This window comes from Eubacterium uniforme, assembly GCF_900167115.1.
Lineage (GTDB): Bacteria > Bacillota > Clostridia > Lachnospirales > Lachnospiraceae > Eubacterium_S > Eubacterium_S uniforme.
Genome location: NZ_FUXZ01000004.1, coordinates 115,344 through 173,014 on the forward strand (window position 1 = coordinate 115,344; position 57,671 = coordinate 173,014).

Sequence of the window (57,671 nt, forward strand, 5' to 3'; positions counted from 1 at the left end):
TCCTAGCGCCATTGTTCTTTTAAGCGCTTTTGTGAATTTTAACATTCTTAATTCCTCCTTATAAAATTAATTCACTCCTAATGCATAAAGCACCTTTTTGCATTATATTATAGACACTGTTAACCGTCAATAGCTAATTTGATTTGCCCTAATCTAATTATTGGTATATAATATAGAAAGTGTAATTTTTATTAAGGAGAAATACTATGAAAAATATAAAGAAAATCATTTCACTATGTCTAATAGCAGTTCTTTCAATGTGCTTATTAAGTTCATGCGGAAAGAAAAAAGATTATAAAAAAAATGCAGGAATTTATAAATTAAAATCAATCACTAACGGTTCTCAAAAACTTGATGAAGAAATGATAAATGCCCAGGAAGGATTTGGATTAGTATCATATATTGAACTAAAAAAAGATGGCAATGTAATTTACAGTGTTGATGGTTCTGAAACAAAAGGAACTTGGGATGACAAAGAAATCACCATAGGTGGTGAGGGGGCTAATTATAGTTTTAAAGGCAGTAATTTAAGCATTGACAAAAGCGGAATGAAAATGGAATTTAAGAAAAGTTCAAAAGCTGAAATTGATGAAATTTTAAGCCGAGCAAGTAAAGATAAATAAAATTAAACCCGTGCTAACTAAGGAGTCCACAAAACTCTTGTAGTTTACACGGGTTTTATTATGTCTTATTGTTGATTTGCATTACCTGCATAAAGATCACTTACAGCCTGTTACGATAACTGCTTTTCATATATCAACATATTCTATTGTTTTACTTCATAAATACAAAGCTTTCAAGTTCGAATAAATTTCTACCCTTGAAATAATCACCCATCCAATCTGTAGGATAATCCGTTTCAACAGTAAAGTAAACTGCATGCTTACCAGTAACTGCTTCAACAACTGTACTTACAACGGCATCATCATGACCAATTGTAACTGAGCCAATCTTCTTACCCTTTGTCTTACATGATTCAAGCTTGTTTTCATCATCAATACCATCGATGAAAATGTTAAGTCTGCAATCACAACCCATACCGATAACACTAGCTGAGAAATCCATAGTCTTACTGTAGAAGTCATCACCGAAATCAAAGTATCTATATCCGATAACTGTTTCTGCTGTGATATTTCTAATTACACGCTTAAATACATTCTTTTCAGTAATATATGCACCATCAGTAAGTACACATGCAATATCAGCTGGTGTAATCTGATATGGCTTTAAAGCATCTTCAAAACCAAGTGATGTAGGAAGAACTGTAGGGATTGTTCCATCTGGTAAAATCTCAATCTTCTCAACACACCCTCTTCTTGACATAATTGTTCCATTTGTCATTCTGTGATAGAAGATATACCACTGATCACCAACCTTCATAATTGAACCATGGTTATTTCCACCTGGATAATCAAGACCACTATCTACAATATAACCTCTATATTTAAATGGACCTGTAGGACTATCTGAAGTTGCATAAGCAAGCTTTGGACAATCATTAGGTGAATAAATCATATAATATGTATCGCCAACTTTTCTCATAGAAGCAGCCTCAAAGAAGCACTTCTTATCATCATCAAATCCATCCTCTGGACGTGGCTCACAAGGTATGAAATGTTCCTTTAATGTTCCATCTAAAATCTCATACATGTTATCGCCATTAACTTCTGCGAGGAAAGATCTTAAATATCCACAATAAATATATACTCTTCCATCATCATCAACAAGTACACCTGGATCAATAAAAATACCACCATTACATACTTCCTCAGGAATGTTGTACTTATACTGTGATACAAACTTAAATGGTCCCTCTGGCTTATCAGCAACAGCAACACAACCCTTAGTTTCAGCAATGTATGCATAAAGGTAATACTTACCATCTTTTTCAACTACATCTGGAGCAAAAAGTCTTGACTGTGGACCAGTCCAATCTGTATCAGCCTCGTGATCTCTAGTCTTATAAGTTCTAAAAATATCTCCATGACAAACCCACTCCTTTGGATTATCAACAGGTGCGCTCCAGCATTTTAATACCCAGTCACAGAACTCTCCTGAACCAGCCTTATCGTGAGAACCATAAATATAAACTCTATCGCCAAATACTCTAGGTTCTCCATCTGGGATGTACTCCCAATTTGGTAAATATGGATTAGCCATAATTACATCCTCCTTTTTATTTTTTTCTTTTTTGTTTTATAACGTCTTAAAACCCTTCATTACTTTTAATATGCACTTATATTTTAACTTAATTCATACATTGACACAAGCCGATAATTCTGATAATATTTAGTTAGAGGTGCTACCGGTAAATGGTTAGTTCCTTAATGTGGCTGTAAAAATAACCACCCTATGGAACAGTAGGGGTGGTTATTTTTTTACGTTTATATCTTTGAGCATATAGCCGAAACTAATACAAGTTATTGCAAAGCATAAAATGTTAATTAAGCTATCCGATGTTAGCATACGCTGTTCCTCCTTTCGTTATATATTTCCTATTAGATTTAATCCAATAAGATCTAAATAACTTTAAGGAATAATCCTCAAGTCAGGAAGAAACTAACCACCTACCATATAGGGTAACACCCCACACATACATTTTATCGAATGTATGTTCAGGTGTCAAGTGTCAATAATTTATTCTAGTAAATTATTTTTTATATCTATTTCACTTATATAGTCAAATTAGTCTTTACTTTCTTTATCAAATTTTTCTTATTTGTATTACTCTTATACAAACACAATCTTACTTTCTTACGTTTATATTTCTCAACTCTCAAACAATAAGTAGCTTTTTGATACTTATATCCCTTAGGGACATTTTTCTTTCGTTCCTTCATCCATAAAGACTTACTATACTTTCTGGTTTTAGATAACTCCTTACCGCCTATTGATGAAATATAAAAATTCTTCATCTTACCCTTCTTAAAGACCATATCAACCCTAATCTTTATAGTTCTAGTTGACTCACCCTTAGAATTTAGAGTCATAGGTAAGATAGTTTTATATTCAACCTTCTTGGTTTTCTTTGTAGTTTTAGTTTTCTTTGTAGTTTTAGTTTTCTTATTAGAGCTCTTGTTCTTCTTATTTTCCTTGTTCTTATCAGTCTTTTTACTCTTACTACTCTTTTTCTTCTTTGTAACTTTCTTACTACTCTTCTTACTCTTAGCATCTATATTCTGATCAACTACAATCGCCTCACCATCCAGCATACTATTAGCAGTCTTACTAACCTTTTTCTTTGATTCAGATTTCTTTTTACTACTAGCTTTTTTCTTACTCGAAGATTTCTTACTGCTTGATTTCTTTTTATTTGACTTCTTACTCGAACTCTTCTTACTAGATTTCTTTCCAGAATCCTTATTCTCTTTAACCTTCTTATAAACTATCTTCCCTTTTAATTTCTTTTTACTTCTACTAGCATAAAAATCATATGTATCACCCTTAAGTGAAACACCATTACTAAGTGGTCTATTAATCTTTATATTAAAAGTCTTAGTTATAATACCAGTCTTAGAATTAGATAAAGGAATTACATATAAATCATAGGTTCCTCTTGCTCCAGGAAATGCTGCCGACCATTCAAATCCTCTCCATATTGAATGTCTCATCATATGATTTCCCTTAGAATCTGTTCCCCAATAAAATCCTAGATGACAATCTCCGCCACGAACCGTAGGAGAAAAATAAATCATATAACCTTTCTTAATTCTTTTATCCTTATTAAGAACTTTATTTGTATCCTTAGAATTACTAACTCTACCAGCACAATACTTCTTAACCTTGTACTTATTAATAAAATTCCACCATACAAAACCATTGCAAATTTTACCAAGGCTTCCACCTTCTATAAGTCTATCGTAAAACTCAGGAATAGATTTTTCAGTCTTACTTGCATAATACATAACTGAAGTAACTACACCAGTACAATTATATCCATATCCCGCTTTATCTCTATATTTATACTGCGTATTTGTTGCAAAATTATAATTAATATTTGTTCCAACATTACCATAGTTTAATCCATGATAAATCGCTCCATTATAATGAAGTCCCTTATTCCAATTTGCATCAAAATACTTCTTTAATGTATCTAACGCATGATATCCCTTAAAACCAAGAGCCTCATCGATAAAGATTGTATCCTTATCTTTAACATTATCATTCTTATAAACAACTTTTTTCTTCTTAGAATTCTTCTTATCCTTGTTGTTTACTACAACATTTTTTGTATCACCATAAACAACACTGGTACCAACCACTCCAAATCCAACATCTGTAAAAACAACACTTAGTATCAAAATAACACTAACTAAAATTTCATAAAACTTCTTATTTATATTTTTCATAATTTTCTCCAAAACAACTATTTCTCACACTATAATTATTACTATTCAAATCACAATTATCTTATTTATAAATATCTTTAAGCGTTAATAAACATACTTTGTCTTGATCAGCATTCTCTTTGACCCACTTTGAAAATCCTTTCAATGCAAATAAGAAATACTGAACTTCTTCGTACTTTGAATTAATCAAACCTTTTCTATTCATTAATGCTTCATATACATCTCTATCGATACTTTCATTTTTAAATTTACATTCTCCTATAACGGCCTTTTTAGCACCTTCATCAACACCCACGACATCTATATCTGTAGGTGTATGAAAATTATCATTTCCCCACCATTTTCCTACATTCGTAACAAAACAGTTTAAATTTCCATTTAATCCTTCTCTTAAAATATAACGCCTACACATTTCCTCGAAAATACCCCCCATAAAAAAATGTAATTTATTTTTAACATTTTTTTTATAATATACGTCCCCTTTATTCATTTCTATAGCAGCTCTAGCTGATGGAATAAAAGTATACCAAAACCTATACAACCCATCAACAATTTCGTAACTAGTTTTTTTCCTATTGTTTTTCTCTGTCATAGGTTCAATCTTAGATATAATTCCTACAGTCATTAAATTTTTCAAAGTATATGTTAATGTAGCTGTAGAAATATGAGATTTTTCCGCTATTTCATTAACTTTATTTGCTCCTTTTGCGCAATTTTCAATAACCGAATTATAAGTATTAACTGTACGAAACTCTTGCATCAATAGATTCATAGGTTCTTCATAAAGATATCCTGAAGGGCTAAAGAAATTGTTTATCAAGTTTTCATCTAAACTAAACTTATCATCAAATAACTGTAAATATTTTGCGACACCACCTGTCACTCCATATACAATCGCCTTTTCCTCAAAACTATACTTTGGCGTAAATAGTGCAGATTCAATGTAATCAAATGGTTTAAGAAATATCTGATTTGTTCTTCTTCCAAACAAAGGACTCTTCTCACTCAAAATTTCCTTTTCCATAAAACTAATAGCCGATCCACATATAATCAAATATATATTTTTAGTAGAAAATACATTGTCAATAGCTGCTTGAAACTTAGACATAAACGACGAATCTGCCTCTGCAATATACGGTATTTCATCTAGTGCAATTATTATTTTTTCTTTTTTACAATTGTTTCCTATAAAATTAAAAAAACTATCTAAATCAGCAAATGATATACCTTCCATATCGGGCATCATATCTGTTACATACTGTTCTGACCATCTCTTAACATTATCTTCAAGACTACTCTGACTAGCCATATAATAAGATGATTTTTTGTCTTTAATAAATTCAGCAATAAGTCTAGATTTTCCTATTCTTCGTCTGCCATAAATAACTGTCATTTGAAATCCTGGCTTTTTGTATGTATCTTCTAATACTTTTAATTCATCTTTTCTACCAATAAACATAGACATCCTCCTTTATAAATTTTTAGTAAAATATAATTTACTAAAATATGTTTTACTAAATTATATTTTAGCAAAATCGTCACAAAAGTCAAGTCAAAAAAGACTATGGCCAATTACAGCCATAGTCCTTGTAACTTTGTAACTTTTCGTGGAAATCAAAATATTTCAAAAGGTCATAAAAACCTTAGAAATTCTCAGCTTTTATTTCAAAATAACTCTGTGGATGATTGCAAACTGGACACTCATCTGGTGCCTTCTTGCCAACTACAATATGTCCACAGTTAGAACACTGCCAGATTCTCTCATCATCCCTAGAGAATACAATACCATCTTCGATATTCTTAAGAAGCTTTCTATATCTTTCCTCATGCTCCTTCTCAATCGCTGCAACCTGCTCAAAGATTTCAGCAATGTCATCAAAGCCTTCCTCTCTTGCTTCCTTAGCGAATGTAGGATACATCTCCTGCCATTCATAAGCTTCGCCATCTGCAGCTGCATTAAGATTATCAACAGTACTACCAATACCTGTTAAAATCTTATACCAAAGTTTCGCATGCTCCTTTTCATTTGCTGCAGTTTCTTCAAAAATTTTACTAATCTGAACATAGCCATCCTTCTTAGCCTTCGAAGCAAAATAAGTATACTTATTTCTAGCCTCTGACTCGCCAGCAAATGCGGCCATTAAATTTTTCTCAGTCTTAGTACCCTTAAGTTTCTCACCCTTAGTTTCTAAATTAGCCATCAACTATACCTCCTATATCCTCGCAATTTAGCCACATGATTGCACTTACAAACGCCATCACGCTTATTGATTATTATACCATAAATAACATCTTATATCATCCAAATTAGAGCAATAAAAAAGTGCATTTCGGCCAATCTTTAATCAAAATGCAAATCAGCCGAAACACACTCCATCATAAAATCCTATCTAAAACATCTTCCCAGAGAATCTTTCCCTAGGCATGGCATCAAAATCATAACTCTCTAGTTCTTCAATGCTTGTAAGGTTAGTATGACAACCCTCGTGAATCATCAAGTTAGAATCCTCACCTAACTGTACAACTACAACCGGTTTATGACTAGCATGAGCATAACCTATCTCCCAGGCAGTTCCACTATCACTATAACCACCATAGTATAATGCAACAACCACATCGCAAGCATCAATACCACGCACATCATTAGTAAAAGTATCAAGACTCCACGCTAAAGAACCGACATTGCCCTCACGAACTTCATGCTCCCTTGGGCTAAAAACATAAAAGCCTCGACTTCTTAGTATATCTTCAACTCTTTCAATATTCTTTATCTCTCCATCATTAAATAACGGACTAGCTAGGTAAATATTTTTCATCAATTCTCCTTTTCTAGCAAATGCTTCGCATAAGAGCAAGTAGCCTCAACCCTATCGCCCTTTTTCTTGATTTCCTCAACAGCCATCATCACAAGCTCTCTTGCAATACCCTGACCTCTTAATGACTCATCAGTCCAAGTGTGAGTAATAGTTGAAACTCCATCAAATGTATGTGGAAAATTAATCTCACATATCACCTTATCCTCATCGTTCTTAGCATAAATTCTTTCATTTTCAATAATGTAATTCATATAGACCCCCATATCTTTTTTTATAAATAAACATTGCCCCCCCCGACGGAATTAATTATAAAGTACCCATAAAACTAACCGCCAAACGTTTAGGATATCACCCATGTGTCCATAATAACAAGACATTCACATTGTGTCAAGTGTCAGTAAAGCACAAATTAACCAATACTAATTACAAATTCCACTCCATTTTCATGTCTGTTGGCATTAATTTTAAATCCATGATAATTTATGATATCCTTTGCAAGTGCAAGCCCAATACCAGTGTTACCATTTTTACCAATATAAAATCTATCAAAAATATGACTTACATCTTCTTCTGAAATTTCCCTACAATCATTCCATATTCTTATCTTCTTATTATCGCATGAAATGTTTATTTTACTCTGCGCATATTTTAATGCATTGGTAAAAATATTATTAAACGCATGTTCAAATTGTGCAATATCAATATTAATACTTCCGTCTCCAAGATTTAAATTAACTTCAAGTTTTTTATCCCTTACTGCTCCTTCAAAAGGCATGATACAATCCTGTATGAAATCTGAAGAACTAATCTGTTCTTTATTAAGTTTAGTCATACCACTTTCAAGTTTTGCAACTGACACAATATCATCAATCAATTTCGATAATTTATCTATCTGTTTTGATATTATATCACTTGTCTTTCTCCCATCAACAATTACACCTTTTCTAAGACCTTCTGAATATCCTTTTATAGATGCTAAAGGAGTTTTAAGTTCATGTGATGTATTCTCAAAAAACTTTCTTTGCGCAATTGCATTTTTATCAATTCTTCTTCCTATAATCATTGCACTAATTAAAGCTATCAAACCTAAAATTATAGCAGTAAATATAATAATCTTATTTATCCCGTCAATAAATGCAAAATCCGATGTAAGATCTACATAGCAAAAACACATGCCTTTTTCTGCGTTACTTTCTTTTACCTCTTCAGGAGACAATCCAAATGACATTTCTTCTTTATAATAGGGTTTATATCCTTTTACAACATAATGATTTTTACCCACTCTAACGACTCTTGCTTCCAAACCTCCCATTTTTTCAGCAAATGCCTTATATTCATTATCATTTTTTGTGGATTTCATCTCATCTATTTCATCTTTATAATCATTTACAAATCCATTTAATGTTTTGTAATAATCATAATTCTGCCAATATTCTTGCCAATATTTATAATCTTCCTGAAGATACTTTATTGCTTTATTGTGCTTATCTATTTTTTTCTGATTTAGACTATCAAGATCTTTTAATATCTTATCGTCACTCTCTACTTTATATGCTATTACTTTTGACTGATATGATGTATCAAAGAATGGTACAGCATCTCTAATGCCCCCTACTACAAATCTCTCGTAATAATCTTCTATTACATCATTTGCTGTTTTTGTTAAATCTTTTATATTTATAGAATCATATATAAATATGAGTAACACCGTTGCCAATATAAGTATGATCTCTATAAAAATAGTTATTTTCAAACCTGTTTTCTTCATATTACCCTCTAAAATCTATAACAAATTTCATTCCATTTGCTGTTTTTTTTGCATCAATTTTATAAGCATGATAATTGATAATATCCTTAACAACTGAAAGAATAACACCTGTGCTTGAACCGTCCTTGGTGTAAAATCTGTCAAATATATGTTTAATATCATTATCTGAAATATTATCCATGTCAAAATCTATGTTAATGATTTTATCATTGTTTTCTATACTGATTTCACTCTTTGCCTTATCACAAGCATATTCATATATGTTATTAAGCGCTCTTTCAAATTGTTTGATATCCACTTGAACTATTGTTTCTTCAACATTAAGATCTATATCAAGTTCTTTCTTTCTAATAACATTTTCAAATGGCATCAAACAATCCTGGATTATTTCTGAAATATCAACATCTTCCTTATCAAGAGTAATAACGCCACTTTCAATTCTTGCGACACATAATACATCTTCAACAAGCTTTGTCATTTTATCTGTTTGTTTTGAAATATAAGCACCGCTTTCTTTTAATTTTTCCGCATCTCCATCTTTTAACACATCTGAATAACATCTAAGTTTAGCAAGTGGAGTCTTAAGTTCATGGGATGCGTTTTCAAAAAAGCTTCTTTGAGATTTATCCGTTTTTCCAATATACGAACCGACGAACATTCCAAAGAACAAACCAATTACTGCTACTATTATTGCAGCAAGTATAATCGCTCTTCGTGTTCTTTCAATAGAATTAACACGAGCTGTTACATTAATATAATTTATAAAATAACTATGTATATGCTTCTCTTCTAAATCATATTCCATATTATAAGGATCCATATATTTATCAATATAAAATGTTTTTCCATCGACTTCTATTTTTCTTGGATCCCTTTTGTTTACTTCCTCATAAAACTTCTTTATTTCCGATTTCTTTTTAAGGATTTTACCCTTTTTTATAATTGAATCATATTCTTTAATTGCAGCTCTAACCAACCTATATTCTGGATATGTTTTATTCCAGTAATCTCTAGGTTCAAATTCCTCATCTGGATGTTCTTCTATGTATTTTAAACGATCCTCTATTTCTTTCTCTGTCAAATCGGCTGCATTATCCTGTGTATCATCATAAGAATAACTGGTTTGTCCCACGTAAAATCTTAATTTTTCTATCTCGTCATAAGATATGCTACCTGGATTAATGCTATCTTCTCTATAATCCTCAAGATTACCAATAGCCTCTTCTTTAATATTTTTTGTACTTTTATTCGTATATGTATTTATAAAAAAAACTATAAAACATATCCATAACATTTCAAAAAGCAACACAACTCTGATGCTTATTTTATTCATTTTCATCAACCTCTAATTTATGATCTTACTGTATATTATATTATACTATACAATACTCTCAAAAATAAAATAATATATCCCTAATAAAGCGGAACTTTAACTTTGCCAAAGTCCCGCTTATATTTTTAATATTTAATTTTCTTCATACCAAGCATATAACTATGTTCTGTAACATCACTTAAGATATCATCTACAACTGCTAATTCCTCAATATTCTTTCCATCAACATCACATCTATAGAATACACCTTTTTCAAAAGAATCATTTGTATACTCAGCATAATATAACTTACCCTTAATTTCTCCGAAGAATAAACCTTTTTTAGCTAATCTCTTAACCTTCTTAATTTTATTCTTAGATACTTTATAAATATCATATCGACTTGTATGAACATCACTTCCAAAATCCTTATAAACAACCACATATTTTCCATCAGCATTTACAATTTCGCCCTTAAATAATTTCTTTACTTTTCCACTCTTCATATTATATGAAAACGTATCTTCTTTCCATGAGCCCCAGCTATTTCTTGTTACAAAAATCTGATTACCATATGCACTAGAAATATATGCGCAATCCGGAGTATTCTTATCATTTTTCTTTGTTCTCTTAATAGATGCAACATTCTTAATCTTCATTGTCCTAAGCGTAAGTTTCTTAAGTTTAAGTCCCTTTGTAAAATATACAACCTTACCATTCGTTACTGCAGTTGTATCTATATCTGTTTGTTCATATTCCTTAGCATCCTTACTCTTTAACATCACCTTAGTTCCATCTACTGCAAATGTATATTCACCAATGTTAACTACATCATCTTCTTTATATTCATCATCAAAAATTCTCACATATGAGCTACTCTTTTTTGTTGCTTTGTTAGCTCCATTTGTCTTTGCCTCAACACTTGTTGCTCCTCCAGCAAATACTGTTCCTGCAAGCATTAATGCTGCCATTCCTAATACAATACCTTTTCCTTCATTAACTGTTTTTTTCATTTTCAAATCCTCCATATCGTTTATATTTATATTTTATTTTTTTGTTTGTCGTTGTTTATCTCAACCACAACTATATGATATCAGATAAAAAATCAAAAGTTGTCAAAAAATTGTAATAAGAAAGTGTTGAAATTAACACATATTTTTTCACATAAAAAAAGCCAGCTCTATGCCGACTTCAATAACACTATACTAGCAATTCTCTAATGTCCCCATTACATTAATTAACTACATTCTTTCATATTTCCAATTTTAGCCCCCCGACGAAGCAGGCAAACTGCCTGCTCCATCAGCAAATAATACCCATTGACACATATATAATTGTTTGATATTATTTTTATAGAGGTGCTACCGATAGACGGTTAGTCCGAATTTTGGTTATAAAAAATAACCGCACCATTGGACGGGGGCGGTTATTTTTTTGCGTTCATATTAGCTAACATGATGCCAAATCCTATGCAAGTCAGCATAAAACTTAAGACACATATTAAAGTATCTATAGTCATACGCATTCCCCCTTTCGTTATTATATTTCCTATCAGCTTACGCTAATAAGATTTATATAACCTAAAGGAGAACATCCTCTAGTAAAGTGGGACTAACCGCCTACCGTTTAGGGTAACACCCGTATGTCTATAATATTACAACATCTACGCAGTGTCAAGTGTCAATAATTATATCAAAATAAAAAGCCGGCTCTACACCGACTTCATTCTCATCACATCCATATACTTCTAATTAATCACTTATTCTATTTTCTTACCCCCCGACGGAGCAAGCAATACTGCCTGCCCCATCAGCAAATAATACCCATTGACACATATATGATTGTCTGATATTATTTTCTTAGAGGTGCTACCGATAGACGGTTAGTTCTCTGGACGATTATAAAAAAATAACCGCTTTCTTCAGATTACAATAAGGGCGGTTATTTTTTTATGCTCATTTTAGCTATAACAAAACCAAAGCTAATACATGAGATTACTAGTCCCAATATACCAACAAAGGTATCTACTGTTAGCATCTGCACCATCTCCTTTCCCTTATCCTCATCATTCAAACAAAACAATAATTATAAAGTACTCAGAGAACAAGGATTCCAATTAAAATATCTCCTTAAAGCTACGTCTATAGCAAAATCGACTTATTATCTCGAAATTAATAAAAGGGATGTTATTGCAGAACGCAATCATAAACTATTAAAAGAGATAATAAATATCTTTGAGTCGAATAAACGAAGATATGGTGTATTATCTTTTTCTCTAAAGTATTCATTAAAATACTCATTCTTAAACTTTTCAACTACACTCATACACCTTCACCTCCAAAATTACCTTCTACACAATTCTACTTTCTTCTCTCCCCCTCACATCACCTACTCTATCCCATATCACTCTCCTATATGCCACAAAAGACTGCACAGTCCAAACCATGCAGTCTCCCATATCCATTCATATTTGCTTTATAACTCTTCAATTGAAAGATAATCAAAAGATAGTCAAAAGATAATCAAAAGATAAATTTATTTGAAAGTTGCCTTTTTCTTCATTCGATCCAACGCCACTTGCATTTGAGTAAGAAATTCCACTATTAATTGAAACCTGTCCGTAGTCCTCAGTATGCACAAGCTCAGCAAATGAACCACGATTATCAACATTCATCTTAAGCACATACTTAAACTTATCAGCCGGTAAATAACTCAAATATAAACTATATAATTTCTTAGCAAATGACCCTTCCGGCATCTTAGGCATCATCAATTTCCTGCTCTAAAATCAAACTCTTAATACGAACAACAATCATAAACTCATCGGCAAATTATATTATGATTATTAAATTCTATATTCAACATAATCAGCCTCTTTAAATTCACATAAAAATCTCCACAAATTATATCTTGTTCGTAAAAACTAATTTTCTTAATCCATTTTTTTCTTATACTCATCTAAATCATTATCCTGAATATATCTCTCATAACTATCCTTATTAAATTCTTTATGCTTTTGAGATGCTTCCTCCCAATGTTCTAATTCCCATATAAATTTATTTGCTCCTTCAATCTCACTAATTATCTTTTTATACTCATTCTCATTAAGTTTGCTCCATGAAATATTTTTGTATCCTTTTTCTTTTAATATATAAGAATCTATAGGCATATTATAATTTTCAACTGATATAGATAATAACTCAGTAAAATCTTTTAATCTCTCGTCATTCTTTCCTAAAACAACACTAAATACGTATAAATACTTGATTGACATATTAATCCATTTTTGGGCTTGACCTTCCGTTAGAGTTTTGTTATCAGTTAACAACTTTCCATTATACTCCATCTTTAATGCATTAACCATACTACTATGCCATTCCTTAAAATCTTTATTACAATTTTTCAAGCCATCTAGTAATACAACAGAAGCATTATATCTACACTTCCACCTTTCATCTTTAAATTCATCATTAAATTTTAATGTATGCGATGCCATATCTATATAAGCCCTATCAACTGCCACTCTACCCAAATTTTCTGATTGTCCAAAATAACAACAAATCAAAAAGTTTATCGCTAAATCTTTTATTTCTTTTTCTTTCATATTCACTACATAGCCTTTCATTTATAAATTTACTTTATAGCACGTTTTTCATTTTCAATTTTTTCCACGTTATTTATTAGATTATTTATAACATTAATAAAAGTTTCCGTATGAACAGCTGAAATATTTTTACCTTTTTCTTCATACTGACTCTTCAATTTTTTTAAACCATCCAATAAACTTAAAAACCCATTTTTTGTTATTTCAAAATCAATTTCCTCTCTATAAACTATTTTCTCCCACATTCCTTCAAAATCCCCAGGTAAATACACTTTTTCTGATTGAGTTGCCCTTTCAAACCCACTCAAAGTTGCTTCAGCCATATCACCATCAAATGCTCTAAATATACTATTTTGATATTTTTTAAATATATCCATTTTTTTACTCTGAATTTCTTCAATATAACATTTCTTATTATTTTCACAAATAACAACATTTTTCTTTCTAAAATCTGCTATCAAATCATGTGCTTTCAATGCATCTCCTTCATAATTCTTTCTAGAATCTCGAGTTATCTTTAGTAGTACATAATTTTCCGACTCATTCTCCTTAATATATTTTTCAAAACATATATTAATTCCATCAATAACTTTATTCCAATTAATTCTTTCTGGTAATTCTATATTATACCGACTAATCAAGCTAGAATTCTGAATAAAAAATACATACTCATTTAAATTCATATTCCCAGCATAACAATCTTTAAGCAATCCTGAAAATCCCGTTCTAATTATATCCTCCTCCAGCTCTATAAACCTATGACACTTAAGAATATCTTTGGATTCAGTAAAATGTGTTTGCTTAACTATTATCTTCAATTCTTCATTCAATAATTCTTCATTCCACTCTCCATATTCTATCCATTTTCTAATATTGTTTAACAAAAACGAAGTACTAAAACGTGGAAACATCTTTTTTATTTTCGTATCAGAAAACAAAAAACCATATTCTCCCTCCTCAGTAACCCCTGCTTTATACATCATCATATATATAATAAATGAATAAAAATATTTTTCCATATCTAAAACTTTATATGAAACAAGTTTCTTGTAAACTCTATAAAAATCTTGCAAAGCGCATTTTAAACTACGAATATTATAATTATTAAATTCCACCTCTTCTTCTTCACCATCATCTTTTTTTATAGTTATTCTTTCTATTTCAAACACTTCTAGAATCAATACTTTATTAGTTATAAGAAATTTCTTATAATCTTCATTCCCAAATTTATTTTCATCAAGAATTGAATCTATAATATCTTCAAATTTTGGCTTATGGTACACTGTTCGCTCTATGATTTTTTCTTTTATCTCAGCATAATTAATTGATTTATCGCTTTCTTCAACTGTGATACGTTTTTCATTTGCAACAATAATTACATTAAAGTGATAGTTTTCACAATATTCATTAATACATCCAAGCAAATCTATTGTATTCAATCCTGATCGTTCCAAATCATCAAAAACAAGCACAACTCTCTTATCATCCACACAAGGTTTTATATCAATATAATCCAAAAGATTTATAGATAGAATAGTATCTTTAGCACTCTTTAATTGCGGCACAGCTAAAGATAATCCACTGGCGAAACCACTTACTATACCTTTAGCCTTTTTTTCTTTGCCCTGTATTTTGTTTAAGAAAGTATTACATTGCGATAACCATTGCTTCTTAACAGTCATTTTAAGCCCATCTATATTATTAACTCCAAACAAAGAAATACGTACTATTATATGTGAATCTTTTAGTTTCTTCTTTAATTCCTGCTCGATTAAATATGTTTTACCGCATCCCCATTCTCCAGTAAACATCAAAGTTCCAACCGGATTATATTCCTTACAATAATATACTAGTTCATCTACAGTATTCATCTTTATTCTCCAATCTTACCACATATTCTATAATTCAATAATTCTATTACTATATCTACTCAAAATACTTTCCTCAAACACAAAAGGCCACACAGTCCTTCAACCATGCAGCCTCATCACATCACAATATATTCAACATTTTACAACTCATCAATCAACGTAATAATATCCTTAATCGGCATCAACCTATCATCAACTTCCTTCGCCCTATGATACCTAAGAATATCCTCCGCCGTCTTCTGCATTGCCGGGAATGCCGACCTAGTAAGCTGATTAGCATAAATAACAATATTCACGCCATGCTCAGCAAATACCTCCTCAGCAATAACATTAAAACTCAAAGGAACAACAATCGGCGTATCCTTATCTTAAGCCTTAAACTTATCGCAAACACTGGCAATCTCATCCAGATCCTTCTTACAACTATGAATCATAATACCATCCATAGGAGCCTCAGCAAATGCCCGCGCTCTTTCAAGCATATTCTCCATTCAGCAAAAATAAAAAGAAAGCCCAATTGTTAATTCATATTAAAATTGCCCTTTTATTACTCAATATAATCAATTCGTTTGTTTTAGACAATCTTCGAACTCTTTTATCAAATTAATAATACTTATATTCATTTCAGCCAAATTCTTTTCCGAATAACACTCTAATGCTTTATTTTCAAATTCAAAACTTTTAGCATTTTCACAAAAATCTTCAAGAGTTATATTCGTAACTACAGATTTATCAAAAGAATAATAAACCATATTAAATACTGTTAATTTACATCGAAAAATATTTGTATTTATTGATGTAAAATTTAATAATAGCAATTGAACATAATGCAAACACACAGAATAGCTCACTATCGGAATAATTTCATATTCAGCACATACCAATAAAATATCTAATGCTTGCATTATCGGACCCAATAACGCAAAATAAAAGTACTCCCCATTCGTATATCCTTCCCCTTTTATTTGCTTAATTATACTTATTGCATTATTTATTCTTTCAGAAAAACTTATATCATATGAATCATTAGCATATAAACACACCTTATCTACATATTCTGATTTAAAATATCTTACTATATCTTCAGATGACTTGCAAATCTCATAATATCTATCCATACTATAAATATCACTAAAAAAATCGAGAATAATCCTCTCACCAATTTCCAGAAAATCTTTTTCCTCTTCAGATGTTCTCATACTTCTTAAAGGCAATATAACAATTACATCTTCATACTTTTCTAGTATTTCAATATTTTTTTCAACACATTTTTTTACTCTCTTTAACATTCCACCTGGAGCATATCCCAAACGGCACATTTTACAATACTCACCCAAAGGATCATCAAAAATATGAATATCTCCCATAAGCAAAAAAGGATATTGTTCTCCTTTTTTTAAATCAAAACAAGCACTCGCCGAATAGAAAACCGCATTATTATTTCTTACAAAATAATAAAGATATAAATGTATTATCTTTTTTCTTCTTTTCCAAAATATTTCTATATTATCCAATGCAATTGAAGTATCTTTTTCATTCTCAAATAAGACATATACTTGTTTTAATAATTCAAGATATTGCCTTTGTATTTCAGCAACTTTATTCTTCAAAAATTGACCGTTCATAATCCTCCAACTCCTTCATCATTGTTTCTGGAATTCCATAAACATCATTTAAAAACTTAATAGTTTTATTCATTACGAATACACAATCTCCAAAAACGCTTTTCAAATTACTTTCACAATCAACCATCGGAACACAATGATACAAATGTGATGGATTATTACATTTTTTCATTGCGCACTCTCTTATTGCCCCCCATAAGCCATGTTCATAAGCAGAATCATAATCATAATATAACCCATATAATTCCTTTTCATCTACAATCTCTGCTTTTTTACGTACATTATCACGATTAAAATAATTAGTATCCATATTTTGAAATTCTTCAGCTTTATATTCATTAACTAATAATTCTAGAATCTTTTCATCAACATGAGAATCTCTATTGTTTTCATTATCCCTATGCTTAGTTAATATCAACTTATATTGTCCTATTCCATATTCTTCAAAATCTTTCCATATGTTTTCTTTTTCTTCTTCCTTCTTAGATAAGTACAACATCATTATATAATTTTCAATCATATTTCGAATTATAGAACGTCCCGAAATCGAATTATATAAACTATGTTTTTCAGCCTCTTCTAAACGTTTAAAGGAATATGTCGCGATTCCTATTAACACCTTCATTTTATTATCTAAGGGTGCTCTTAATGTATATATTTCCTGTAAATATATAAATATATCTTTTACTAAACTATAATATTTTTTTGTATTATTTTTTTCTTCTTTATAACTCATAATATAATTCTCACATTCTGTTAACTCACTAATTGATTTCCAAAATAAATCTATATAATCATCACCTACTGTCTCATAAGCCAACAACATAATTTCACTAGAGCGAATACATGATCTGATATAATTCATTTCTACCTTATCATGTTCTAAATATGAATATTTTTGTAACATATTTATATCATTTGCACTAAGCTTCACTCTACCTTTAATAATGGAAAAACTTAGAACTACATATCTTATATCTGTTACAGCATCAGACTGACTCCACATATTATCTCTTAAACATTCCTGAATTTTTTCGACTCTCGATTCTACCGATTGCTTATTCGAAAAGTAACTCGCAAACACAGAATCTACCATTCCTGTTATTACAACTGTTAACGGTGCCAAACACTCACTATCAACATTATCCAATAATATTTGATATATCTTTTTCTTGTCATCTTCATTTGCAGTAATAAAATCAGACATTCTTATATACATCAATAGCGTACTATTACTTATACTATCAATAATAGCCCTCAATTTATCTAAAGCAACTCTACGACCATAATACTTAAATATAAGTGCTATCCATATGTACTCAGGCAATCTTCCATATGTCCATGATTTATTCTCATCAAGTTCATTAGCCCATTTATTCCACGGCGAAATAAACTTTCCTTTTTTAAACTCATATGATGATAATTTTATAAATCCCACATTCATCCCCTCTTTACATATTCTCTTTTATAATGTTCATAAGAATCTGCATTATAACGTTTAAACATATTCATTGCCGATTCCCAGTTTTCTAACTCCCATAAAAATTCATTTTCTATATCATTTATTTTTTTGTATTTCTCATACTGATTTGTATTTAATTTACTCCAAGGCTCATTTTTGTATTTAGCCTCAATTAAATTATCCTTTACTAATTTTTTAATTATATATGAATCTATTGGCATTCTATAATTATTTATCTCTGTATAATTAAAGAATTTTTCATATTTATCAAATCCTTTCCTCTTCCTCTCATCATCACTTAACAAACATTTTAAAACAACCAAATACTTAATAGTCATATTTAACCATTTTTGTGCTTGTCCTTCAGATAATGTTTCACACACTCTTTCTACTCCATCTATCTTTATTTTATATTTTATTATAATGTCAGCAATTAATTTTTTATGCCATTCTTCAAAATCTTCCTCTTTATTATATTTTTCTATTCTATCCAAAATCATATTGGATGTTTCATATCTACATCTCCATTTTTCCAAACATTCTCCATTAAATTTCAACGTATGAGCAGCCATATCAACATATGCCCTATCAACGGCTGCTTTTCCTAAATCCACTGACTGACCAAAATAACAACAGATCAAAAAATCTTTTGCTAACTCTTCTATCTTTTTCTCACTCATACCTCAACCTCCTAAATTCAAAAAACCGCCCCCTGCCGACTTCAACAACACTCCCCCAGTAACATCCAATAATCACCATACCAATCTTTTACACCCTCATAAATCTTCACCGCAACTTTAATTCTTTCTCCATAACATAACCCATTCGCTTTATTCAATTCTTTATCAAATCCTAAATTCTTTAATACATACTTATCCCATATAGGTTCCTCTGGAGATACTGTAGCAATCAACTTACTAGCAAATGATACTTCAACCGAATTATCAACTCTGTGCAGCAAATGCAATAATTCTCCAAATGTTTTCTTATCTTTAGTTTGTTCTTCTAATAATTTATAATATCTATTTTGCCAATCTTTCGACTGATAAATTACTCTCCAAAAAACAAAAAAGCCGACATCATGCCGACTTCAATAACACTATCCTAGCAACATCCAATGGCCCCCATATTCCATCAGCCTACCAAAATAAAACACTCATTATATTCCCCTATAAACTCAGTTTACTCCTCCAAAATTTCCATGTCAACACAATATTTCTGCTATATCTTCCACTTACAAAAAACCAAAACCTGTGCAGCCTAAGCCTCACAGGTTTCTATATCAAATATTAATTTCAAAATAATAACATATATAAAAAACTTTACGCAACATATAATCCACCCCACCTTATACATTCAGTATTTCCTTGACTTTAGAAATAACATCTTCATCCAACCTAGGATTAATATCACCTGTTTCAAACTTTATTTTTGGCGTGAGAAAACTATTCTCTGGTAAAGAAATATCAAACAAACAAGGCTCATTATCAGTAAACCACTCAATATAATTATCCAATTCATCAAATGATTCAAGTCTTTTTGCTTTTAAACCGTAGGCCTCTGCAATTTTTTTAAAATCAGGAACTGTATATCCGCCATTTTGCGCAGTTGCAGCAAACCTATCTCCATGATTAAAATGTTGAGTTTCGCTAATCTTACCTAACACTCTATTATTAAGAATAAATATTTTTATTGGAAGGTTCTCACGCTTTACAGTTTCAAGTTCCTGAATATTCATTTGGAAACCGCCATCACCCGAAATACAAAATACTGGTTTTTTTCCTTCTGCTATACAAGCTCCAACTGCAAATGGCAACGCACATCCCATTATGCCATAACCACCACTAATGTGAATTCTCCCCTTATACCCTTTTAATACAAGTGATTGAGCACACCAACACTGATTCATTCCGACATCAACTGAAACATTTGGATTTTCAGGTAATAGAGATGAAATCTTTTCAACAGCCATATTACCAGGCTGTCTATCATATAAAGACAAATACGCTTTCGCTTCAAGACATTGTTTTCTCCAAATCGAATAATCAGAAACTTCTTCCTCCAAAAGTCTTCTCATAAAATCACTAGCGTCTGTATAATATTTTTTTTCATTTTTTTTAATATTACGACTAAGTTCATATTCATCTATATCACAACGAACCAAATCCGCTTTTGGTGCAAATTTTTCTGTAAACTGTCCTACCTGACGAATTCCCAAACGCGCGCCCACAGATATTATAAGATCACACTCATTAAGTATCATATTAGCTACTCTATTTCCATGTGTACCTATAAAACCAATATGTAAATCATCCTGTGCTAAATCAACTCCATTCATTGTAGTAAGAACAGGAATATTAGTTTTCTTAGCAAATTTATGAACTAACTCAACAGCACCAGCTGTTCTAACTCCATTACCTACCAATAATATTGGCTTGTTGTATGTCGAGCGGAAAATCAATAATAACACCTCCCTTTCTACCCAATAACGCCATATTATAAGCACGACTAATTATATCTACAAATCCTGTACTAGTATTTGCCGTTACAGAGTATTTAGTTATATTCCTTGTCATGGAAACAAGATCCATTTCCTGAAATCCATTTTGCCTGATTCCAGAAAAACCTTTCATTTCCTTAGTTGGAACATTTCCACAAATACCCATTATAGGGAATCCATCAAACCATGCATCTGCAAGACCTCCCAGCCCATTAACAGCTCCCGGTCCAGATGTAGTAAAATACACTCCTATTTTACCAGTAGTTCTTGCATATCCATCTGCCGCTAACGCGCAACCTTGTTCATGATAACATACATGTGTTGTAATTTCGTCTTTACGCTTATACAAAGCATCCATAAACGGTACTATATATCCCCCTGCATAACCAAATACATCTGTAACACCCTGTTCAATCAAAAAATCTACTAAATACTCTGAACAATTCAAGTTGCAAAACCCTTCCTTTCTTCAAAATAATATCTGAATATAAGACTATCAATCAACTAAATAAATAATCTTCCGGAACATTTAATAGAGCACTAAACAATGCCAAATCTTCCTTAGTTGTTATTTTAATATTACTTGTTGTTCCCTTCGCGAAATACACTCTCTCACCATAATAAATAAGCAATGAACTTGTAAAAGTAAAATCATGCTTCCCTTCTTCCTCTGCCTTTTCATAACACTTAAGAACCAAAGAATATTTATATGCCTGAGGAGATGCAGTCAGCATTACATGTTCTCTATCAACATCAGCAATCCCCGACCTAAAATCTTCCGTATATACAATAGGCGGATGACATTGTATTGATGATGATGCATTTCCATTTTCATGTGCCACTCGCAACACCTCGTTTATTGCTTTCTGCGGAAGAACTGGCCTTACTGCATCATGAACTATAATGTAATCATCCAATTCGACTTTATCTTTCAAGAAAAAAACACCATTACGTATAGAGTCATGACCTGTATTTCCACCTTCAATTATCCAAATTGCTTTAGTTATCGAATAATCCTTAACAAGATTAAGAACATACTCTTTCCATGCTTTAACACAAACTATTACTATTTTCTCAATCTGAGAATTTTGCTGAAATTTTTCTAGAGTATGTACAATAATAGGTTTACCTTGAACTTCTATGAATTGCTTGGGAATATCGCTCCCCATTCTTTTTCCAACTCCACCAGCTAATAAAATCACATAATTTTTCATCTACAAAATTCCTTTCTATTGCCGTAACGATTTAAGAATATCTATTGTTCTTTTCATACCCATATTAATGTCATATTGTGATTTCCAACCCAAACTTTGAAGTTTAAAACCATCTAATCTAGCTTTTGTTGCTTTACTATATCCAGCAGCTTCAATAGAATCCGGAAGTTCAAACACAACCTTTCGACCACCAATTTGGGCTATAATTTCTGCTAAATCCTTTAACATAATATCGCTACCTTTATCAGCGATGTTATATGCCTCACCATTTTCCCCTACTAGCAAAGCATATAAAAGCCCACTTACCGCATCTGCCACATACGTATAACTAAAATACTGCATCCCAGAAGATTTCAAAACAACGTCTTCTCCTTCAACAACTTTTTTTATAAACTGACTCAATGCTCTAGTATTAGAAAATTCCATTGTTGGACCATAAGAGCGAGTAAAACGTGCAATTATTACATCCAATCCTCTTTGAGCTTTATATGCTTGACATAATGCTTCTCCACAACGTTTACTCTCTGGATACGCAGCTCTTAAGGTATTACAATCAATATACCCACAGTAACTTTCATCAAAAAATTCCACATCACCGCGATTTTCTCCATATATTTCATTAGACGATGCAAATACGAAACGAGAAGTATTATGTACAACAGCAAAATCAAGCAAATTCTGCACACCAAAAACATTAGTAGTTATCGTTCCTATAGGATCAGTTGCATAAAGTATCGGATGTGTATTAGAAGCAAGATGAAGAATATAATCCACATTCTTTAAATCTTCTCTAATCAAAGGCTGTTTTACGTCATAGACAACAAAAAAGAAATTTTCATTTTCAAAATATTTATAAAATCTGGACCGAGCCTTTTCCTCATTTCTTCCCAGTGCATATATAGTACAATTTAAATTTTCAGTAACATTTTTTTCTAAAATAACATCAACTAAAAAGCTACCAATTAAACCTGTTGCACCCGAAAGCATAAGACTTTTATTCTTTAATTTTTCCCAAGGTAATTCTAATCCTGCTACATAACGAATATCATCCATATATTCTTTATTATCGTAAATATTCATATACTTTTTCTCCAAATTCACTTAATTCTGTAAATATGATTTCTCTAAATCACAAACAACGAAATCATGTTTTGTATATCTTTTATCCTCCGGTGGTAACTGTTTCCAATTCTTATATATATTTGTTAAATACTCATCACACTTCTCAGGACCATATATCGCCATTCCCTCAAACTGATACAAAGTAGGCTTACCAAAATATTCCCTTAAAGTAATTTCTTTACTTCTATATGCGCCCATAAGATTGGCAATAAATTTTGAATTATCATCATTCATACTCTCAGCCAACCGATCAACCGCAATAGATAATTTTTTATCATCTAAGATAAAATTTGGAATTACCCTCGAAGCAATTATCGACGCGTTCTTATACCAACTTCTATCGTTTCTTACTACACATGTTCTAGTCATTAAAAACATATTTTTCTTATCAAATTTTCTAAACAATCTTTCAGCTTCTTCATAAGAATTCCCAATTCCATCTAATGGAAATACATCAATATATATCCCTCGCTTACATGGCACTCGAGTCTTTTCTACAAGAGTCGTTCTTGTGTCATAGATTTTTGCATAGGAATATAAATAGTCAGAATTTCCAGAATACGGTGATTCTAATAAATATCCGTCAATTATACCTGTAAAATTTCTAATCAACCTATCATAATCTTTGCGTGGTATTGCTATATCGATATCATCATCCCAAGGAATAAATCCCTTATGTCTCATTGCTCCAATCATCGTACCGCCAACAGCATAATAATTAATATTCTCTTTTAAACAATACCCATGAAACCACTTAAGCATTTCCAATAGTTTAAATTGTATCGGACTTAACATGTAAGACCTCCTCTACTTTTTATAACAAACTAATGTATGTTTCAAAACTCTTTCACTTTCAGGCGGAAGCTTCATATAATCACCAAAATGAGTTTTCAAAACTCTATCAGGATTTTTTGGTGCCCAAAAAATATGACCTTCAAAGGTCACCTCTGAAACACTTTGATAATCTTCAAGCAACCAAGCATAAGCCCATGCCAAGCCAACAAAGTTACTTTTTCTTTCGTTCAATTTAATAAAATCAGCATTCATTTTTGTAATAATTTTTTTTGTACTAAATAGTTTTGAAAAATTAAATGCAAAATTTCTCTTTATATTTGTAATGATTGAATCCGTTTTAACATATCCGGTTCTAGAACTATGTGTTAGCAACTGGTACATTCTAAAATACTTCTTTTTTAGCCTAACTCTCTCTCTCTCATTTTCAGGTAAATAATCAAATGGAAAAACATCTATAAAAACACCATATCCTGCTACTTCTTTAAAATTCTTTTCCTTAATCTCCGTAGTTTGATCACAAATCTTTCCATAAGGATAAATTGTATCTGGATTTTCCTCAATTCTTATAAAATTCAATCCATAATTCCCTTTTTGTATAATAGCAGCTAGCTTATCATAATCTTTCCTAAGCATTGAAATATCTATATCATCATCCCAAGGAATGAACCCATTATGTCTAACTGCACCAATTAAAGTACCAGCAAAAAGAAAATAATTTATATTATTTTCTCTACATATTTTGTCCACTTTCATTAATATTTCTAATTCTACTTGCTTATACTCCTCAACAGTTAACCGTTCCATTATTTTTTTCTCCTAAAAAATCCAATGTAATTCTAACAATTTTCAATAAAATTCTTCTATTAACAACAACAAATATACCAATGCAACAACCCAAATATGAATATCTAAAGAAATCAAAATAACTTATGTAAGCACAATAACACAATTAATCAAAAAAATATTCCGATGAGAATCAAAAATTTTAAATATCACTAAAACTATTCTAATCATGTCTTGGCATTTGAATGTAAATATCATCATATCATGATATAAATCCTTTATGTCTTACCGTTCCTAACATCGTTCCACCACTTAAAAAATACCGAATATCGTTAGTATCATATAATTCAGCAACATCCGATAATATTGCAAGCTATACGCGTTTCATTTTTTCAATTTCCATTATTTTCATCAGTAATTAACTCCAATTATTTATTTTCCCGTAATTTTCTTTTAAAACTATAAATCAACTTAAATATAAAATCATCCCTAAGAATTAATATAATTCCAAAATAAACAACAACTCCCAATATAACAACAATTATCGTAGAATAAACTCTGTCTGGAAGCAGTACATCAACAAAGTAACAAGGGAAAAACATAATCGCACCAGCCATCATATATTTCCAGATACTCTTTATAGTTCCTGAAATAGTATATATATCTTTTGCAAAAAACATCATCGTTAAAGTAACAACTCCCTCGGCAATTATAGTAGAAATCGCGGCTCCATAACTTGCAAAAAATGAAATCAAAATGCAATTTAATCCAAAATTAAGAATAGCTCCCAAAGATACAGAAACAGTAAACTTTTTATCTCTTTCACACGGTAAAAGAATTTGTAAGCCAAAAACATTACTCAATCCAATAATCAATACCAAAGGAGATAACAATTTCATTAAAGTCGAAGATTTTAAATATCCAGGTCCAAGATACCAAGGAATTAATCCATCAGAAATTGCAATCAAGCCAAGCATTATCGGTATACCAAAAAGAAATACAACCCTAAGTGAATTATTAACATTTTTTCTCATACCTTCAAGATCGCCTGTTGCATACTTATGCGAATTTCTAGGTGCCACCGCTGTTCCTAACGAAGTAATAACAACCATAGACATCTTAACGAAACTCTCTGCGTATTCATAGTTTCCATTCTCCGAATCAATTTGGGTAATCACACCAATCAGTGTCTTATCTAACGAAGTATATACCGCTGTAGCAATTGTAGGTAAAAATAATATAAATGATCTTTTAATATGATTCTTTATAATCAGCCGGTCAGAACATCTCCGCTCAACATATACCCCCAAATAAAACCAAAGAGACAAATTTCCTATTATAACTGTCAATGATTGGATAAGCGCATAAATCCAAAGATCCTGTGCACTATGCACGAAAACAAATATGCATATAATACCAACAATTCTTACTATAATATTTCTAAAAACAATCTTTCCAAAATCTTCATTTCCTCTAAACAAAAAAGTAATATCAAAAGCAACAGAAATAACATTTACAGAAAAAATAACCAATAATTCATTATATTTAGAATCCAGCACACCACTAAAAATAATTCCAATATATATTACAACTGAAACAAAAACTGGAATCAAACGAGCAATAAATACTTCCCAAAAAATTTTTGTTTGATCTTTTCTATTTCCCTGATGTTGTGCTATTAACCGTTGTGCATATCGATCAAAACCCAATGCTGCAAAATATGTAAAATACGTAACTATAGAATATATAAAGCTATATTGCCCTGATGCATCTTCTCCTAATGCCCGAGAAACATAGGGAGTTACTACAAAAGGCATAATCAACAAAAAAGCTTCATATGCCAAATTATATGCATAATTCTTTTGTATGCTATTTCTTTTCTTTGTAACCATAATTATATATTGGCATATTTTCAAGGTCTTTATTTTCCTTTATTTCAGCCATCTCCTTTTTGGTATTATTAACACTTTTCAAATATTTTCATATTACACACTTTATCAAAGTCATTAAATATCTCACACTTTTTATTTATATTCAATCCTAACAATATATTTTTTTACCAATATAATCTTATTATTACCTAATTATGTTTCATCTACTCTTGGTTCGAACAATTAAATACGCAATAAACATACATGAATAGTTAAAAACCCTTGACAATCTAATAATTATGGAATGCTTTTTTTCACCACCCATTTTCGATAAATCATACAGTAATCTAGAAGTATCTTTTAATTTCTTATCAAACTCAATAGTCTTCTTTCTTGCTCGTCTATAACCAGGTAATGATAATAATATTCTATATTTTGATTGTATGCTATCAATGATACAATCTCGAACATAGTTAAACATCGAATGACTACATGATTTAACATTAACTTTTTCAAAATACTCGCATAAATTCAATGTTACCTTTGTTGCTTGATCGATATTCTTTTGCCAACTCTTAAGCTGGACGCTTTGTCCTTCACGTCCAATTCTATACATATATACATTTATGTCATAGCATATACAAGTTTTTAAATATATAGCAGGTTTCAACATATATTCTAAATCTGTATAAAAACACTTTTCTGTTATTTTCAAATCAATACTCTTTAAAAAAATAGTTTTATAAGCAGATTGATGCATTGATAAAAAACCACGAGAAATAACCTCTTCTATACCTTTTTCCACTCCATCATATACTATAGAATCATCGACTCTCTCATAACTTCCATCAGCATCATTAACTTTTGTAAACTTCGTTACAACTATGTCGGATTGGCTTTCCTCAAGTAAATCGATATATGTACCTAAAGACTCTGTTTCAACCCAATCATCTCCATCTACAGTTCTAAAATACTTACCTTTAGCCATTCTCAAACTAGTATTAATAGTAGAACCATATCCTCCATTTTCTTTATCTACAGCAATAAAGGTATTAGGATAGTTCATTTCATACTTCTTCGCAATTTCAATTGTTCTATCATTTGATCCATCATTTATTATTAAAATTTCCATTTTGTTCATATGATATTCATCACAAACAAAAGATTCTAATGTTTTTTCAAGATATTGCTCTACATTATATGCTGCAATTGATACTGTTAATATTTTTTCCACAATTTCCCTCCATAAATTATTCTAATGAATTATTGTATAAATTATTTTTTTTCATAACTGACCTAATGCAATTTAGCGTCAATATAAATCCCCAAATTCTTGTCACTTGCATATCAATAGACAATGAAGCGACAAATAGTCCTGTTATAGCGATTTTCATTAAGCCATCATTATTCTTTTGTGCCATTCTAAACTGCGAGATCATCATTCCTATTAATAAAACAAGTCCTATAATCCCACCTTCTATCATTGTTTGAAACACCACATTATGAGCCATCATATCTATATGTCCTCCATGCCCACCATAAGCAATAGCCTCTGCGAATGTATCAAATCCATATCCAAAAAACATTCTAAAAAAATTTGATGCTTTAAATTTTTCCCATGCCAACGACCATAAATTAAATCTTCCACTACCTCTAGAATTCACAACAGCTTCTACATTCATTCTACTTGTAATTGTAGCTGGCAATAAATTCACAAAATAGTTTTCAAAAAGAAAAAATCCAATAATTATGACTGAAATCGAAATAAGCTTTACCTTTCTACTATAATTTCCCATTACTATCCAAGCCACTATCATACATGCAAACATAACCGACGCGCCTCTAGATCCAGCCATTATAATGATTCCAAAATCAAATGCAATAAACAAATATGAAATAATCCTTCTAAATCTACTTTTGGTATCATTCACCTCTTGCATCCAAAAGGCAATTAACAAGCATAAACCACAGGCAAAATCACTTATTCCAATTGTACTAACAACAGTAATACTAAGCCTATATACAAACAATGTAGAAAGATTCCTTATTACCACAAAAAAAACAATTATTTGGCTTATGATTAAACAAATATTTAGTCTGTCAAAATCCTCTTCAGACCATTTTACACAATTCAAAACAACAAATAATATTCCATTTATTAAATTTGTTGCTATATACCAATTAAATTGGGGATTTACGGCCCATATTACAGATAAAACAGTGTAAAAAAAATACATCATAGACGGAAAAACATCTCGATTAATAACAACCTTTCTGCAAGAAAACACTACCATTAATCCAATCACAATAATCAAAGCCGAAATATAATTCATAAAAGAGATGCTGCCAATTATTCCAGCAAGTCCAGTACCTATAGGCAACAAAACTACATATATCCCAAGTAATAATTTTAGAAAACTGCTTCCCTTTAGTGAATACATACTTTTACTTTTACATTTAAACATAGCTATTTCACCTTAATAATTCTTTATACTTAGAAATTGTATCTTTTGACACTTCTTTCCATACAAAACGAGCATTAATAAGCTTTCTTCCGTTACTTCCATATTCGTCTAACAATCGCTTATTTTCTACTGCTCTCACAATACATTTAGCAATATCTTCAGATGAATTCTTACAACACCATCCTGCGCTATTTTTACTAATTTCCTCACCTAGATTTGTCCCTTCCGATACAACACAAGGAATTCCATAACTCATTGCCTCTAATATGCCTAACGGCATTCCTTCATGCCTTGATGTTTGAATAAATATATCCGAATTCAACAATCTTTCTTTCTTTTCATTTCCATATATTTCATAGTTTAATGATACAATATCTTCAATTTGATTATCTTTAACCAACTTAGTCACCTGAGCAAAACGCCCTAAAACATCAGGGCCGTATAACTCAAATTTCACATGTTTCTCACGAAGGTATTCAGCTTTAATCTTAATTGCATCAAACAACAAATCTAACCCCTTAACCTTCCATTCATACCGTCCAATATAGATAAATTTAACTCCATCTTCACTAAACGAACATTTTTTTTCTATTGGTATCATTATTCCGTTTGTTCCAATAATCTTTTTCTTTCCAAAATTTGTTGCTTCCATCTCTGCTTGAGAAAGGCACTGAATAGCTAACGCATGGTTAATAAAATTATTAAACAATAACGCATTTGCTATAATTTTCTTTATGTGTTTTTTTTGTTGTGCTTCAAGTCTCAACTCACCATGTGGTATATCAATATACATAATACCATTTTTTTTCAGATTTCTTGCTATCATCAAATAATCTGTACGATAACATTCATGAAAAACAACAATATCTGGCTTGTCAAATGGTTTTCGCAACCGTTTAATATCAAACGGTTTAATATATTCCATTTGTAATTCTTGATATTGCTTTAATTCTTCAATCTTAATATTTTTAATATTAATAAAACCAACTTCAGCATATTCTTTCTGTGAAATAACATGCTGAGGAACTGCTACACATACACCGTTAAAATAATTATTTTCTATTGCTGCTATATGAAGAATAACCATTTACTACAACCTCAATATATTTTTATATTCACTAATCCTAAAAACGACCCAATACCATAGCTAATATGAAACAAAAAAAATAACCATACCGTTACAAACCCCTGTTTTCTATCTCCTTCTACAAAAGAATAATAAAAATCCAAAAGGAAATAACATACCAACTCCATTTTTAATACCCAAGAAGCAACCGGAAAAGCAAAGCAAATCAAAGGTAAAAAAACTATTGATAATAAGAATAAAAAAGGAATAAAATGTCGTATTTTCATCGCTCTAGGATTAACTCTCATAGTCCAAAACAATGCATTTCCATTTTGTAAACCCTGTTTAAGAACTGCGAAAATCGTATCCCTACAATAATACGTGGAATGTATTTCTTCTGAAATAAAAACTTTTCCACCATTTTCTTTTATCCTTGCATTAATATCATTATCTTCACTTCTAAGTAATTCTTCATTAAAAAACCCTATATCATCAAATACTTCTCGCTTAAAAGCACCAAATGGAACTGTATCAACGTATCCCGATTTCTTTTCTACCCGAAAAGAAGACGCTCCAACCCCAAATTTTGAAGATAACATTTTTGCTATGGATTTCCCAATAAACCCCTCTGCTCTAGTTTCTATCCATCCTCCCACATTTTCAGCACTTGTATCTTTTAAACATCTCACACACTTATCAATATAATCTATCGGAAAACTAGCATGCGCATCAAAACGTATAATATATTGCCCTTTAGATGCCTTGATTCCCATATTTAAAGATATAGGTGTTTTTCTTTCAAAATTCATAATTAATTTAATTGGATAATAATCTATAAATTCATTAATAATATCTCGTGTTCTATCTGTTGAATTTCCATCTATAATTATCCATTCCATATATTCTAAAGGATATGTTTGATTAATCAAAGATTGAATACAGCACTTTATATACTTTTCTTCATTATATGTCGGAAGTATAACACTTACGAAAGGATATTTATATTCCATATTTTTCTCCAATTACATTAATACTCTTTCCCTAAAACAGCAAAAGCTGTCCTAAATATTGTTGCAATCTCTCCTAAAAAACAAAACTCTTTTAAACTCTGCAAATTAAACTTCATTTTTTTAGGAAGGATTTCATCTACATATACCCTATCTACATCATCAGCAACATCCAATAGTTTAGCTTCATCCTTATATCTTATACTTGCTTCAGATGTTATTCCAGCTGGCAATAATAATGTTGCATACATTTCTTTAGTATACCTTTTTACATATTTTGTAGCTTCTGGTCTCGTACCTACAAAACTCATATCCCCTGACAACACATCTAATAACTGTGGTAATTCGTCCAAACGTAAATCACGTAGTTTTCTCCCTACATTTGTAATTCTTGCATCTCCACCTACAGTTACAGCCGACCCTATTTTATCAGCATTATTTACCATAGTTCTAAATTTATGTATTCTAAATTTTTTCCCATAGGTTGTAATTCTTTCTTGACGATAAAAAACCGGACCTTTTGAATCCAATTTTATCATGATTGCTATTATTATCATTGGTATAGCTAAAAGAATCAACATGATCATTGCTATAAACACATCAAAAAACCGCTTAAGAATAAGCGATCCTTTTTTCCTTGAAAGAATATCATAATACTCTTTCACTTCATCACACTTCATAAATTCAGGAAGATTTTCCCAGCTTCGAAGTACCATACTATAAGCACCATTCCTTAGATATATTCTCGAACCACTTCATCAAAATTCTTAATCACATAATCAACATCTTCATCACTTAAATTTGTATGCAATGGTAACGTAATTAAATTACTATAATAATCATATGCATTTGGAAAATCCTTAATATCCCATCCCATCTGCTTATATGCTGTCATCATAGGAAGTGGTTTATAATGAACATTAGTATTAACTCCACGTTCTGCAAGTTTTATAATTATTTCTCTTCTAATTTCATCATTTATACCAGGTACTCTAGTTAAATATAGATGTCCTGAAGAAATTCCATAATCAGTGTAATGCTGCAAATGATATACTCCTAATCCATCACACATTTCATCATATTTTTTTATAATCTCTTTTCGTTTCTTCAACATCTCTGGATAACGCTCGAATTGTTTCAATCCAATCGCCGCCATAATATCCGTCATATTACATTTATACCAAGGTCCAACGATATCATATTCCCAAGCACCAACTTTTGTTTTAGCAAGTGCATCTTTACTTTGTCCGTGAAGACTATACAACTGATACTGATGATACATTTCTTCATTATCAATTCCAGGTATGTCTCTCCACGTTGTTGCACCACCTTCTGCTGTAGTAAAATTCTTAACCGCATGGAAAGAAAAATCTGTAAAATCAGCAATTTCTCCTGCCATTTTTCCATTTCTACTTGCGCCAAATGAATGTGCGCCATCTGCAAAAACTAATACTCTTCCAAGAGCTGATTGAATTCTTCTACCCAAGTCAGTATTACCACCTGGAACAAATAAATCTTTCTTACTTTCAACCACCTCATATAATTTATCATAGTCAGCTATAATTCCAGCTATATCTACCGCAACTATAGCTTTTGTTTTTTCTGTAATTGCTTCAGCAACCTTATCATAATCCATTTCTGTGGAATTCTTTTTACTATCTACAAAAACAACTTTGGCTCCACAATGAATAGCTGCTGCTGCAGTTGCTGTATAAGTATAAGCAGGAACAATCACTTCATCTCCTTCACCTATACCACATATTCTAAAATTCAATTCCTCAGCGGCTGTTGCTGAATTAAGGCAAACCGCTTTAGATGTATGACAATAATCTGCAATTTTCTTTTCTAATTCTTTAACTCTAGGTCCCGTTGTAATCCAACCAGATTTTAAAGTTTGTATCACTTCTTCAATTTCAAGTTCACTAATATCCGGTGGACTAAATGCTATATTTCTCTTTTCCATTTTTATATCCTAATTATTTTATTTTCCAAGTATACAATTTACTTCCGTTCTATACTGCTTAATCAAATCACCCGGTATAACATTAGATGGTCTGAATGTATCAACCATATCTGATACCATAACTCTTATCGCATCTGTATCCTGATATGCAACTACCATTAAGTCTGCAAGATCAGATAAGAATCTATCTTCTGAAATATAAATTGGTTTTGCGATATGAATTAATTTGTTTGGTGTTCTTGTTAAACCTTCTTCATCCATAAGTTTTTCTTCATAAAGTTTTTCACCAGGACGAAGACCTACGTATTCTATCTTAATATCCACATCAGGTTCAAATCCTGATAACTTAATTAAGTTTCTTGCTAAATCTACTATCTTAACTGGTTCACCCATATCAAGAATAAAGATTTCTCCACCCTTTGCATAGCATCCTGCCTGAAGCACAAGTGATGCAGCTTCTGGAATTGTCATAAAGTATCTTATGATGTCAGGATGTGTAACCGTTACTGGACCGCCCTTATGTATTTGCTCCTTAAAGAGCGGAATAACTGAACCATTACTACCAAGTACGTTACCGAATCTAACTGCAACGAACTCTGTTTTGATTTCATTCTCAAGATGATATAACTTAGTATTACCTGCTTCATAGTGAGTGCAAAGCTGAGGGATTTCACTTTCCCTACCTTGCTTAATCATCTTATCAAATGTCTGGATTACAAGTTCACATAGTCTCTTACTTGCCCCCATGACATTTGTTGGATTAACTGCTTTGTCCGTACTGATAAGTACAAATCTTTTTACCCCGTACGTCATGGCAGCATATGCTGTTTTATATGTACCAATTACATTATTCTTGATGGCTTCACATGGGCTATCTTCCATAAGTGGTACATGCTTATGTGCTGCTGCATGATATACTATGTCAGGTCTGTACTTTCTAAACACATCGTCAAGTCTTCTACTATCTCTTACTGAACCTATAAGTACTACAAGGTTACAATTTGGATTCTCCATTTTAATCTTCTGCTGTATAGCATAAGCATTATTTTCATATATATCTAATATAATTAATGTCTTTGGATTATGGCGTGATACCTGAAGTGCAATTTCACTACCGATTGATCCACCACCGCCTGTTATTAATACATTCTTTCCAGATATCATGTCGTAGATTTCGTCCATATTTACCTGAACCTGATCTCTTCCCAGCAAATCCTCAACGCCCACATCCTTCATGTCTTTTATTTCAATTGAACCATCGGCTATCTTATACATGGCTGGAAGTGTTTTAATTTCACACTTTGTTTCACTACATATTGTAATTATGTCTCTAATGTCCTGCTTACTTGCTGATGGCATCGCAATGTAGATTTTCTTAATTCCAAATTTCTCAACATTTGCTAAAATTTCATCTCTACCACCTACGACCTGAACATCACCTACATACTTCATCCACTTATCTCTATCATCATCAATAATACAAACTGGTTTTTCTTTAATATGTGATGATGTAACAAGTTCTCTAAGTATCATGTTACCAGCATCACCACCACCTATAATCATGACATGCTTAGCATCCGTAGTACTCTGAATCTTTCTAAGACCCATAGTCTCCATAAATCTAAACATAAGTCTTGCCCAGATTACTAGGATGTACCAGAACATCGTACCTAAAACATAGTATGTTATAGGCATTCTTTTAACAAATACTGTAATCAAAAAAGTATGTACCAAACCCACTACGCCTGCTGCCGCCATGCCTCTAAGCATTTCTATGGTTCCTACATACTTCATAACACAATTGTACAGTCTGAAATACCAGATTGCGACAACACTAATAAAAGCGTTATAAGGCAAGAATATAGCCCACGCCACAAGGTATCCCCTATCTATACTTCCTATTGAAAAATCAAAGCGTACAAGTAATGCAAAAAAATACGCTAAACTAACTACTACAATATCATAAATAACAAGTAATACTTTTACTCTCTGAGGTATTATAAAATCATCTATAAGAGCGCGCACAAAGCCCCTCTCATCTTTCTTATTTAAATCCGCCATTATTTCTCACCCACAGTGTGAATCAAACAACATTTCACACTTAACCCTTTATCTTAAAATACCTTCTTTTCTCGCTCTTATTTTTTCATCTTAAATACTTTGTTTTTCTTTTTATCTATTTCAATTTTTGATTATAAATCTGATTAATTTTAGTTCTCTTCTTTCCTAAATATCAAGACTTTTTTCTCGTCCCGATGTAACGTTCATTATACCACATCTATGTTTAATTTACTATACATTTAACGATAAATATATAGTGTTTTTTCTAACAAATTTATAACATTATTTATTTTTAGTTTCTTGTTATGGTTTAATGTTGGGTTGTTTGGGATTTTGATTGGAATTTGTGGTTAGCGTACCTCCCCAACATAAACAAACCTACACTTTCCTTTGCCCTGTCCTTTAACTTCCACAACAACACCCATCTCTCGAAGTCTTCTAAGAAGTTCAGCTGCTGTTGATCTTGCGCATCCAAGAATAGAAACAATGTCAGAACTTCCAAAGACTTGTCCTTCATCAATCTCTTTAAATATCTTATCCATATTAGAAATCACGGTTTTGTTATATGAATATTTTTTATAAATTGACTCAAACATTTCTCTAGATATCTTTTGATTATTCCTATATTCTGGAATATCAACTTCTGATAAATAATCGTATCTCATATTTTTCTCTGACAAATAATCACTATAAGTCGTCTTAATCAATGGTATTTTTGTTTTAAACACATCACCTTCTACCAATTCCGGTTCAGAATTTGAATATAGTTTTGTATATTTATTTAGATTTCTAAAACCAGATCCTAGTGTATCTGCGCGGCCAATATTTACAAAGAAATTAGCTATCAAAGGATTCTTCGGATAAGGAACATATGTATTAAAGTCAAGTTTTCCATTAAACCTAGACTTGCTCCAGTTCTCTGTCCAAAGCATACTCTTCTCAATCACCAATCTTGCTGGATAGGCATTAGAATAATCCCTATGAATCAATAAGTTAGCAACTACCTCACGTACAATCCAAGATCTTGCATCAACTCTCAAATCTTTATCTAATACAAATCTATCATCCATATGTTTTATACAAAACTCTATTAATTTATCATATGCTTCTATAAGATTATCTTCAATAATCAATCTGTCATCATATCTATCTACATTTTCAACACGATATATAGCATCTACCCTATAATATGGCATACATGATTTTATTACCTCAGGCTTTCCAAGAAGCAAAACAGCAGCTAAAGTAAAACCACGTTCTCCAGTGTTTTTATTTTCAACATACAAACCAGCACTACGCATAATATCCATATCAGACATAGTCTTCCATGGATGAACCGAATTATTAGCTTGTGCGAACTTTCTAACTTTATCCATTAGCTCCATTTTTAAATCTGATTCTTCAACATAAGGCAATACTCTACTCTCATAATAATCTGCAGACTTACGCGATATGATTTCGCCCATTCTTATAGTTTTACTTGTAACATTCTGATCAGCATCACCATTTCTATCATATACTTTCTTATTGCAAAAACATAGTTGTGATGTCGCCGGAACATAAGTCCACAAAATAGTTTTTTCATCATAATTAAATTCTTCTAATTCCAAATATAAAGTAGGATTAAACTTATTTGTATTATTAACAACATCAATAAAATTTCTTTTCATATCGTAAATCTTATCTTTGTCTACACCGACAACCTCTCCTACCTTGTGTCCATCTCTCTCAATTTCTTTAACCCCTAACAATATATGCCCACCATATCTATTACTAAAAGCACACACTGTTTCAAACACACTTTTACTTAATTCATTCGTATTTTCCTTATATTCAATTGTATAACCCTCTCCTGAATCTAGGAGTTTATCCATAAACTCTTTGGTCATCTTCCTATCTCTTCTTTTCCTTTCACATTTCTATAATTATTCTTCCAAAATAATTACACGTTGTATATGTTTGCATTTATATTTTATCACAAAATCATACATTTTACTATCGAATGTCCGGATTTATATGTTAAATGTCCGAGTTTATATTTCAAATGTACGACTTTTTATGTTCAATGTCTGAATTTTTTACACTATATTATACAAATCATTATAAAAATTGACACATTTCCATATTTTTAGTAAACTGAACACGAATTACGCAAATAGTAATTTAAAACATGAAAAAGAAGGTGGAGTTATGAAGAAAAGAATTTTAATAACGGGATTAGCCTGTGTGCTAGCTTTTAATATAGTAGCATGTGGCTCAAAAAATTCCTCAAGTAAAGAAACTACTAAAAAAATAAACTATCTTCTTCAATAAGAAAGTCCATAAGCCCAATCATTACTATTCCATTTTCAAACACTTTTTTATTCACATAATCTTTTGTAATAATAATCTTTTTAAAAGAGTCCCCTGTATTTATCAATGATTTAGTTTCTTGTTTCATCTTGTCTTCATCAGGTATCGAATATGCCGACTGAATATAACATTTCTTATCACCTTTATTTACAACAAAATCAATTTCAAGTTGTTTTTTTCTTAATTTATCTTTTTCTCGTTCTCTTATATTCACTTGCCCAACATCTACTGCATATCCTCTATATCTAAGTTCATTATAAATGATATTCTCCATGATATGCGTTTCCTCATGCTGTCTAAAATTCACTCTAGCATTACGAAGACCTATATCCTCAAAATAATATTTCACTGGTGCTCCAATATACTTTCTTCCTTTAATATCATAACGTTTAGCCTCACTAATAAAAAATGCATCCTGCAAATATTCAATATATTTTTTTATAGTAGGTACCGAAATTTTTACATTCTCATTAGAAGCATATGTATTCACAATTTTCTGAGCATTAGTAAGTGTTCCTATTCCAGAGGCAATAATATCAACTAACGAATCCAGCTCTGCGACATTCTTAACTTTATTTCTTTCAACAATATCTCTAATATATGTTTCAACACATAGATTTTTTAAATACATCATCTTATCTTCATCTGTATCTAGTTCCAAAATATATGGCAATCCTCCATATGTGCAATAATCAGCCCAAACAGAATCTGGAGTCAATCTTGCATAATCCGCAATTCCCATTTCTCCATTTTTATTATCCAATTTCTTTTTTTCTATATCAATATATGCTTTATAATATTCAGAAAAGCTCAACGGAAACATGCGTATCTCATCGCCTCTTCCTCTAAACTCAGTCGCAACATCTTTAGACAAGAATTTAGAATTACTTCCTGTTACATATACATCAACATTCTTCAAGTGTAACAATCCGTTTAATACATCTACAAAATCCTCTAACATCTGAACTTCATCTATCAAAACATAATATATCTTATCACTATTCTCATCAATTTTTTCGACTATATAATTATAACATTCATCTGCAACTCTTAATTTCTTATACTTAATATCATCAAGCGCCAGCTGAATAATATGATTTTCTTTCACACCTTCTTCTATCAAATGATTTTTAAATAACTCATTTAAAAGGTATGACTTACCACATCTTCTAATTCCTGTTATTATTTTTATTCTATTGTTATGTTTATGATCTATCATTCTATTTAAATATTTATTTCTCTCTATTAGCATCATGTGCCCCCCTCCTTTTTCTGTTTTATAGCTTATTTTCAATGCTCTATTTTGATTCTATTTTCAATTTAGGGTAATTTTACCCTTTTTTGAAAATAAAGTCAACTATAGTTTTTCTTCAACAAAATATGAATTTTTCTTTGTTTTAAGCCATTTCTTATTCCTATTTACATACTTATTTATCTTTATAATTTTATTCTCATTTTCAAATTAGGGTAATTTTACCCTAATTTGAAAATGAAACATATTCTATAACATCATACATTTTACTACCAAATGTCCGGATTATTATGTTAAATGTCCGAGTTTTTATTTCGAATGTATGCCTTTTCCTTTCTTATGTCAACTGCCCGAACTGGAAACTGTCTATAAATATTACGTTTTTACGCCTATTAATTTTGTATGTCAATATTTTTATAACGGAAATTAACACACCTTTTTACATAAATTTGAGTTATAATATATATGTATATGTTTATATTTAGGAGGAGTATGATGATTAAGAAGAGAATTATTACTCTGTGCCTCGTTTTCGTATTTATGTTTAATACATTATGTGCAGGTGCAACTTATACAAACAACACAACCAAATTAACACAAAATATCAAAACTAAGAAATGCAAAGGCCAAAAACCAAAATCAAGTGATACAAAGAAAATCACTTCAGCATCTCTAAAGTTATTAAACGAAGTTATCAAAGCTGAGGATAAGGATGAAAATGTATTTATTTCACCTACTTCCGTTATATTTGCATTTGGCATGGCGAATAACGGTGCCCGTAGCAAAACACGTACACAGCTTGAAAATGTAATAAATGGCGGCATTAAAACCAAGTCCATGAACAATATATTATGTAGATATATTAAGAAAATGAACAAACAAAAGGACGTAAAGTGGAATATTGCAAATTCTATCTGGATTCGTAACAGAAATGACATCAAAGTTAAAAAGCGTTTTCTAAAAAAAGTGAAGAAATACCATAATGCTCAGGTTTTCAAGGCTGCTTTTGATAACAACACTGTAAAAGACATCAATAAGTGGGTTAAGAAAAATACTCATAAGATGATTCCAAAAATAATGAAAACAATCGATTCAGATGCTGTAATGTATATTATTAACGCCATGGCATTTGAAGCAAGTTGGGCAGAACCTTTCAAAAAATCTGGTATTTCAAAAAATAAAGATTTTACAAATATCGACGGTAGCAAGTCAAAAGTAGATATGCTATCCGAAGGACAAGATTACTATTACACTATAAATGGAGCAAATGCTTTCAAAAAATATTACGACGGATATGATTACGCATTTGTTGGAATAGAAATGCCTGAAGGTGTATCTCCTACCGACTATGTAAACAAACTAGTTGAAAATCCTGATGTTTTTACTAAATCTCTCAAGATTAAGAACTGTAAAGACGACTGCGATGTAACTATTACAATGCCTAAATTCGAACTTGATTACAGCCTTGATATGGCAAACGTAATTAAAAACATGGGTGCACCTTATGCTTTTGATCAAAACAAAGCAAACTTATACAATATGTTCAATAAGAAAAAAAATAATAATTACTATTTCAGCAGTGTCATTCACAAGACACATATTGAAGTTGATAAAAACGGAACAAAAGCTGCCGCAGTTACTAAAATAGGAACTGTAGAAACATCTTGTGCTCCTGAAGAAAAGAAATATTTACATATAAAATTAGATCATCCATTTGTATATGCAATTGTTGATAATAAAACTAATGTTCCAATTTTCATTGGAACGATGAATAAAATGGAATAATTAATTAAATGAAATAAGATATTAAATGAAGGTTTTTAGAAAAAAGAAGGATAAAAAATGAAAAAGAAGATAATATTATTTACGATCACAGCTAGTCTTATGGTTAGTTTAGTTTCTTGTGGTTCTACTAATAAATCAAAACAAACCACTGTTAATACATCCACTAAAGAAAATCAAGAATCTACAACATTTGAATCGAATACAGAACAGACCACACTAGATTCTACAGAAGAATCGACAGAAGAACTTACAACAGAACCAAATAACGAATCCGAAGCCATCCAGGCTAACTTTTTTAATTATTTAGATAATGAGAATCACGGCATACTATTAAAAACAAAAGCTTCAAAGGAAGTTTTATCTGTTATTAGCAGTATTAAAAAAGCCAACAATCTTGTGAATAGATATAAAATAGGTGACGAAGATAAGACAAAGGAAATCACACCTTTGTTTGAACTTAACTCAGATGATGAAATCATCAAGTATTTAGGTGATAACACCTGGTCATTTCAGGTTGGTAACGAAGTTTCCATTTATAAACCTACTGATAGCAAGAAAGCCTCTCTTCCGTGTGCATTTTTAGCGACCGAGCTTTGCTTACCATATGCACTTGCTAAGGCTCAACTAACCGAGAATCACGAATCAGATTTTAACCAATTTACCAATATGGATATACAGGATATTGCTGATCACCTAAGCATTGATTATAAAAATCTTACTAACAAGTCTTATATTGTTTATCCTGACTCAAAAGCTGTTTATGAAAATATTTATTTATATAAGGATAATTCAACTTATCTACAATATCTAGGCAACAAGATAAATGGTAAAGATAAAGGAAAGGCTTACTACTTACAACGTACCGAAACTAATCACGATACTGGGCTAAGCAACGAGAATAATTTTTATCACTATATACGATATAACAATGAAAAGTACTATCGTCTTGATACAAAAGACGTTTTTTACAAAACAGACAAGTTCGAAGATGATTTCTTTATAAAAGACGAGAATCTATTCTATGAACAACTTGCTAAGTCATACAATTTTGAATATTCATTTCCAGTAACTGTATTTGACAAGTCATTTGACGTTTCAATATTTACTCAAAACGACTCTCATGTTGCAGTTTTATTTGATCAATCCAAACATGTTGCAAAGGCGTGGTTAATAAATACAGATGGCATCGTAATTGCAACTGATTTGTCTTTCAATGAAGAAGCTTCTACTTCTGTAGCCGAGGAATGGTTTAAAGATGAAATTGCGTATGCTCGTGAAAGAGTTAATGATAAAAAAGACGAAAAATAATATATAAAACAAATAGGCGAGAACTTTTAGTTCCCGCCTGTTTGTTTTACGATGCTTGTTCATCGATATTCTTATTTTACTATAAACTTATTTGTCTTTGCTTTCTTGAAAGCTTTCTTATATTTCTTCTTTAACTTCTTTGGAACCCTAATTGTAAGCTTCTTTCCGCCCTTTCTGTAAAACGCTTTCTTACCAACCTTAAGTTTCTTTGAGTTAATCTTAACTGTCTTAAGTTTCTTACAACCAAAGAATGCTTTTTTACCAATAGTAGTAACATTCTTTCCGATTGTAACTTTAGTAATCTTTTTGTTACCCTTGAATGCATTTGCTGCAATTGATGTAACATTGTACTTCTTACCATCAAGTGTAACAACTGCCTTTATTGTAATCTTCTTAAGATTCTTTTTCTGTAATCCAACAACCTGAACTTTTCCAGCTGTCTTTTCATCAGCTGATGCATCTAATAATATCTTGTAAAGTAGTTTTCCATCAGTAAGTGTAGTTTCTGTGTTGACATCTTCGCCCGCTTGATTTTCAACTGACTTTTCTGCTATTTCAAAAGTACCTTCTATTTTACCAGTAAACATTCCAATACCTGTAACTGTAAACTTAGCTTTTCCAACATTAACATTATCAGAATATTTAACCTCGAAGTGTTTTCCTTCAACAAGACCTGGTATAGTTACCTTTGGTGTTTTTGCCTTACCATCATAAATATATGTTGTGTTTTCTAAAGTGTATTTTAATTGGGAAATATCAACATTATTTACAGAAGCAAAAGTGAACTTATCCTTGTTAATTTCTACGCCTTCTTCGTTCATTCCGAGACTACAATATTTATTTTTTTCAAGCAACTCAAGGTACTCAGGATCTGCTGCAATTAATAATTCTCCACTATTTAATAACACTTCGTCATTTGCATAAAAAATACCAGCAATCTGTTTATCTTTCCATTCGTCTCCCCAAACAGCATTAATACAAAACTGACTATCATCTACTATTATATCTGCTGTCGCACCAAACAATGCATGCCCAAAATGAAGTTTAGCATTAATTGTTGAATTAATAATTTTTAAATTTGAATCTGTATCAAAAACCTTTCTTCCAAGAAGTGCAGATTTTTCCCAATTAATATTTAATGTAATGTCATTAAGTACAATATCTCCCACAATTTCAGCCAAATCAACTATATAATCCTGATCTATATTTAGTGTTCCACCACCAGTAAATTCAATTCCAACATTAACGTAATTATTATTTAAACTATTCCCGCCTCTCACGAAAAGCATTGTTGTATACTCATCACTTTCATTCAACGGAGATATAAACTTATTTTCCCCTTTTAATATAACCTTTATATTTTTAACAGTCGGAAAATCCTCAACAGCAAAAAAATATTTTTCTCCATTAGGCCTATCCAAATTAGAGGCACTTAATCCAATTCTACAAGGTCCCATTTCACAATTATCAAGTGTCAAAGTAGCATTTTCATTATCCCAATAATAATTTCCTTTTACATATTCTGTATCACCTGTAAAATATGTATCAAAGTAAAAATGATATTTCATTTTAGGTTGTGCAACAAAATTCGTTTTACTCATCGTCACTTCTACAAATTTTCCTTCTATATCATAAGTTCTAAAACCAATATAATATGATTTTCCCTTAACCATATATATATTTGCTTCAACATAAACCTTTTCACCATCTATGCCAATACCATCTAGAGTTGTAATAACTTGTTTGCTTTCATTAAATGCATATATTTTTAAAGAATTTTGATTATAATATCCTTCTTTTTCTGGATCTGTTTCACTATATATTTTATATATCCCTGTTTCTTTAGGAGTGACCTTATAAGTAAAATTTCTCTCTTCTCCAGCATAATAGCCGCCATTATAATTTTCAGGATTATCAATCTCCTCCATCACTTCAAACCTATTTTCAGTATACAGGCTTGTAGCGTGTGCATTTACACTCCCATTGAACATTATTCCAATGGCACATATAAATATTCCTACAAGTATCTTCCAGTTTCTCCTTATTTCCATTATTATATCCTCCTATAATTTATAAAAACCGATCGAAAAATTTCCAACCAGTTTTTATTATATCATTATTTTATTCACTTTTACAATTATACTTTATTATTTGGTAGATTCATATTTAGTTATGAATCAAGTCATTATCTTATTAAGCGATTGATTTGTATCTAGCTAATGGACTAATTGCTATCTTATCAAATAATCGATTTGTATCTTGCTAATGGTCTAATTGCTATCTTGTTAGTCTTCCGATAATGCAAAATACTATGAATGCAACTATATCGCATGCTACAATTGTTGCACCCACTGGAGTTGAAGCCACAATAGCAATACAAAGCCCCACGAGCGTACACATAAGAGAAATAACCACTGAACTTATTGTAACCATCTTAAAGCTGTTAAACACTCTCATTGCTGAAACACTTGGGAATATAACAAGCGCAGAAATAAGAAGTGAACCCACAAAGTTCATCGCCATAACAATAATAACCGCAATCAAAACAGCAATAAGCAAGTTATAACCCTGCGCATTAATTCCACATGCTTTTGAAAAATTCTCATCAAATGTCACAGCGAATATCTTGTTATAAAATACAACAAATACTGCCACAACAACAATCGACAAAGCAACACTTAGTATCACATCGCTACTATCTAACGTAAGCATCGATGTTGAACCAAAAAGTGTTGAACACACATCGCCAGAAAGATTCGATGATGTAGAGAATATATTCATCAAAAGATAACCAAGAGCAAGTGCCGAAACCGAAATCATCGCAATTGCAGCATCACCCTGAATCTTTTTATTATTTCCTCCTTTAAGCAAAAGCACCGCACTTATAACAGTTATAGGTAAAACCAAAAGCATGTTATTGCTCACCTTCAAAACTAAAGCTATCGCAATTGCACCAAATGCAACATGCGAAAGTCCATCACCTATAAATGAAAACCTCTTAAGTACAAGTGTAACACCAAGAAGTGATGAACATATTGCAACAAGTATTCCCACTATAAATGCATTTATAACATATTCATATTGTAAATACGTAAACAACTTATCAAACATATTTAACCTCTATCTGATTAATATTAATTACTTAGTATCAGTTTGTAACTAACTTATATTTTTCACTAAAATATTTTATTACTTCTATTTATTTCTTTTCGTTAGAAATATTCTAATTACTTTTCTAATATTATTTTATTTGAAACATTTTAATTATTTTCTATCGTTTGATATGTTTCTATGAACCAAGTCTTTTCTAAGGAAAAATCTACCTATATTGCTCTTCTTATATTCCTCATTTGTTCCAAAGAACATATGCTCACCGATATGAAGAATATGACTTGCATAGATACTTGCAGCATGAATGTCGTGACTAATCATAATTATAGTTATTCCTTCTTCATTAAGCTTCTTAATTAGGCCATACATTTCATTAGTAACCATCGGATCAAGTCCAGAAACTGGTTCATCTAAAAGAAGTAACTTTTTAGTCGCACAAAGAGCTCTCGCTAAAAGTACTCTCTGCTGCTGTCCGCCAGATAAGTTTCTATATGACTTTTCCTTAAACTTATCAACACCCATACGTTCCATGTTTACTTTGGCAAGTTCCTTATCTGCCTTACTATAAAAAGGTCTAAGTCCCATTCTCGCCTGACAACCAGAAAGAACAATTTCAGTAACTGATGCAGGGAAATCCTTTTGAACCAATGTCTGCTGTGGGAGGTATCCAATCTCGTTTTTCTTAAGACCGTCACCTAATATAATCTCTCCCCCCTGTGGACTAATAAGTCCAAGAAGAGTCTTCATAAGCGTCGACTTACCTGAGCCATTCTCTCCAACGATGCAAAGATAATCACCCTCATTAACTTCAATATTCAAATTTTTCAAAATCACTTCATTATCGTAACCAAGCGATAAATCCTTCGTTTTAATAAGAGCCATCTTCGCCTCCTGTATTCTGAAAAAATGCAATTTCTTAAATTAACAACTAATATTATAAATCTTATTCATTTAAAAGAGCCTTCGATAATTCACCAAAATTCTCTTCCATAGTCTTAAAGTAACTAGCGCCATTCTCTATGTCCTTCTTAGTAACCGACTGCATCGAATCAAGTCTTAAAATCTGAACGTCTTTATTCTTTGTATTTTCAATTACAGTTTTTGCAATCTTTTCATCACTATTATCAATCACAAAAATATACTTAAGTGAAAGTTCATCAATCTTCTTACTTAAAAAGTCAATTGTTTCAAAACTTGCTTCACTCTCCGCCGAACATCCAGCAAATGCCGCATAATAATTCAAGCCACAATCATCAACTAAATATCTAAATGGGAATCTATCTGCAACAACAATTGTATCTACATCTCCACCCTTTTTCACGTTCTCATATGCAACATTTAATATACCAAAAGAAGTTGTATATGCTTTTGTATTACGTTCATATGTTTCCTTATTCTTTTTATCAACAGATGAAATAGCATCTTCTATTTTATTACATAAGATTTCTGCATTCTTTAAAGACAACCAAACATGCTCATCATTTTCAACTTCGCCATCTTCGTGGTCGTGTTCATCTTCATGATCTGCATCTTCGCCATCTTCATGATCTGCATCTTCGCCATCTTCATGATTATGCTCTTCATCCTGCATGCCTTCAACAACTTCTTCTTCCTTAACACTATCACCAAGTTCATCTAAAAGATTAACAACCTTCATATCTTTATTAAGTTTATCCTTTAAAACATCATCAACCCATGCATCAGATTCACCACCAACATATATGAATATATCTGCACTCTTAATCTTTAAAATATCTTCAGCCGATGGATTATAACTATGTAAGTCAACACCATCATCAAGAAGCAATGTTACATCTGCATCCTTAGCCTTATCTCCAAGAATATTCATAACCCAATCATACTCTGGGAAAATTGTGGTTACAATTGTAAGTTTGTCATTCTTAATACTCTTCTTGCCACAAGAAGTAACATTCATACATACAAGTGTTGCAATCATAGTTGTTGCAATAATTCTTTTTACTATTCTAATAAATTTACTAATTCTTTTCATATCTATTTCATTCCTATTTTTAAATTCTAGTTAGTTACATTTTGCTATTAACTCAAGCCATCTTTCTTCGACACTTTTTACACACACCATAGAATACAGTTCTCTTAGGATTAAGCATAAAGTCATGGTCTTTTTCAAGATGTCCTTTAATTGAATTTAGTTCATCACAATGCATATGAATAAGTGCTCCACATACTTCACATTTGCAATGAAAACATACTTTACCGTCAGTATGCATCTTGTTCTCACCAACATACTCAAAGCATGCTGGTGAATTACCATCTATAATGTACTTATTAACCACACCTTCATCAACCATCTTTTCAAGCTGTCTATAAACTGTGGTCTGACCAATCTTCTCGCCTTTTTTATCGAAAAAATCACATACATCATTAACTGTAATATGACTTCCTTTTTTCTTCTTAAGGTACTCAAGCAAAACTTCTCTTTGCTTTGTTTTATATGCCATATCAACCCTCCGATTAATATATTATTCCTATATTTATCATATTTCATATATAAAAAATGAAAACAATTTTCATTTTCAATTTGAAAACTGTTTTCAATTTTATCACTCCAATATTTATTTGTCAACAATCATATTTTTATCAAATAAAAAAGAACCAAATTAGGCCTTAATTATTTATTAAACATCTCTACTTTAAAATCGATACAATCCATTCCACTTTTGGTGTTTTCATATTAGGATTACTTGCCATCTCTTCCATAATACCCTGTACCGATGCCCAAAAACAAGTTGCTAATAGTTTAGCGTCGCCCTTTCTAAATACGCCCGCTTTCTGTCCATTTCTAATAACCTTTGCAGATTTTTCAATTTGATCAACTGAAAGAGCAATAACTCTTGCTTCCTCTGGCATTCCTTCTCTTCTAGCCTGATTCATTAATATAAACATATTGAAAACCCAAGGTTCATTTTTAGCATAAGCAAATAGTCCATTTAGGAAAGTATCAAAATATTGTTCCGGTGGAACATCCGCCAATTTATCAGTAGAATTAGTTGCCATATATCCCATCTTAACAAGTTCAAGCAATAACTGCTCTTTTGATTCAAAGTAATGAAACATAAGTCCCACACTCATTGGAACTTCCTTCGCAATGTCTGTAATTTTCGTTTCATAATATCCACGCGTAACGAACAACTCAAGCGCTGTTACAAGTATTGCTTTCTTCTTTGCTTCTTTCTGTTCCTGTCTTGTCATATTTTCTCCTTTTTTCTTTCATCATATAGTTTTATATTTTATCTTATAGATTTTTCTTTACACACCAATCATAGATAGTATCAATTTGATACCATCTATTTAAATCTTTATACTACGTTTTTCTTCCTTTAAGATTCTCTGAATTGCAAACTTACCACTAGCAACTGCAACTGGAAGTCCACCTGGAGAATTAGTCCACTGACCTGCAAGATAAATATTATCAATGCCGTCAAGTTTGCCCTTAAGTCTAATCTGTTTTGCACCCGGAGTTGTTACAAAACTCATGTACCCACCATGATATGCGCCACAATATCTTTCATATGTAAGAGGTGTCCAAGTATCAAGAAGTTCCATCTCTCCCGCAAGTTCAGGATAACTTGCCTCAATTCTCTTAGTAACTTCATCTGTTAATTCCTGCTTAACTCTATCATACTCTTCCTTAGACAAATTCTTCCAGAATTTATAATCAACATCAGTCTGTGAAATGCAAGTCTGAATTACCATCTTGCCATCCTTAACAAAAACATCATCATAACCATAAGCCTTAACATACATTCTATTGAAAACTCTCTCGCCAATCTTAAGAGGTTCAATCTCAGCAAATGTCGTCTCTCCCAAATCAAAGTTCACATCAACAGCATAAGCTACCTGGAACCCGCTTGTAGTTGGATAAGCATTTTCATCCTTATATGCATCAGCTAATTCCTTAGGCATATATGAACTTGGAATCAACTTATTAAATAAAACATGAGTATCAACTGTAGGAATAATATAATCTGCACTAACGCTGCTTCCATCAGCAAATGAAACTGAATTTGCAACTTTTCCATCTAAGTTGATGGCATTTGCTGGTTTATTATAAAATATCTTACCACCTAACTCTTTAAATTTCTTTTCCATACGAAGCGATAACTGAAGTGATGCTCCCATTGGAATCATACCATTTCCGTCAGCCATAGTTGCATATGAAACTAAGAATGAATAAGCTGTATATTCTTTAGGAAGGTAGTCTGTCATAAGTCTCTGAAGAAGTGGACTCTTGAATCTCTTACCATATTCTTCAAGTGAGATTTTGCCATATTCCTTCATAACCTTTGGCATGTCTTTCATTGAAACGCTCATCTTGATGTAGTCCATAACCCCCATCATATCCATAGGTTTCTCAGCAGGGAATAAACATTGCTTTGAATATTCAACGTGCTTAATGAACTTTTCGATTTCATCCTTATCTTCAGGTGAAATCTCAATTAACTCTCTCTGTGTTTTCTCTAAATCATTCCAAAGAGTAGCCGTCTTTCCTTCATATTCTGATGAGAAAAATGAATCAATTTTTGCATATTCAGTATCATCACTAAGTGCACCAACTTTCTTCCAAACATCATAAAGTGATGTGCCCTTCTTTGTACCAGTAAGCCAATGAATACAGTTATCAATGTGATAACCCTTTCTGTTCCAACCTATACACTCGCCACCAGGTATTGCATTCTTCTCATAAATCTCTGCTTCGTATCCTGCAAGAAGTGCATACACACCTGCTGCAAGACCAGAAATACCTCCACCTAAAATTACTACTTTCTTTCCACTCTCATTAGCCATCTTCTAACATCCTCCTTATAAATCTTCATATTCGTTTTACTACTTTTTTATTTCCATCTTGTAGCGAATTTCAAATTTTTTCATTCATCTTCAGTTCGATTCGTTGAATATTTGTTCAACGAATATAAACTCATTATAATTTTGATTCAACGAAATGTCAAGAGTATTTTTTATTTTACTTTTCCTGCTGTTAACAAATCCACTCTGTAATCTATAAGTGAATAAAAAGAAGGAAGAGTAATCTCTTCCTTGCAGTTGAATGTACTCTTCCTTTTTGTTCTATATTATTCAATTGTTTATCCTTGATAAATTACAAAAAATCTGCATATCAAACACCTCTCCAATATCACCATCAATACATATACTTCTATCTTCTAGTTCTCCGGGGCAAAAGGCTTCACCATAGTTTAAGCAGGCATATACGGCATTTTCATTCGATAATGTCATCTGCCAAAATGGATATTTTATGATTACGGGAGTATTAGCACCTACTCCAAGCTCCAAATACAGCACATGAAGATTTTCATGTCTGCGGATAAAATCCGAATATGACGCAGATGCCCTATGCCATCCTTCATCTTCAACAAAAGAATCATCTGCCCTCAAATTCATAGTCATATCAGATCCGTCATCAGGGCACTTTGGAATCATTTCAGAAGGAATTTCCATCAGTATCTTACCATCAAACGGTACCTGAAATACTTCCTGATCATCTCTTACAAAACCTTGTGCTTCCATAGCTTTCATTACCCACTCTTCATTATCAAAGGTTTTCTGAATAGCAGGATTCACGCTCTGAAATAAACCATAATCACCCTGAGTATAAAATAGTCTTTTCTTGTCAAAACCTGCTCTTTGAAACTGATGATCTACATTTGTGGTAATCACAAAATAATCCTTATCGGAAACTATCTTAAAAAGATCCCTATACACTGGCTTGGGAGCATCTATATATCTGTTAAAATAAATATGTCTTGCCCACCAGGCCCAACGGATTTCTTCACTAGGAAACGGATAGAATCCACCTGAATACATATCCCTGATACCAAATCTTTTTACAAAATCAAAGAAGTATTTTTCAAAACGTTCGCCACTGTAAGTAAACCCTGCTGATGTTGATAATCCTGCACCCGCACCTATAACAATGGCATCTGCTTCCTTGATTTCTGTTTTAAGTCTGCTTATCTGTTCTTCTTTGCTTCCCTTACCATAGGACATATTTCTACTAAAGTATCTCAAGGCACTCATCCCCTTATTTATTGTTTCCTGATAACCGTTCGGCATATCATCATATAAGTTTTTCATAAATGGTCCTATCTTCGTCTTTGAAAACATTGAATATCACCCTTTCTATCTTGCCAGGATTTTCACTTAGCCAATCTGATACTGTATTAACCGCAATCTCAGCAGCTTTTTTGTTCGGAAAACAGAATACTCCTGTTGAAATACAGCAAAAAGCTACGCTCCTAAGATCATTTTCAGCACACATGTCAAGTGTGTTTCTATAGCAGTTCTCCAAATCCTTTTCCAATTCCGAAGTAAGTTTGTACTGGACAATTGGTCCTACTATATGAATTACTTTTTTTGCCGGAAGATTATACGCTTTAGTGAGCATTGGAACGGCGGTCGGCTGCTCATAATCTCTTCCATATCTGATTCGAAATTCGTTCATCTGCCTGTTGCACTCAGCTCTTAATTGCACTCCTGCAAAAGTATGGATACAGTTATCTATGCAAGTATGCATCGGAACAAAACAACCAAGCATCTGCGAATTAGCGGCATTAACAATAGCATCCACCGAAAGTCTTGTGATATCTCCTTGCCAGATAGAAAGTCCATCCCTGATAACCGGGATGTCTGATAGATTCACCACACCCTTTTCAGCCGCTCTTTCAGTCAGATATTCATCCTGTACTTTCATTACCTCAGAAGATAATTCTTTTGGCATACGAATATTCATAAGTGACCTTAAGATTCGTCTTTTATCTTCCGTACTATTTGGAATCTTTAAATTCTTATATTCAGCAGAATCTGCCTTAAACTCTTCTACGAGATAATCAAGGCGTTCTTCCTGTGTTGTATTCTTTGGCATAGCCTTCATCTCCTAACTACTGCCCCAGCAGGACAGGTATTCAAACAATTACCACAGTGCAGACAATGTTCCTGCTCTATGACATACGGAATCCCGGTAGTAATGATACAGCTCTGGGGACAAACAGATAAACAGCTTCCGCATCCTATACAATTATCTGTGACAAAATATCCTTCTCGCTTAATCTCTACTTTTCCAAAGTTAAAGGATGCCCTTTCTATAGGTTTCTTTGACAGATCGAACCACTCGCCGGTTCCTTCATATATCTGAAAAACTGTTAGTGCCTTCATGGATTCTTCCGTCGGATAAATCTGATGCATGTATGGATTTTTTTTAAATAGCTCTGGTATCTTGTCATGTCCAAGGTCTCTTACCTTACCTCGGATTGATACCGCAATACTTGACATAGTATCCTCACCTTTCATCGCAGTAAGCGCAAGAAATTGTCTTTTTGTCAATCTGTCATAGAATCCTTTTCCTTTCGCTGTAAGGAAATATAAACTGTCATTATCATAATCCATCATATCTATAGCAGCTGTAACAGGTAGTCCTTCATCATCTACCGTTGCCACAATAGTTGTATGGATTTCTTCCACTATGTATTTCAGATATTCCTTAGTTTCCATATTCCACATCCTTCTAATCACCGAAACCGCTACGCTTGTTTCGGGATTGTATCACGGTCGTCAAATGCTAGTAAGCAAGCTTACTGCATTTTCCTCGTCGTGTAAACAAAAAAAGACTCTGAAGTAAACACCTCAGAGTCTCATTGTTAAGCTTCTTTTGTCAACAGTTCCTGCATTCCGGATCTTAAATCATTAAGAGTGTATTTTTTCATCTCTGATTCCATCGCTTCCTGGATGTTTTTCAATTTATCATCCAATAGCGAATGGATATTCCTACCAACAGGGCACTCTGGATTTGGTGATTCATGAAATCTAAATAAATCTCCATCCTCCAAAGGCTCAATTGCCTGATACACATCATAAAAAGTTATATCTTTAAGATCTCTTGTAAGCTCTATTCCGCCTGTTCCTCTGATAACATTTATTAGCCCTGCATTCTTAAGCTGAGTAAGTATCTTTCTAATGATGACAGGATTCGTATTTATACTGGCTGCAAGAAAATCGCTCGTTACCTTGTGTTCATCCTTAAATGTATCCACACATGTAAAAATATGAAGTGCAACCGTAAATCTGCTTGATATCTGCATTTTTTAATTCCTCCTGCCATCATTTTACTTCATAACAGATGTAGTTGCAATGGTTACATTAAAACTTTCCATTTTCATTAGCCCATGTAGACTTATCAGCTAATGTCTCCATTACATCCCAGTGCTCTGCAATAAATCCATTCTCAACACGGAACAGATCATAGTAGGTTGTAGGTACATCGCCAAAGGTTCCTTCTGAGCAGGCAAGTGCATAATCTCCATCTGCAAGAACCATATGAGTCTTGTTATAAACCATTGAGATTCCCTGCTTAGCCATAGCTTCAAGTGCTGCTCCAAGACCTGAAAGACCATCTGCAATTGAAGTATTATGTTGGATATATTTATCTCCATCGTAGTAAGAAGTGAGCTTGTCAGGATTCTCCCCACGAAGTACATCGCCTACAAATCCAGCTACAACCTTACGTGTCTCTTCCTTGTCTACATCTTTCTTCTCAAGAGTTCCATCAATCTGAGTATGTCCTGAAGGATTAGGAGCTGCCTTGTCTGCCAAATTATCCCAATGCTCTGCAATCTTACCGTCTGCATCGAATCTGAAAACATCGAATCCGACCTGCTCTCCTGCTCCTGCAAAATTATATACTGTCTGAAGGAAAACCTTATCTCCATCCTCGAATGAACGAATGTTATTAACAGTTGTTTTTACAGGTGCCTGTGCAAGTCCTTCAACTGCTGCTACAAATGCATCTGCTCCTGTTCCAAATGCGAGGTTATGCTGAATATAACCTGTTGCAAGAAGTTCCTTTGCCTTTGCGGTATCTCCTGATACGAATGTTCCGATGAGTGCTAATGCTTTTTCCTTATTTGTCATGATTATTTTCCTTTCTGGGCACTGCCCTGCGAGGTAATTATCCTCGAATGTTAAAAAGTTCATTGATGTAACCGTAGTGGTTTCATCTGGTAGTACAAATATATCACACCCGAGATGTAATGTCAATGGTTACATCAAAATTTTTTTTAAAAAATAGTGACTATTATTTCCTCTATTCGATTGTCTCCATCGGTTACTTCATCATAGTGTAAGGTCATGATTCTAGATGTGAGTTCATTTCCAGCAAATAACTTCTTCATTCCCAAAATTGCAAAAAAGGATAACTGTCCCTTTAAGATTTCTATCCCTTAATGTCTTAATTGCATCTTCAAGCTTACCACTTTCATCACTTTCATCACCAACAACAGTTAAACCTTTAACCATTGTTGGTGTATTTCCTATTTCATCATTCAAAATATATTTGCTCAATATAATCTCAAATTTGATTTATCTTTTTTTATATGTCATTACGATTCCAACTACTGAAATCAACAATACAATCGGTGCCAATCTAACAAATACAAATTCGAATCCATGCACTATTGTTCCTGCAACTGCCAATTCAGGATTATTATAATCCCATCCTAAATAAGAACTTTGCATCGCTGCAAGAATAATAAATGTAATAACTATAAGTGCACATACCGATATAAGTATCCCACGAATAGCCTTCAATCTTACCATACTTCTTTTTGCCAACTGTAAATTTATTACTTCTAATTTTTCAGAAATTGTCTTTAAATCATCTGGCATAGGGTCTGTCACAGTTTCTCCAAGCAGTACACCTACAGATACATCCAATTCATCTGCTAAGGCAATCAGCATACTTGAATCTGGAACTGATAATCCATTCTCCCATTTTGATACTGTCTGTCTTACTACATTCAATTTAATAGCAAGTTCCTCCTGAGATAATCCTTTTGATTTTCTAAGTTTTTTAATGTTTTCATTTAGCATAATTTACGCCTCCTTGTTTTTGATGGCTCAATTATATAGAAAAAATATGCGTTGCCACAAGCAACGCACATTAACATTGGCTTATTTACAGGCGTTTAAGCATTATAATTCCTTCACTAGCTCATCCCTGCTCTTTGAAAGTTCATGTCTATCTGATGGCTTAGCATCAGAATTAGCATATCCCACTGGGAATATTGCAATAAGATTATAATCTGCCATTTCAGGGAATAGTTCCTTAATCTTAACTGCGTCAAAATTTGCTACCCATGTTGAAGCAAGACCTAAATCTTCAACCTCAAGCATCATATGTGTTGCCACAATTGAAGCATCAACATCTGCAAAATTCTTTCCATCATATTTTCTGTTCCATGCACTTTCTTCTAACCCACCTACAACAAAAAATAATGGTGCACCGAATGTACATGTTGTAATTTTTCCAATTTTCTCAACACCCTCAGCGCTCTTTACAACCCAAATCTTAAATGGCTGAAAATTAACTGCTGTTGGAGCAAGCATACCTGCCTTAAGAATCTTTTCAATCTTCTCATCCTCCACAGGCTTATCACTTATACTTCTACATGAATATCTTTTCTTAGCTAATTCTAAAAATTCCATACCTAACCTCCTATTAATTCTTAGTTATCTTTACGCACCTACATTTTCTTACTTATTTGTATTTTTATCCTAAAAGTAAGAATTATTTATTTCTATTTTACAATTAAATAGCTTGTTTTTCTTACTTTTAATCATTTTCCTTCTAAAAGTAAGAATATCTCCATCATTATTTTATTTAATCAATCTATTCATTCTTACTTTTCATACTTTTTTATTCAAAAGTAAGAATCTTTTTAATCTTCACTCATCTTTAACAAGTTGCTTTTTCTTACTTTTAACCATTTTCTTTCCAAAAGTAAGAATAATATAATCATATTATTACTTTTAGTAACTTACAAATTCTTACTTTTCAAACTATTTTAACCCAAAGTAAGAATTTCACAGCCCGGACTCATCATTAGCAAGTTATTTTTACGGCCGTTTTCGCGTTTTTTGCCATATCGGCCGTACCCGGCTCTATTTTCACCTCAATCAACAAGTCTCCTTGACTACCTTTAAATCTTCCCATCAAAATAGGATATTTTCAACCTATAAAACCAACCTATTTCTTAATAATCTCACATACTTCAGCAATATACATATCATGCATTGCATCTGTCTTGTAGAACTGATCTACAATATCATCAGGGATATTCTCAACTTCAAGGCCCTGCTTAAATAACTTCTTGCAAACAAAAGTTGTTGTTGCCTCAGCGAATCCTACTGAGCCTTCAACTTCAATTGGTGTAAGGCCTGATTCATGCATCTTGTCCATTTCACGACCTGACTTGCTTCCTAATACACCAAGAACACTCTTATACTTCTCAGGGAAGAATGTAAGAGTAAATGTATCATTATTATCTACATACTCATGAGTATATCTTGAAGTTCTAACATAAACTGTTACAACATTCTTGCCCCAAAGTGTTCCAAGGCCACCCCAACTTACTGTCATTGTGTTAAAATCATCTTTCTTTCCAGCTGTAAGAAGCGCCCACTCCTTATCAAACTGACTAAAAATATCTGTTTTAAATTCCATAATCATCTCCAACTTTCTTTTGTATTTCTTTGACGACTTTCTAAATATTCATTTGAAAATCTTTATATCATTTTATTTATATTCTCATAAATAATTTTTCTTTTATCCCGATAATTACTTTTCTTCATATTATTATATCAAATCAGTATCTAATTATATATAATAACAAAAATTATAATATTCTAATTATATTTTTTCATTGCAAACATTAAAGCATTATATATATAATCCGCATGTTTTATACTATAAACAATCATTCCAAACAACAATAACTTTTTACAAAACATTTGATAATACCGACATCAAAATCGTAATGGTTGCAACTGACGAAATTGTAGTAACTGTAATTGCTGAAGATAAAACATCCGTATCTTCACCAGTTTTTTCTGCCTGAATAAGCGGAAGATTTCCAACTGGCATACCGGACATAAGTGCAAATCCAAGTGCTGCATTCTTACTAAATCCTACGCCTCTTACAGCAAATGCAATCGCCATTGGAATTAACAATAATCTAAATACCACATGAAGCCATAGCTTCTTATTCTTAAATCCTTTGATAATATCAGATCTTGCTATTGATACACCAAGAAGAACCATTGATAAAAATACCGTTGCATTACCAACATAAGCAATTGTATTATCAATTATAAATGGTAAT

At 31.9% G+C, this 57,671-nt stretch carries 57 protein-coding genes (2 of these 57 cut by a window edge); 3 read left to right on the forward strand and 54 right to left on the reverse strand.

The window, feature by feature from the left end:
- Positions 1 to 45, reverse strand: the beginning of a protein-coding gene (locus B5D16_RS03460; protein ID WP_078765581.1) for an Ig-like domain-containing protein. Its footprint begins 1,053 nt before the window's first position; only the first 45 of its 1,098 coding nucleotides appear in the window; its start codon is at positions 43 to 45; the stop codon falls past the left edge of the window.
- Between the two features lie 161 nt (positions 46 to 206).
- Here B5D16_RS03460 and B5D16_RS03465 point away from each other — a divergent pair, with 161 nt between their 5' ends.
- Positions 207 to 623 carry a hypothetical protein gene (locus tag B5D16_RS03465; RefSeq protein WP_078765582.1) on the forward strand — a complete coding sequence of 139 codons (417 nt, stop codon included), beginning with the start codon at positions 207 to 209 and terminating at the stop codon, positions 621 to 623.
- Positions 624 to 774: 151 nt separating this feature from the next.
- Here B5D16_RS03465 and B5D16_RS03470 read toward each other — a convergent pair whose 3' ends face one another.
- The 36 genes from B5D16_RS03470 to B5D16_RS03635 form a co-directional block, all read right to left on the reverse strand.
- Complete coding sequence (locus tag B5D16_RS03470) at positions 775 to 2,160, reverse strand: family 43 glycosylhydrolase (protein ID WP_078765583.1); 1,386 nt, start codon at positions 2,158 to 2,160, stop codon at positions 775 to 777.
- A gap of 512 nt (positions 2,161 to 2,672) precedes the next feature.
- Positions 2,673 to 4,349, reverse strand: coding sequence for a hypothetical protein (locus B5D16_RS03475; RefSeq protein WP_078765584.1), 1,677 nt, complete (start codon positions 4,347 to 4,349; stop codon positions 2,673 to 2,675).
- Between the two features lie 61 nt (positions 4,350 to 4,410).
- Positions 4,411 to 5,808: an ATP-binding protein gene (locus B5D16_RS03480; protein WP_078765585.1), complete on the reverse strand. Its 1,398-nt coding sequence runs from the start codon at positions 5,806 to 5,808 to the stop codon at positions 4,411 to 4,413.
- A 184-nt stretch (positions 5,809 to 5,992) separates the two neighbouring features.
- Positions 5,993 to 6,550 carry a rubrerythrin gene (gene rbr, locus B5D16_RS03485; protein ID WP_078765586.1) on the reverse strand — a complete coding sequence of 186 codons (558 nt, stop codon included), beginning with the start codon at positions 6,548 to 6,550 and terminating at the stop codon, positions 5,993 to 5,995.
- Positions 6,551 to 6,739: 189 nt separating this feature from the next.
- Entirely contained in the window at positions 6,740 to 7,165 is a 426-nt protein-coding gene (locus B5D16_RS03490) for a nucleoside 2-deoxyribosyltransferase (RefSeq protein ID WP_078765587.1), read from the reverse strand.
- Positions 7,165 to 7,416: a GNAT family N-acetyltransferase gene (locus tag B5D16_RS03495; RefSeq protein ID WP_078765588.1), complete on the reverse strand. Its 252-nt coding sequence runs from the start codon at positions 7,414 to 7,416 to the stop codon at positions 7,165 to 7,167. The genes B5D16_RS03490 and B5D16_RS03495 overlap by 1 nt, the downstream gene beginning before the upstream one ends.
- Positions 7,417 to 7,574: 158 nt before the next feature.
- Positions 7,575 to 8,933 carry a sensor histidine kinase gene (locus B5D16_RS03500; protein ID WP_078765589.1) on the reverse strand — a complete coding sequence of 453 codons (1,359 nt, stop codon included), beginning with the start codon at positions 8,931 to 8,933 and terminating at the stop codon, positions 7,575 to 7,577.
- Between the two features lies 1 nt (position 8,934).
- The gene (locus tag B5D16_RS03505) at positions 8,935 to 10,266 is read right to left on the reverse strand and encodes a sensor histidine kinase (RefSeq protein WP_159444270.1); all 1,332 of its coding nucleotides are present in this window, start codon (positions 10,264 to 10,266) and stop codon (positions 8,935 to 8,937) included.
- 125 nt (positions 10,267 to 10,391) lie between these two features.
- Complete coding sequence (locus B5D16_RS03510) at positions 10,392 to 11,258, reverse strand: hypothetical protein (RefSeq protein WP_078765591.1); 867 nt, start codon at positions 11,256 to 11,258, stop codon at positions 10,392 to 10,394.
- 1,189 nt (positions 11,259 to 12,447) lie between these two features.
- The gene (locus tag B5D16_RS12700) at positions 12,448 to 12,570 is read right to left on the reverse strand and encodes a hypothetical protein (RefSeq protein ID WP_278286350.1); all 123 of its coding nucleotides are present in this window, start codon (positions 12,568 to 12,570) and stop codon (positions 12,448 to 12,450) included.
- A 175-nt stretch (positions 12,571 to 12,745) separates the two neighbouring features.
- On the reverse strand, positions 12,746 to 13,015 hold the full coding sequence (locus B5D16_RS12810) for a hypothetical protein (protein ID WP_479723668.1): 270 nt from the start codon (positions 13,013 to 13,015) through the stop codon (positions 12,746 to 12,748).
- A gap of 162 nt (positions 13,016 to 13,177) precedes the next feature.
- Positions 13,178 to 13,849, reverse strand: a complete 672-nt coding sequence (locus B5D16_RS03520) for a hypothetical protein (protein ID WP_143405030.1) — start codon at positions 13,847 to 13,849, stop codon at positions 13,178 to 13,180.
- A 29-nt stretch (positions 13,850 to 13,878) separates the two neighbouring features.
- The gene (locus tag B5D16_RS03525) at positions 13,879 to 15,720 is read right to left on the reverse strand and encodes a P-loop NTPase fold protein (RefSeq protein WP_078765593.1); all 1,842 of its coding nucleotides are present in this window, start codon (positions 15,718 to 15,720) and stop codon (positions 13,879 to 13,881) included.
- Between the two features lie 140 nt (positions 15,721 to 15,860).
- Entirely contained in the window at positions 15,861 to 16,061 is a 201-nt protein-coding gene (locus tag B5D16_RS12550) for a beta/alpha barrel domain-containing protein (protein WP_200803924.1), read from the reverse strand.
- 27 nt (positions 16,062 to 16,088) lie between these two features.
- Complete coding sequence (locus B5D16_RS12635) at positions 16,089 to 16,211, reverse strand: isocitrate lyase/phosphoenolpyruvate mutase family protein (RefSeq protein WP_242942977.1); 123 nt, start codon at positions 16,209 to 16,211, stop codon at positions 16,089 to 16,091.
- A gap of 69 nt (positions 16,212 to 16,280) precedes the next feature.
- The gene (locus B5D16_RS03535; RefSeq protein WP_078765594.1) at positions 16,281 to 17,345 is read right to left on the reverse strand and encodes a hypothetical protein; all 1,065 of its coding nucleotides are present in this window, start codon (positions 17,343 to 17,345) and stop codon (positions 16,281 to 16,283) included.
- The gene (locus tag B5D16_RS03540) at positions 17,320 to 18,783 is read right to left on the reverse strand and encodes a DUF5677 domain-containing protein (protein ID WP_078765595.1); all 1,464 of its coding nucleotides are present in this window, start codon (positions 18,781 to 18,783) and stop codon (positions 17,320 to 17,322) included. Before B5D16_RS03540 ends, B5D16_RS03535 begins: the two co-directional genes overlap by 26 nt.
- A 2-nt stretch (positions 18,784 to 18,785) precedes the next feature.
- Positions 18,786 to 19,487 (reverse strand): hypothetical protein, encoded by a 702-nt coding sequence (locus B5D16_RS03545; RefSeq protein ID WP_078765596.1) that lies wholly within the window; start codon positions 19,485 to 19,487, stop codon positions 18,786 to 18,788.
- Positions 19,488 to 19,528: 41 nt separating this feature from the next.
- Positions 19,529 to 19,768, reverse strand: coding sequence for a hypothetical protein (locus tag B5D16_RS03550; protein WP_078765597.1), 240 nt, complete (start codon positions 19,766 to 19,768; stop codon positions 19,529 to 19,531).
- Between the two features lie 387 nt (positions 19,769 to 20,155).
- Entirely contained in the window at positions 20,156 to 21,268 is a 1,113-nt protein-coding gene (locus B5D16_RS03555) for a thiamine pyrophosphate-binding protein (protein ID WP_078765598.1), read from the reverse strand.
- Positions 21,222 to 21,755, reverse strand: coding sequence for a thiamine pyrophosphate-binding protein (locus B5D16_RS03560; RefSeq protein WP_078765599.1), 534 nt, complete (start codon positions 21,753 to 21,755; stop codon positions 21,222 to 21,224). Before B5D16_RS03560 ends, B5D16_RS03555 begins: the two co-directional genes overlap by 47 nt.
- A gap of 52 nt (positions 21,756 to 21,807) precedes the next feature.
- Complete coding sequence (locus tag B5D16_RS03565) at positions 21,808 to 22,521, reverse strand: IspD/TarI family cytidylyltransferase (protein WP_078765600.1); 714 nt, start codon at positions 22,519 to 22,521, stop codon at positions 21,808 to 21,810.
- Positions 22,522 to 22,536: 15 nt separating this feature from the next.
- The gene (locus B5D16_RS03570) at positions 22,537 to 23,601 is read right to left on the reverse strand and encodes an NAD-dependent epimerase/dehydratase family protein (protein WP_078765601.1); all 1,065 of its coding nucleotides are present in this window, start codon (positions 23,599 to 23,601) and stop codon (positions 22,537 to 22,539) included.
- 21 nt (positions 23,602 to 23,622) lie between these two features.
- A complete protein-coding gene (locus B5D16_RS03575; RefSeq protein ID WP_078765602.1) occupies positions 23,623 to 24,438 on the reverse strand; it encodes a LicD family protein in 816 nt (271 codons plus the stop codon).
- A 12-nt stretch (positions 24,439 to 24,450) separates the two neighbouring features.
- Positions 24,451 to 25,242, reverse strand: a complete 792-nt coding sequence (locus tag B5D16_RS03580) for a LicD family protein (RefSeq protein WP_078765603.1) — start codon at positions 25,240 to 25,242, stop codon at positions 24,451 to 24,453.
- A gap of 241 nt (positions 25,243 to 25,483) precedes the next feature.
- The gene (locus tag B5D16_RS12790; protein WP_078765723.1) at positions 25,484 to 25,588 is read right to left on the reverse strand and encodes a LicD family protein; all 105 of its coding nucleotides are present in this window, start codon (positions 25,586 to 25,588) and stop codon (positions 25,484 to 25,486) included.
- 61 nt (positions 25,589 to 25,649) lie between these two features.
- Positions 25,650 to 27,113: a flippase gene (locus B5D16_RS03590; protein ID WP_078765604.1), complete on the reverse strand. Its 1,464-nt coding sequence runs from the start codon at positions 27,111 to 27,113 to the stop codon at positions 25,650 to 25,652.
- Positions 27,114 to 27,312: 199 nt separating this feature from the next.
- The gene (locus B5D16_RS03595) at positions 27,313 to 28,326 is read right to left on the reverse strand and encodes a glycosyltransferase family 2 protein (protein WP_159444271.1); all 1,014 of its coding nucleotides are present in this window, start codon (positions 28,324 to 28,326) and stop codon (positions 27,313 to 27,315) included.
- Positions 28,327 to 28,342: 16 nt separating this feature from the next.
- Complete coding sequence (locus B5D16_RS03600) at positions 28,343 to 29,557, reverse strand: O-antigen ligase family protein (protein WP_078765606.1); 1,215 nt, start codon at positions 29,555 to 29,557, stop codon at positions 28,343 to 28,345.
- Between the two features lie 7 nt (positions 29,558 to 29,564).
- Positions 29,565 to 30,644 (reverse strand): glycosyltransferase, encoded by a 1,080-nt coding sequence (locus tag B5D16_RS03605; protein WP_078765607.1) that lies wholly within the window; start codon positions 30,642 to 30,644, stop codon positions 29,565 to 29,567.
- 11 nt (positions 30,645 to 30,655) lie between these two features.
- On the reverse strand, positions 30,656 to 31,633 hold the full coding sequence (locus B5D16_RS03610) for a glycosyltransferase family 2 protein (RefSeq protein WP_078765608.1): 978 nt from the start codon (positions 31,631 to 31,633) through the stop codon (positions 30,656 to 30,658).
- Between the two features lie 17 nt (positions 31,634 to 31,650).
- Positions 31,651 to 32,310: a sugar transferase gene (locus tag B5D16_RS03615; protein WP_242942978.1), complete on the reverse strand. Its 660-nt coding sequence runs from the start codon at positions 32,308 to 32,310 to the stop codon at positions 31,651 to 31,653.
- A gap of 53 nt (positions 32,311 to 32,363) precedes the next feature.
- Complete coding sequence (locus B5D16_RS03620) at positions 32,364 to 33,593, reverse strand: DegT/DnrJ/EryC1/StrS family aminotransferase (protein WP_078765610.1); 1,230 nt, start codon at positions 33,591 to 33,593, stop codon at positions 32,364 to 32,366.
- A gap of 18 nt (positions 33,594 to 33,611) precedes the next feature.
- Complete coding sequence (locus B5D16_RS03625) at positions 33,612 to 35,654, reverse strand: nucleoside-diphosphate sugar epimerase/dehydratase (RefSeq protein ID WP_078765611.1); 2,043 nt, start codon at positions 35,652 to 35,654, stop codon at positions 33,612 to 33,614.
- Positions 35,655 to 36,004: 350 nt separating this feature from the next.
- The gene (locus tag B5D16_RS03630) at positions 36,005 to 37,528 is read right to left on the reverse strand and encodes an AlbA family DNA-binding domain-containing protein (RefSeq protein ID WP_159444272.1); all 1,524 of its coding nucleotides are present in this window, start codon (positions 37,526 to 37,528) and stop codon (positions 36,005 to 36,007) included.
- A gap of 410 nt (positions 37,529 to 37,938) precedes the next feature.
- The gene (locus tag B5D16_RS03635) at positions 37,939 to 39,258 is read right to left on the reverse strand and encodes an ATP-binding protein (protein ID WP_078765724.1); all 1,320 of its coding nucleotides are present in this window, start codon (positions 39,256 to 39,258) and stop codon (positions 37,939 to 37,941) included.
- 495 nt (positions 39,259 to 39,753) lie between these two features.
- Between B5D16_RS03635 and B5D16_RS03640 the strand changes: the two genes are divergently transcribed.
- Entirely contained in the window at positions 39,754 to 41,043 is a 1,290-nt protein-coding gene (locus tag B5D16_RS03640) for a serpin family protein (RefSeq protein WP_159444273.1), read from the forward strand.
- A 57-nt stretch (positions 41,044 to 41,100) separates the two neighbouring features.
- Complete coding sequence (locus B5D16_RS03645; protein WP_078765614.1) at positions 41,101 to 42,351, forward strand: hypothetical protein; 1,251 nt, start codon at positions 41,101 to 41,103, stop codon at positions 42,349 to 42,351.
- Positions 42,352 to 42,422: 71 nt separating this feature from the next.
- On the opposite strand, the gene B5D16_RS03650 is transcribed toward B5D16_RS03645, so the two are convergent.
- From B5D16_RS03650 to B5D16_RS03730, 17 genes are all read right to left on the reverse strand, one after another.
- Positions 42,423 to 44,402 (reverse strand): leucine-rich repeat protein, encoded by a 1,980-nt coding sequence (locus B5D16_RS03650; RefSeq protein ID WP_078765615.1) that lies wholly within the window; start codon positions 44,400 to 44,402, stop codon positions 42,423 to 42,425.
- Between the two features lie 226 nt (positions 44,403 to 44,628).
- A complete protein-coding gene (locus B5D16_RS03655) occupies positions 44,629 to 45,462 on the reverse strand; it encodes a metal ABC transporter permease (RefSeq protein ID WP_078765616.1) in 834 nt (277 codons plus the stop codon).
- Positions 45,463 to 45,615: 153 nt separating this feature from the next.
- Positions 45,616 to 46,344 (reverse strand): metal ABC transporter ATP-binding protein, encoded by a 729-nt coding sequence (locus B5D16_RS03660; protein ID WP_078765617.1) that lies wholly within the window; start codon positions 46,342 to 46,344, stop codon positions 45,616 to 45,618.
- A 61-nt stretch (positions 46,345 to 46,405) separates the two neighbouring features.
- Entirely contained in the window at positions 46,406 to 47,473 is a 1,068-nt protein-coding gene (locus tag B5D16_RS03665; protein ID WP_078765618.1) for a metal ABC transporter substrate-binding protein, read from the reverse strand.
- 52 nt (positions 47,474 to 47,525) lie between these two features.
- Positions 47,526 to 47,942 carry a Fur family transcriptional regulator gene (locus B5D16_RS03670; RefSeq protein ID WP_078765619.1) on the reverse strand — a complete coding sequence of 139 codons (417 nt, stop codon included), beginning with the start codon at positions 47,940 to 47,942 and terminating at the stop codon, positions 47,526 to 47,528.
- Between the two features lie 187 nt (positions 47,943 to 48,129).
- Positions 48,130 to 48,693, reverse strand: coding sequence for a TetR/AcrR family transcriptional regulator (locus B5D16_RS03675; protein WP_078765620.1), 564 nt, complete (start codon positions 48,691 to 48,693; stop codon positions 48,130 to 48,132).
- A gap of 99 nt (positions 48,694 to 48,792) precedes the next feature.
- Entirely contained in the window at positions 48,793 to 50,289 is a 1,497-nt protein-coding gene (locus B5D16_RS03680; protein WP_078765621.1) for a phytoene desaturase family protein, read from the reverse strand.
- Between the two features lie 288 nt (positions 50,290 to 50,577).
- Positions 50,578 to 51,537, reverse strand: a complete 960-nt coding sequence (locus B5D16_RS03685) for an SIR2 family NAD-dependent protein deacylase (RefSeq protein WP_341465182.1) — start codon at positions 51,535 to 51,537, stop codon at positions 50,578 to 50,580.
- 40 nt (positions 51,538 to 51,577) lie between these two features.
- Positions 51,578 to 52,381, reverse strand: coding sequence for a protein-ADP-ribose hydrolase (locus tag B5D16_RS03690; RefSeq protein WP_078765622.1), 804 nt, complete (start codon positions 52,379 to 52,381; stop codon positions 51,578 to 51,580).
- A 5-nt stretch (positions 52,382 to 52,386) separates the two neighbouring features.
- Entirely contained in the window at positions 52,387 to 53,007 is a 621-nt protein-coding gene (locus B5D16_RS03695; RefSeq protein ID WP_078765623.1) for a 4Fe-4S binding protein, read from the reverse strand.
- Positions 53,008 to 53,153: 146 nt separating this feature from the next.
- Positions 53,154 to 53,594 (reverse strand): Rrf2 family transcriptional regulator, encoded by a 441-nt coding sequence (locus B5D16_RS03700; protein ID WP_078765624.1) that lies wholly within the window; start codon positions 53,592 to 53,594, stop codon positions 53,154 to 53,156.
- A gap of 58 nt (positions 53,595 to 53,652) precedes the next feature.
- Entirely contained in the window at positions 53,653 to 54,423 is a 771-nt protein-coding gene (locus tag B5D16_RS03705; protein ID WP_078765625.1) for a nuclear transport factor 2 family protein, read from the reverse strand.
- Positions 54,424 to 54,657: 234 nt separating this feature from the next.
- The gene (locus tag B5D16_RS03710; RefSeq protein WP_159444274.1) at positions 54,658 to 54,837 is read right to left on the reverse strand and encodes a hypothetical protein; all 180 of its coding nucleotides are present in this window, start codon (positions 54,835 to 54,837) and stop codon (positions 54,658 to 54,660) included.
- Positions 54,838 to 54,870: 33 nt separating this feature from the next.
- Positions 54,871 to 55,380 carry a helix-turn-helix domain-containing protein gene (locus B5D16_RS03715; RefSeq protein ID WP_078765627.1) on the reverse strand — a complete coding sequence of 170 codons (510 nt, stop codon included), beginning with the start codon at positions 55,378 to 55,380 and terminating at the stop codon, positions 54,871 to 54,873.
- A gap of 102 nt (positions 55,381 to 55,482) precedes the next feature.
- Positions 55,483 to 55,995, reverse strand: a complete 513-nt coding sequence (locus B5D16_RS03720; RefSeq protein ID WP_078765628.1) for a nitroreductase family protein — start codon at positions 55,993 to 55,995, stop codon at positions 55,483 to 55,485.
- Between the two features lie 541 nt (positions 55,996 to 56,536).
- A complete protein-coding gene (locus B5D16_RS03725; RefSeq protein ID WP_078765629.1) occupies positions 56,537 to 57,013 on the reverse strand; it encodes a flavin reductase in 477 nt (158 codons plus the stop codon).
- Positions 57,014 to 57,289: 276 nt separating this feature from the next.
- Positions 57,290 to 57,671 carry the end of an AEC family transporter gene (locus B5D16_RS03730; protein ID WP_078765630.1) on the reverse strand. 542 nt of this gene lie beyond the right edge of the window, so the window shows 382 of its 924 coding nt (coding positions 543-924); its start codon lies beyond the right edge, outside the window — the gene reads right to left on this strand; it ends in the stop codon at positions 57,290 to 57,292.

What these genes read in the sequence shown, in the direction of transcription:
- B5D16_RS03465 (WP_078765582.1), top strand. Translation starts at nt 207, where the DNA reads ATGAAAAATATAAAGAAAATCATTTCACTATGTCTAATAGCAGTTCTT.
- B5D16_RS03470 (WP_078765583.1), bottom strand. Translation starts at nt 2,160, where the DNA reads ATGGCTAATCCATATTTACCAAATTGGGAGTACATCCCAGATGGAGAA.
- B5D16_RS03475 (WP_078765584.1), bottom strand. Translation starts at nt 4,349, where the DNA reads ATGAAAAATATAAATAAGAAGTTTTATGAAATTTTAGTTAGTGTTATT.
- B5D16_RS03480 (WP_078765585.1), bottom strand. Translation starts at nt 5,808, where the DNA reads ATGTTTATTGGTAGAAAAGATGAATTAAAAGTATTAGAAGATACATAC.
- rbr (WP_078765586.1), bottom strand. Translation starts at nt 6,550, where the DNA reads ATGGCTAATTTAGAAACTAAGGGTGAGAAACTTAAGGGTACTAAGACT.
- B5D16_RS03490 (WP_078765587.1), bottom strand. Translation starts at nt 7,165, where the DNA reads ATGAAAAATATTTACCTAGCTAGTCCGTTATTTAATGATGGAGAGATA.
- B5D16_RS03495 (WP_078765588.1), bottom strand. Translation starts at nt 7,416, where the DNA reads ATGAATTACATTATTGAAAATGAAAGAATTTATGCTAAGAACGATGAG.
- B5D16_RS03500 (WP_078765589.1), bottom strand. Translation starts at nt 8,933, where the DNA reads ATGAAGAAAACAGGTTTGAAAATAACTATTTTTATAGAGATCATACTT.
- B5D16_RS03505 (WP_159444270.1), bottom strand. Translation starts at nt 10,266, where the DNA reads ATGAATAAAATAAGCATCAGAGTTGTGTTGCTTTTTGAAATGTTATGG.
- B5D16_RS03510 (WP_078765591.1), bottom strand. Translation starts at nt 11,258, where the DNA reads ATGAAAAAAACAGTTAATGAAGGAAAAGGTATTGTATTAGGAATGGCA.
- B5D16_RS12700 (WP_278286350.1), bottom strand. Translation starts at nt 12,570, where the DNA reads ATGAGTGTAGTTGAAAAGTTTAAGAATGAGTATTTTAATGAATACTTT.
- B5D16_RS12810 (WP_479723668.1), bottom strand. Translation starts at nt 13,015, where the DNA reads ATGATGCCTAAGATGCCGGAAGGGTCATTTGCTAAGAAATTATATAGT.
- B5D16_RS03520 (WP_143405030.1), bottom strand. Translation starts at nt 13,849, where the DNA reads ATGAAAGAAAAAGAAATAAAAGATTTAGCGATAAACTTTTTGATTTGT.
- B5D16_RS03525 (WP_078765593.1), bottom strand. Translation starts at nt 15,720, where the DNA reads ATGAATACTGTAGATGAACTAGTATATTATTGTAAGGAATATAATCCG.
- B5D16_RS12635 (WP_242942977.1), bottom strand. Translation starts at nt 16,211, where the DNA reads ATGGAGAATATGCTTGAAAGAGCGCGGGCATTTGCTGAGGCTCCTATG.
- B5D16_RS03535 (WP_078765594.1), bottom strand. Translation starts at nt 17,345, where the DNA reads ATGAACGGTCAATTTTTGAAGAATAAAGTTGCTGAAATACAAAGGCAA.
- B5D16_RS03545 (WP_078765596.1), bottom strand. Translation starts at nt 19,487, where the DNA reads ATGAGTGAGAAAAAGATAGAAGAGTTAGCAAAAGATTTTTTGATCTGT.
- B5D16_RS03565 (WP_078765600.1), bottom strand. Translation starts at nt 22,521, where the DNA reads ATGAAAAATTATGTGATTTTATTAGCTGGTGGAGTTGGAAAAAGAATG.
- B5D16_RS03570 (WP_078765601.1), bottom strand. Translation starts at nt 23,601, where the DNA reads ATGAATATTTACGATAATAAAGAATATATGGATGATATTCGTTATGTA.
- B5D16_RS03575 (WP_078765602.1), bottom strand. Translation starts at nt 24,438, where the DNA reads ATGTTAAGTCCGATACAATTTAAACTATTGGAAATGCTTAAGTGGTTT.
- B5D16_RS03580 (WP_078765603.1), bottom strand. Translation starts at nt 25,242, where the DNA reads ATGGAACGGTTAACTGTTGAGGAGTATAAGCAAGTAGAATTAGAAATA.
- B5D16_RS03590 (WP_078765604.1), bottom strand. Translation starts at nt 27,113, where the DNA reads ATGGTTACAAAGAAAAGAAATAGCATACAAAAGAATTATGCATATAAT.
- B5D16_RS03600 (WP_078765606.1), bottom strand. Translation starts at nt 29,557, where the DNA reads ATGTTTAAATGTAAAAGTAAAAGTATGTATTCACTAAAGGGAAGCAGT.
- B5D16_RS03605 (WP_078765607.1), bottom strand. Translation starts at nt 30,644, where the DNA reads ATGGTTATTCTTCATATAGCAGCAATAGAAAATAATTATTTTAACGGT.
- B5D16_RS03610 (WP_078765608.1), bottom strand. Translation starts at nt 31,633, where the DNA reads ATGGAATATAAATATCCTTTCGTAAGTGTTATACTTCCGACATATAAT.
- B5D16_RS03615 (WP_242942978.1), bottom strand. Translation starts at nt 32,310, where the DNA reads ATGAAGTGTGATGAAGTGAAAGAGTATTATGATATTCTTTCAAGGAAA.
- B5D16_RS03620 (WP_078765610.1), bottom strand. Translation starts at nt 33,593, where the DNA reads ATGGAAAAGAGAAATATAGCATTTAGTCCACCGGATATTAGTGAACTT.
- B5D16_RS03625 (WP_078765611.1), bottom strand. Translation starts at nt 35,654, where the DNA reads ATGGCGGATTTAAATAAGAAAGATGAGAGGGGCTTTGTGCGCGCTCTT.
- B5D16_RS03630 (WP_159444272.1), bottom strand. Translation starts at nt 37,528, where the DNA reads ATGGATAAACTCCTAGATTCAGGAGAGGGTTATACAATTGAATATAAG.
- B5D16_RS03635 (WP_078765724.1), bottom strand. Translation starts at nt 39,258, where the DNA reads ATGCTAATAGAGAGAAATAAATATTTAAATAGAATGATAGATCATAAA.
- B5D16_RS03640 (WP_159444273.1), top strand. Translation starts at nt 39,754, where the DNA reads ATGATTAAGAAGAGAATTATTACTCTGTGCCTCGTTTTCGTATTTATG.
- B5D16_RS03645 (WP_078765614.1), top strand. Translation starts at nt 41,101, where the DNA reads ATGAAAAAGAAGATAATATTATTTACGATCACAGCTAGTCTTATGGTT.
- B5D16_RS03650 (WP_078765615.1), bottom strand. Translation starts at nt 44,402, where the DNA reads ATGGAAATAAGGAGAAACTGGAAGATACTTGTAGGAATATTTATATGT.
- B5D16_RS03655 (WP_078765616.1), bottom strand. Translation starts at nt 45,462, where the DNA reads ATGTTTGATAAGTTGTTTACGTATTTACAATATGAATATGTTATAAAT.
- B5D16_RS03660 (WP_078765617.1), bottom strand. Translation starts at nt 46,344, where the DNA reads ATGGCTCTTATTAAAACGAAGGATTTATCGCTTGGTTACGATAATGAA.
- B5D16_RS03665 (WP_078765618.1), bottom strand. Translation starts at nt 47,473, where the DNA reads ATGAAAAGAATTAGTAAATTTATTAGAATAGTAAAAAGAATTATTGCA.
- B5D16_RS03670 (WP_078765619.1), bottom strand. Translation starts at nt 47,942, where the DNA reads ATGGCATATAAAACAAAGCAAAGAGAAGTTTTGCTTGAGTACCTTAAG.
- B5D16_RS03675 (WP_078765620.1), bottom strand. Translation starts at nt 48,693, where the DNA reads ATGACAAGACAGGAACAGAAAGAAGCAAAGAAGAAAGCAATACTTGTA.
- B5D16_RS03680 (WP_078765621.1), bottom strand. Translation starts at nt 50,289, where the DNA reads ATGGCTAATGAGAGTGGAAAGAAAGTAGTAATTTTAGGTGGAGGTATT.
- B5D16_RS03685 (WP_341465182.1), bottom strand. Translation starts at nt 51,537, where the DNA reads ATGAGTGCCTTGAGATACTTTAGTAGAAATATGTCCTATGGTAAGGGA.
- B5D16_RS03690 (WP_078765622.1), bottom strand. Translation starts at nt 52,381, where the DNA reads ATGCCAAAGAATACAACACAGGAAGAACGCCTTGATTATCTCGTAGAA.
- B5D16_RS03695 (WP_078765623.1), bottom strand. Translation starts at nt 53,007, where the DNA reads ATGGAAACTAAGGAATATCTGAAATACATAGTGGAAGAAATCCATACA.
- B5D16_RS03700 (WP_078765624.1), bottom strand. Translation starts at nt 53,594, where the DNA reads ATGCAGATATCAAGCAGATTTACGGTTGCACTTCATATTTTTACATGT.
- B5D16_RS03705 (WP_078765625.1), bottom strand. Translation starts at nt 54,423, where the DNA reads ATGACAAATAAGGAAAAAGCATTAGCACTCATCGGAACATTCGTATCA.
- B5D16_RS03715 (WP_078765627.1), bottom strand. Translation starts at nt 55,380, where the DNA reads ATGCTAAATGAAAACATTAAAAAACTTAGAAAATCAAAAGGATTATCT.
- B5D16_RS03720 (WP_078765628.1), bottom strand. Translation starts at nt 55,995, where the DNA reads ATGGAATTTTTAGAATTAGCTAAGAAAAGATATTCATGTAGAAGTATA.
- B5D16_RS03725 (WP_078765629.1), bottom strand. Translation starts at nt 57,013, where the DNA reads ATGGAATTTAAAACAGATATTTTTAGTCAGTTTGATAAGGAGTGGGCG.